Origin of the sequence: Aquimarina sp. EL_43 (genome assembly GCF_943422735.1) — a bacterium.
GTDB classification, from domain to species: domain Bacteria; phylum Bacteroidota; class Bacteroidia; order Flavobacteriales; family Flavobacteriaceae; genus Aquimarina; species Aquimarina megaterium.
Window position 1 is genome coordinate 2,191,513 of sequence record NZ_CALSBR010000001.1, and the last position, 57,671, is coordinate 2,249,183.

The 57,671-nt window shown below is 33.6% G+C and carries 28 protein-coding genes and 1 tRNA gene (2 of these 29 only partly in view); 17 read left to right on the forward strand and 12 right to left on the reverse strand.

The annotated features are described in order from the left end of the window. The 5 genes from NNL09_RS09815 to NNL09_RS09835 form a co-directional block, all read left to right on the forward strand. Window positions 1–969 carry the end of a T9SS type A sorting domain-containing protein gene (locus tag NNL09_RS09815; protein ID WP_196911596.1) on the forward strand. The gene continues 1,212 nt to the left of window position 1, outside the view, so only the last 969 of its 2,181 coding nucleotides appear in the window; its start codon lies beyond the left edge, outside the window; the stop codon is at window positions 967–969. Between the two features lie 169 nt (window positions 970–1,138). After that, window positions 1,139–2,845 carry a tetratricopeptide repeat protein gene (locus NNL09_RS09820; RefSeq protein WP_196911597.1) on the forward strand — a complete coding sequence of 569 codons (1,707 nt, stop codon included), beginning with the start codon at window positions 1,139–1,141 and terminating at the stop codon, window positions 2,843–2,845. Window positions 2,846–2,977: 132 nt separating this feature from the next. After that, window positions 2,978–6,082, forward strand: a complete 3,105-nt coding sequence (locus tag NNL09_RS09825) for a T9SS type A sorting domain-containing protein (protein ID WP_196911598.1) — start codon at window positions 2,978–2,980, stop codon at window positions 6,080–6,082. 185 nt (window positions 6,083–6,267) lie between these two features. After that, entirely contained in the window at window positions 6,268–12,492 is a 6,225-nt protein-coding gene (locus tag NNL09_RS09830) for an immunoglobulin-like domain-containing protein (RefSeq protein WP_196911599.1), read from the forward strand. Window positions 12,493–12,737: 245 nt separating this feature from the next. Next, window positions 12,738–13,577: a GIN domain-containing protein gene (locus NNL09_RS09835; RefSeq protein WP_025665753.1), complete on the forward strand. Its 840-nt coding sequence runs from the start codon at window positions 12,738–12,740 to the stop codon at window positions 13,575–13,577. 124 nt (window positions 13,578–13,701) lie between these two features. Here the strand turns inward: NNL09_RS09835 and NNL09_RS09840 are convergent, their stop codons facing one another. The 12 genes from NNL09_RS09840 to NNL09_RS09895 all read right to left on the reverse strand — a co-directional run bounded on the left by NNL09_RS09840 (window position 13,702) and on the right by NNL09_RS09895 (window position 27,151). After that, complete coding sequence (locus NNL09_RS09840; RefSeq protein ID WP_025665752.1) at window positions 13,702–14,097, reverse strand: thioesterase family protein; 396 nt, start codon at window positions 14,095–14,097, stop codon at window positions 13,702–13,704. Between the two features lie 63 nt (window positions 14,098–14,160). Then, the gene (gene mgtE, locus NNL09_RS09845) at window positions 14,161–15,516 is read right to left on the reverse strand and encodes a magnesium transporter (RefSeq protein WP_025665751.1); all 1,356 of its coding nucleotides are present in this window, start codon (window positions 15,514–15,516) and stop codon (window positions 14,161–14,163) included. An 81-nt stretch (window positions 15,517–15,597) separates the two neighbouring features. Continuing rightward, complete coding sequence (gene rsmA / locus NNL09_RS09850) at window positions 15,598–16,464, reverse strand: 16S rRNA (adenine(1518)-N(6)/adenine(1519)-N(6))-dimethyltransferase RsmA (RefSeq protein WP_196911600.1); 867 nt, start codon at window positions 16,462–16,464, stop codon at window positions 15,598–15,600. Further along, window positions 16,457–16,771 carry a DUF4286 family protein gene (locus NNL09_RS09855; protein ID WP_196911601.1) on the reverse strand — a complete coding sequence of 105 codons (315 nt, stop codon included), beginning with the start codon at window positions 16,769–16,771 and terminating at the stop codon, window positions 16,457–16,459. The genes rsmA and NNL09_RS09855 overlap by 8 nt, the downstream gene beginning before the upstream one ends. 84 nt (window positions 16,772–16,855) lie before the next feature. Next, window positions 16,856–18,643, reverse strand: a complete 1,788-nt coding sequence (locus tag NNL09_RS09860; RefSeq protein ID WP_025665748.1) for a tetratricopeptide repeat protein — start codon at window positions 18,641–18,643, stop codon at window positions 16,856–16,858. Window positions 18,644–18,701: 58 nt separating this feature from the next. After that, window positions 18,702–19,973 (reverse strand): serine--tRNA ligase, encoded by a 1,272-nt coding sequence (gene serS / locus NNL09_RS09865; protein WP_196911602.1) that lies wholly within the window; start codon window positions 19,971–19,973, stop codon window positions 18,702–18,704. Between the two features lie 214 nt (window positions 19,974–20,187). After that, window positions 20,188–22,086, reverse strand: a complete 1,899-nt coding sequence (locus tag NNL09_RS09870; RefSeq protein WP_196911603.1) for a histidine kinase — start codon at window positions 22,084–22,086, stop codon at window positions 20,188–20,190. 213 nt (window positions 22,087–22,299) lie between these two features. Further along, window positions 22,300–23,625: an HTTM domain-containing protein gene (locus tag NNL09_RS09875; protein ID WP_196911604.1), complete on the reverse strand. Its 1,326-nt coding sequence runs from the start codon at window positions 23,623–23,625 to the stop codon at window positions 22,300–22,302. After that, window positions 23,622–24,554 (reverse strand): bifunctional riboflavin kinase/FAD synthetase, encoded by a 933-nt coding sequence (locus NNL09_RS09880; RefSeq protein ID WP_025665744.1) that lies wholly within the window; start codon window positions 24,552–24,554, stop codon window positions 23,622–23,624. Before NNL09_RS09880 ends, NNL09_RS09875 begins: the two co-directional genes overlap by 4 nt. A 165-nt stretch (window positions 24,555–24,719) precedes the next feature. After that, a complete protein-coding gene (gene pth, locus NNL09_RS09885) occupies window positions 24,720–25,346 on the reverse strand; it encodes an aminoacyl-tRNA hydrolase (RefSeq protein ID WP_196911605.1) in 627 nt (208 codons plus the stop codon). Between the two features lie 203 nt (window positions 25,347–25,549). Further along, window positions 25,550–26,185: a 50S ribosomal protein L25/general stress protein Ctc gene (locus tag NNL09_RS09890; RefSeq protein WP_196911606.1), complete on the reverse strand. Its 636-nt coding sequence runs from the start codon at window positions 26,183–26,185 to the stop codon at window positions 25,550–25,552. 24 nt (window positions 26,186–26,209) lie between these two features. Next, entirely contained in the window at window positions 26,210–27,151 is a 942-nt protein-coding gene (locus NNL09_RS09895) for a ribose-phosphate pyrophosphokinase (RefSeq protein WP_025665741.1), read from the reverse strand. 146 nt (window positions 27,152–27,297) lie between these two features. Between NNL09_RS09895 and NNL09_RS09900 the strand changes: the two genes are divergently transcribed. The 12 genes from NNL09_RS09900 to NNL09_RS09955 form a co-directional block, all read left to right on the forward strand. Further along, window positions 27,298–27,379 (forward strand) — tRNA-Leu (locus tag NNL09_RS09900). Window positions 27,380–27,628: 249 nt separating this feature from the next. Continuing rightward, entirely contained in the window at window positions 27,629–28,456 is an 828-nt protein-coding gene (locus NNL09_RS09905; RefSeq protein ID WP_196911607.1) for a helix-turn-helix domain-containing protein, read from the forward strand. Between the two features lie 84 nt (window positions 28,457–28,540). Beyond that, window positions 28,541–29,974, forward strand: a complete 1,434-nt coding sequence (locus NNL09_RS09910; RefSeq protein WP_196911608.1) for a serine hydrolase domain-containing protein — start codon at window positions 28,541–28,543, stop codon at window positions 29,972–29,974. A gap of 1,415 nt (window positions 29,975–31,389) precedes the next feature. Then, the gene (locus NNL09_RS09915) at window positions 31,390–31,980 is read left to right on the forward strand and encodes a UpxY family transcription antiterminator (protein WP_196912018.1); all 591 of its coding nucleotides are present in this window, start codon (window positions 31,390–31,392) and stop codon (window positions 31,978–31,980) included. A gap of 263 nt (window positions 31,981–32,243) precedes the next feature. Beyond that, complete coding sequence (locus tag NNL09_RS09920) at window positions 32,244–42,797, forward strand: SDR family NAD(P)-dependent oxidoreductase (RefSeq protein ID WP_196912019.1); 10,554 nt, start codon at window positions 32,244–32,246, stop codon at window positions 42,795–42,797. Between the two features lie 15 nt (window positions 42,798–42,812). Beyond that, window positions 42,813–44,582 (forward strand): aminotransferase class III-fold pyridoxal phosphate-dependent enzyme, encoded by a 1,770-nt coding sequence (locus NNL09_RS09925; protein WP_196912020.1) that lies wholly within the window; start codon window positions 42,813–42,815, stop codon window positions 44,580–44,582. Next, window positions 44,579–48,376, forward strand: coding sequence for a beta-ketoacyl synthase N-terminal-like domain-containing protein (locus tag NNL09_RS09930; protein WP_196912021.1), 3,798 nt, complete (start codon window positions 44,579–44,581; stop codon window positions 48,374–48,376). Before NNL09_RS09925 ends, NNL09_RS09930 begins: the two co-directional genes overlap by 4 nt. A 93-nt stretch (window positions 48,377–48,469) precedes the next feature. Continuing rightward, window positions 48,470–51,052, forward strand: coding sequence for an RND family transporter (locus NNL09_RS09935; protein ID WP_025665734.1), 2,583 nt, complete (start codon window positions 48,470–48,472; stop codon window positions 51,050–51,052). A 207-nt stretch (window positions 51,053–51,259) separates the two neighbouring features. Beyond that, window positions 51,260–52,147: an outer membrane lipoprotein-sorting protein gene (locus NNL09_RS09940; protein ID WP_196912022.1), complete on the forward strand. Its 888-nt coding sequence runs from the start codon at window positions 51,260–51,262 to the stop codon at window positions 52,145–52,147. Between the two features lie 223 nt (window positions 52,148–52,370). Then, window positions 52,371–53,636: a GMC family oxidoreductase N-terminal domain-containing protein gene (locus tag NNL09_RS09945; RefSeq protein WP_025665732.1), complete on the forward strand. Its 1,266-nt coding sequence runs from the start codon at window positions 52,371–52,373 to the stop codon at window positions 53,634–53,636. Window positions 53,637–53,721: 85 nt separating this feature from the next. Then, window positions 53,722–54,552, forward strand: coding sequence for a hypothetical protein (locus tag NNL09_RS09950; protein WP_025665731.1), 831 nt, complete (start codon window positions 53,722–53,724; stop codon window positions 54,550–54,552). Between the two features lie 185 nt (window positions 54,553–54,737). Next, a protein-coding gene (locus tag NNL09_RS09955) for an SDR family NAD(P)-dependent oxidoreductase (RefSeq protein ID WP_256524085.1) crosses the window boundary here: on the forward strand, window positions 54,738–57,671 show its 5' end (the start). The gene runs 15,504 nt beyond the window's last position; only the first 2,934 of its 18,438 coding nucleotides appear in the window; its start codon is at window positions 54,738–54,740; the stop codon falls past the right edge of the window.

The window sequence follows — 57,671 nt, forward strand, 5'->3', positions numbered from 1 at the left end:
CGCATGAGTGTTGGAATTGGTACCGTAGCGGCAAACCAAAATGCATCATTAGAACTAGCCGATACCGATAAAGGTTTTTTGGTGAATAGAGTGACCACCGCACAACGTATCGCTATGGAAACTGCAGCAGCAAGTGGTAATCCCTTGGCTACTAATGAGGCAGGGATGATGGTGTATGATACCGATGTTTCTGCACTTTTTGTTTGGGATGGTACGCAATGGGTAAACACTACAATAGATACGAATACGGATACCGATGATCAAACCATAGATGTATTTCAGTTAAATGGTGATAATCTTGAGCTGTCGCTGTTAGATGATGCTGAAGCTACCAAAACAATTGATCTTTCAGGATACATAGATAATACAGATGCACAAATATTAAGCTTAACCAATAATAACTTAGCCATTTCAGGAGGAAACACCATCGATCTTTCGACTTTACAGGATGGAACAGGGACTGATAGTCAAAATCTTACTTCGGCAAGTTTAAACGGTACTAATCTAACGATTGCTATAGAGAATGGAGCATCCGTATCTATAGATTTAGCTCCTGTTCTTTCTTCATTAACATTAGATCTTGGTGATGCGCAAAGTGAAATTGTTGATTTGCGAACCGAAAATACGACACAGCAAGTGCTTATTGATGATTTGATTACTCGTATAGAAGCTTTAGAGAATAATACTGTTGGTAGTCTTAATAAAGGAAATCTTCCTATACTGTATCAAAATATCCCAAATCCGTTTAACGGGACTTCCTCTATTAAGTATTATCTACCCGATGGAATCAATAATGCCTCTGTTGTGTTTAGTAATTCGTTAGGACAAGTAGTATCTAAGGTAGCGATCAAACAAAATGGCGATGGTGAATTACATATTAATAGTGATGGCCTGGCAGCAGGTACGTATTTCTATACTTTATATGTTGGAAGTCGAAAAATCGATACTAAAAAAATGGTGATAGAATAAATCTTTGTGGTGAAAGAAGAATACAAAAATAAAAAGCCGCTCATTTTATGAGTGGCTTTTTATTTCAGTATGCTTTCAAAACATGCTTGTTAAGCAAGTAGATTTTTACTTTTTGACTAATAATCATAATGAATTTATTGTCGTATTTTTGAGAACAACCCGTATGCAAATGAAGTTAATATCTCTTGTTTTTCAATTGTTCTCTAAAAATAAAGTTGCATTATGCATTGTGTTAATACAGAGTATACTTTTTTGTACCAAAACCTTTTCTAAGTCATATGAAACACAAAAAGATAGCCTTCAAGTAGAAGAATTGTACTCTAAAGCTATAGAAATTATAGACGTAAACCCTGTTGAGTCTCGAAAAATATTTGAGAAAACCTTAATAACGATAAACAAAAATATATCTGGTTCAAATAGTGATAGCAGTTTCTTTTTAGTAAAGAAAGCTTTTATTCTCGAACGACTAGCCTATTTTTTAAGAAGAGAAAATAAGTATGGTGCAGCATTAGAATATCTTCAGGAAAGCCTCGAATTAAAAAGAAAAGTAGACGAAACTTATACGTTGGGATATACCTATTCTCAGATTGCCTGGCTTTGGATATATCAGTCAGAATTTGATAAAACCAAGATTAATTTAGATTCGGCATATGCAATAAGCAAAAGATATGGTAACATAAAAGAAACCATAAGAAGCTTAAGTCGATATGGGACCTTGTATCTAAATTTAAAAGAGTATAAAAAAGCAGAAGATCACCATTTTCGAGCAGTAAAGCTTGCTGATTCTATTAATGATAGTAGAGCAATGGCAACAACCAATGCGAACTATGCAGATTTTTTAAGGCGTCGAAAAAGGTATGAAGAAAGTATACCTTATCTTGAGAAATCTATGATAATGCATGAAAAAAACGATAATCAAATAGGGTTAGAATCCGGATATTATGCTTTAGGACTCACCTATAGAAATCTAAAAAAACCATATAAAGCCATAAAAGCATATAAGCGATCTATTGAAATGTCTGAAAAGCAAAAAAATAAAGCAATTATACATATGCGCTACTTGGGACTTAGTAAAAGCTATGAAGATGTTCGAGATTATAAAAATGCATTTTTATCTTATAAACAATTTAATATTTTTCAAGAAAAAGGTAAAAACGAGATAAATTATCGAAAGATGGCTGATCTCGAATCTAAATATAAATATGAGCAACAACTCGCTCTGGATAGTCTTAGGTTTGATCAGGAAAAAAGAGAAGTTGAACTCATTGCTGTTTCAGAATCGACAAAAAAACGTTTGTATTTTTTGCTATTGATTTTAGCGCTCATAGCAGCCGGTGTAATTGCATTTTTAGTACGAAGAATGTATATGGGTAAAACTCAGATCGCTTTAGAGCGACTGGAAAAAGAAAAAGCCCAAAAAGAATTGTTAGATCGACAAATTGAAGCCAAAGAAGAAGAAATTAAACGATTGGTTGCTGATAATACCATGAGATTAAATTTTAAGCAAGAATTGCTGGATCAACTAAACAATGAATTGTCAGAAAAAGAATCAGAAGATTTAAAATTATCGTTATCTTCTCTTGCCAAAGAACTAAAGTCTCAGATCAATACCGAAGATAAACTTTCTTCTTTACAACATAAAATTGATGAGGTAAACCAGGGATTTAATTCGAAGTTGATCAAATTATATCCAGAACTCACCAAAACAGAACGAGAGGTATGTGCGTTACTTCGACTAAATTTATCGATCAAAGAAATCATGACCATTCGTAATGCATCTCAAGATTCGATTAAGTCTATACGTTATCGTATCCGTAAAAAACTAGGACTTTCCTCTGGAGAAGAATTAGAACAATTTATACAGAATATTACTTAAACTCGTATACGTAACCCTACGTAAATTGTGGTAAAAACAGGAATTTGCCACTTTTTGCCACCATTAAAATTTTCTTAAAAGGAGGGAGTCTTTTATTTTTATAAACCATTATAAATCTAAAAAGCCCCTTGTATGAAAAGAAAATTACTTTCGAGTATTACTATTGTATTCTTTTTGAGTACCATTTTTATTCAGGCACAAACTTTAAATCAAACCTCGGGTACTGGCTCAGGAGTCAATATTACTACTGGTGATTATAACACCATGTACGGTGATAGTACAGGGACGGCATTAACTTCTTCTAGTTATACTACATTTGTTGGTTTTGCGGCTGGAACAAAAAATACTACTAGTGAAAACACTTTTATAGGGTATTATGCAGGTCACGATAATGTGGAAGGGTTTGACAATGTTTTTGTTGGCTTTGAGGCTGGTATGAAAACGAATAAAGATGCTTCTATTAGTAACTTTAATGGTGGCGACAATACTTTTATCGGAACGGAATCTGGAGAGAAAAATACTACAGGATACGATAATACTTTTCTAGGAGAAGAATCTGGTCAGGATAATACCACTGGTTATGAAAACACTTACCTCGGAGAAGATGCTGGATATAATTTCACCACCGGTTACGAAAACACCTTTGTGGGGCATCAAGCAGGTGTTGGAGACGGTTTTCGTAATGGTGCAACAGGATACAAAAATACCGGAGTAGGAAATGTATCTCTTATAGATTTAAGAGAAGGACATCATAATACTGCAATAGGAGATTCTTCGGCTGTTGATATTGGTGACGGAATTTATAACACCATGGTTGGAGCAGCAGCAGGAGTCGCTACAGAACATGCCGATTTTAATACATTTGTGGGGGCTATGGCCGGTTGGGATAATAACAGAACAAACAATACGACGGATGCCAATCGTAACACCTATGCTGGATATTTAGCAGGAGCTTCAAACCGTGAAGGTGAAGATAATGCCGGGTTTGGATCTTTTTCGGGCTATGGTAGAGCAGAAAGTATTACCACAGATGGTGATTTCACCAATTTTAATGGAAATACAAATCGCAGTAGAACAACTTTTTTTGGTGCCCAAGCCATTGCAGCCCAAAATGATGTGATTACCATGGGATATTATTCTTATAATGCGGGACAATATGCCATAGGAATTGGTAATGAAGGAACTATGAATAATGCAATTGGAGCCATAGGAATAGGATATCAATTTGAAACTATTCATGGCGCAAATTATTCGATAGGTATAGGATATCAAGCCAATATTACTAGAGCTAATGCCATTGGTATTGGTAAATCGGTAACTGTAGAGAATAACGATGCTATTGCTATTGGTACTAATTCTGTAGCACAAAACAATGGTGCTATTGTGATTGGAACTGGCGCGACCTCTAATGACTTAATCGACAGTACTCCTACCGGACCTACACCTGGCGCTACAGAAGCTACTAATAATATTGCTATAGGTACCAGCGCAGTGGTAAGTGGTACAAATGCAATTGCTATAGGGAACGGAGCCACTGCGGCCAATGACAATACCATGATATTGGGTGGAGCAGCAAACCCCGTAAGTGTAGGAATAGGCACCGACACTCCTAATGAATATGCACTGTTAGATCTTACAAGCAACAACAAAGGATTACTAATTAACAGATTGACCACAGCACAACGTACTGGATTAGAACCTGCTTTTCCAGAACGTCCCTCATCAAGGGGTATTCGAGAATCTGAGGAAGGATTAATGGTATATGATACCGACGAAAAAGCATTATACTTTTGGGATGGAACTGAATGGAGTAGCGCTATCAAAGATAATCTGGGAGATCATACTGCAACAACCACCCTAAATATGGGTGATAATGTAGTGCGTTTTGACTTTGGTGAGGAGAATGGGATTGAATTTAATGGTCGGGACCGATATAAAATTTCATATGGAGGAAGTGCAAATTATGATTATGGTCCGGTAACAGGGGTAAGTATAAAAACTTCTATGAGTACTTCTGCCGATAATGGTTGGACCTGGGGACCGTATAACGCAGCTCCAGTAGCTGCTATTAGTACCGAAGGAAAAATGCAGATTGCCAATAGTTTAAATATTGCAGGAGCTTATGAATTTCCTACAGTAGATGGAACCACAAATCAAGTCTTAACAACAGATGGATCGGGTGCATTAACCTGGTCTACACAACTAGATAATCAAGAACTTTCAGTGAATACTAATACACTTAGTATTTCGGGAGGGACCAATACCATAGATTTATCAGGCTATTTAGACAATACCGATGAACAGGCAATATCACTGGCTACAAACACCTTAAGTATTACTGGAAATACTGCTACAGTAGACCTTTCGGGATATCTTGATAATACCGACAATCAAGACCTAAGCTTAGCTGCGAACACACTTAGTTTGACTAATGATGTATCTACGGTTGATTTATCCGGGTATTTGGATAATACCGATGAACAGGCTATTTCTCTTTCAACAAATACGTTAAGTATTACCGGAAATGTTGCTACAGTAGATCTTTCTAGATACCTAGATAATACCGATGCACAAACCTTGAGTTTTACCAATGGAGATTTAAGTATAACAGGAGGAAATACTATAGATCTTTCAGTTTTACAAGACGGTACTGGAACCGATAACCAAACGTTGGATTTATCCTCAAACATATTGAATATTTCAAATGGAAATGCTGTAGATCTTTCAGAATATATAAATACCGATAATCAGGATTTAACATCAGCCAGTTTAACAGGGACAAATCTTACTATTAAAATTGAAAATGGTACCTCGGTCACTGTAGATTTAGAACCAGTAGTTTCTTCTTTAGAAGCAGATTTGGTAGATGCTCAGAATGAAATTGAAACATTACAAGGTCAAATAACCGATATAGTAGCCAGGTTAGAAGCTGTAGAAAGCTGTGCTTGTGACACTACAAATAGTAATAATAAAGGAAACACACCTATACTCTATCAAAATATTCCAAATCCATTTAATAGTACTTCATCGATCAAATACTATTTGCCAGATGGTATTACAAATGCTTCTATTGTGTTTAGTAATACTATAGGTCAATTGGTATCAACAGTTGCCCTCAAGAAAACTGGAGATGGCGAATTAAATATAAATAGGGATGGATTAGCAGCTGGAACGTATTTCTATACATTATACGTTGGGAGTCAAAAAATTGATACCAAAAAAATGATGATCGAGTAAGCCATTATTGTTGATTAAACGGTATACGTACCCTCACGTATATTTGCTTAAAAACCAAGGGTTGCCACTTTTTGTCACCGTTAAAATTATCTTAAAATCAGATAAATGATATATTATTGCAAAAAAATCAAGAACCATTTTTGTGTTGCTCTTGAATAGTATATACAGTTTTAAAAGCCCCATATATGAATAGAAAATTACACCTAACTTTTTTCTTGTTATTTAGTTATGTCATAGTTGCCCAGGAAACTTATGTGCCTGATGATAATTTTGAAAATTATTTAGAAACACATGATGCTGATGGAAATGTTGTTTCTGTGGGAGAAGCTACCAGTATGGGAAATGGTGTTGCTAATGACGATCATGTAACCACTTCAAGAATAGAAAATGTTACTGATTTAGATATTTCCAGATTATTGATCGCGGATGCCACGGGATTAGAAGATTTTGCTGCTTTACAAAATTTCACCTGTTTTGAAAACTCCATAACCAGTATTGATCTTTCTAAGAATACAGCATTACAAACGATTAATGTTGGCAAAAATAGCCTTACCAGTTTAGATCTTTCAGGAAATCTAATGCTAACTTCTTTGAGTTGTAGTCGAAATGAAATTACAACCTTAAATGTATCTCAAAATACGATGTTGGAAACTTTAGGTTGTAGTAATAATCAACTTAGTAGTCTAGATGTTACCAACAATACAGCATTAAAAAATCTGTATTGCTATAGTAATCCTTTAGGCAGTCTGGATGTAACACAAAATCCGTTATTAGAAGATCTGGATTGTGTAGATACGCAACTTACCGTTCTGGATGTTTCTCAAAATCCAGAATTACAAGAATTACAAGCCTATGAAAACTCACTTACAAGCTTGGACCTAAGCAAGAATGTAAAGCTGGTTGAACTGTTTATAGAAGATAACCAAATCACCAGTTTAGATGTCTCTAAGAATGTTGAATTAGTAGATTTATCATGTGCTTATAATCAATTAACCTATCTAAATATTAGAAACGGAAATAATACTAATTTGGATGATCGAGATTTTGACATTCGTAATAATCCCGGGCTTACCTGCGTTGTTGTAGATGATCCGGTATATGCAAATACCAATTTAACAGATAAGGATGCACAAACCGTATATAATACATTCTGTAGTCAAACCTATGTGCCCGATGATAATTTTGAAGCGTATTTAGAAACACATAACGAATTTGGTTTAGTAGTACCGGTTGGAGACCTAACCAGTATGGGTAATGGTATTGCCAATGATGATTATGTTGGAACCGAAAGAATTCAAAACGATGAAACTTTAGGTATCCATGGTCAAGGAATTACAGACTTTACAGGATTAGAAAACTTTGCAAGCTTAAAAACACTATACATACACGACAATACGGTTTCAAGTATAGATCTTACTGCAAATACAAATTTGATAGAAGTAAGTTGTGCAAGCATGGGACTTACTAGTCTCAATCTTTCGGGATTAACTTCATTAGAAATAGTAAGAGCCAGAGAAAACAACTTATCTACAATAGATCTAAGTTCTAATACAGCATTACATAGCTTATATTTAGATAAAAATGATTTTACTACAATCGATATCAGCGCAAACACAGCTCTTTCGGATTTTAGAATAAGAGAAAATACGGTAATCGATCTTGATATAACAAATAACATCAATTTAACAAGATTGTATTGTGGTGACAATTCTTTATCAAATCTGGATGTAACTAACAATGCTCTTTTAGAAACCTTAAGCATAGGTGGGAATCAATTCGTAACCATAGACATAAGTAGTTTATCTAATCTCGCCGATTTCTCTATTGAAGATACCCCAACACTTACTTCTTTGGATGTGTCTCAAAATTCGAACCTTGAAGATATTGAGGTCAACAACAATACTTCGTTGACCACTTTGGATCTATCTAGCCTTACCAAATTAATAGAGCTTTACACCTATGGTAGTCAAATTGCTAAATTAGATGTTAGCAATAGCCCAGACATTGAATATATAGAATGTTACGACGGACAATTAACTTCGTTAAACCTTAAAAATGGAAATAATAGTAATGATATAGAGCTATATGCTACTGGCAACCCAAATCTGGTTTGTATCCAGGTGGATGCCCCAACAGCAAGTTATTTATCAAGTTGGGAAAAGGATGCTACTGCAAGTTATAGCGATGATTGTAACTGGACGTATGTACCCGATGATAATTTTGAGAACTTTTTAGAAACTCATACTGCTGATAATAGTTTTGTTATAGTAGGTGATCCTACCAGTATGGGTAATGGTATTGCCAATGACAATTATGTTAAAACAGCCAATATTGAAAATGTCATAAATCTTTTTGTTCAATTCCAAGGCATTACCGATTTTACAGGTATTGAAGATTTTTCCGCTTTAGAAACATTCTTTTGTTTCAATAATTTGATCAATACTAGTTTAGATTTAACCAATAATACTAACCTAAAAAGAGTAGATGGTGGTGATATGGGCTTAACGAGTATTAATGTAACAGGATTAACTGCTCTGGAACGATTGGATATCCCTCGCAATGATTTTACTACAATCGATGTTTCTACGAATACTGCTTTGAAAACATTGGTCCTTTCTTCGAATGATTTATCTGGTTTGGATGTAAGCAATAATGTACTGCTAGAAGATTTACAAATTCATGAAACTACATTAAGTAGTATTGATGTAAGTAATAACACACAGCTTAAAAGATTGTTTGTTTCTTTTAATTCATTTACAAATTTAAATCTTGAAAATAATATCCTATTAGAGGATTTAAACTTGGCCAAAAACCCGTTTACCTCTTTTGATGTTAGTCATCTTACAAAATTAGAAGACTTAAACCTTGATGAAACCAATATTGCCTCAATAGATATTAGTAAAAATACCAACTTAGTAGAATTTAGTGCAAGAAACATGGATGAATTGGTCGAACTGAATGCCAAAAATGGTAACAATAGCAATTTTACAGAGTTTGAAGTAGATGGTTGTCCTAATTTAACCTGTATTGAAGTAGATGACCCAACTGCTGGTTATTTGACAGGTTGGTCAAAAGATGCCACTGCAAATTTTGCTAAGTATTGTCGATTTACTTATGTGCCAGATGATAATTTTGAGAATTACTTAGAAACACACAGAGAAAATACAGGATCGGTTCCGTTTGGGGATGATCGAAGTTTAGGAAATGGTGTCATGGATGATTACGTTCCTACAGAAAAAATTGAAAACTTAACGATTTTATTTATTGAAAATCAAGATATATCTGATTTTACTGGGCTTGAAGAATTTACAGGTTTAGAACGTTTTAGAGCTTATGGAAATCCTGTAAATGGAGCTTTAGATTTAACTCCTAATGTAAACTTAAATCAGGTATTCTGTTGGGAAATGGGATTAACCAGCATTAATCTAACGGGTTTAACCAACTTATTTCAATTGGCTGTACAAGATAATGGTATAATGAGTCTAGACCTTACTACAAATACAATAGTAGAAGATATAAATATAGAAAACAACAATCTATCCTCATTAGACCTTAGTCAAAATACCGAAGTAACGGGTTTAAATTATATCAATAATAACATTCAAACCATTGATTTAAGTCAAAATACAAAGCTAGTAACCCTAAAATGTTCAGAAAATACAATTTCAACAATAGATGTTCAAAACAATACGGCCATAGAAACTTTAGAGATCGCTAATAATCCAATGGTAAGTATCAATGTTTCGAATCAACCTGAATTAGTAAACTTAATAATTAATAACACCAATATATCAGAAATTGATTTAAGTAACAATCCAGATATTAGTCAATTGGTTTGTAATGATACTGCTATAACCGAACTAGACTTAAGCAACAATGCAAACATGTACACTTTAGAAGTACATAATAATGCAATTACCGAGTTAAACTTAGGAAACCTAACAAGATTGAATACCTTCAATGGTTCGAATAATCAATTAACCGAGTTAAACTTAAGAAACGGTAGGAATGAGGATATGGCAAGTGTTGACGTGACCGGAAACCCAGATTTAACTTGTATAGAGGTTGATGATCCTACTGCTCCTGAATTAGCAGCTTGGTTAAAAGATAATACAGCCAACTATGCAGAATACTGTAGACTAACCTATGTGCCAAACGATAATTTTGAAGCGCTTTTAGAAGGTAGAGCTTTGGGTAATGGAATCCCTAATGATGATTATGTGTATACAGGTCTAATTGATTCAGAAATAGCACTCATAATTCAAGATAAAGACATTTCTGACTTAACAGGTATCGAAGATTTTCAATCACTAGAATTATTACTTTGTCGCAGATCAAATGTCGAAACTATTGACATAAGTAACAATACCAAGTTGACTCATCTAAACTTAGTCGATAATTCATTAACAAGTATAGACTTAAGTAACAATGTATTGTTAGAAGAACTATATATTAGTGATAATGAGAACTTAGAAAGTATTGATGTTTCTTCTCTTCCTTTATTAACTACATTAAGTGCATCTAATACTGGTATGAACACTGTTGATATTTCTAACAATCCAGTATTAAGAGTATTAAACATTGACGATAATAGTTTTACCACCTTAGACTTATCTCCATATCCAAGTGTTGTACAATTAAGAATTACTAATAATCCATTAACTTCTTTAAAAGTGGCCAATGGTAATAATACCAATTTTACCTGGTTTGATGCTAGAGGAAATCCAGATTTAACCTGTATTGAAGTAGATGATATAAATCCTAATTCAAGTTTATGGTACAAAGATGCTACAGCTAATTATGCATTATATTGTGATTTAACTTATGTGCCTGATGATAACTTCGAAAATTACCTAGAAACGCATGATGCCGATGGTAATGTAGTTGCAATAGGAGATACAGCCAGTATGGGTAATGGGATAGCTAACGACGATCAGGTGGCAACTTCAAAAATTGAAAACGTAATTATTTTAACTATTGAAAGCCAAGACATAGCAGATCTTACAGGAATTGAAACTTTTACAGCTTTAGAATCTTTAAACTGTGATTATAATGATCTAACAACTTTAGATTTGAGTAGTAATACTAGCCTAAAAATTTTAGATGCTGCAGAAAACGATTTCATCACTTTAGACCTTTCTGGTTATTTAATCTTAGAAGAAGTAAATTTACGTTCTAATTCCATTACAAATTTATTGGTTGATAATAACCCCAACTTAAAAAAGTTAAAAGTTGGTAAAAATGCACTTACAACATTAGACGTAACAGCTTGTACTCAATTAGAAGAACTTGCTGTTCACCAGAATTTATTAGAATCTTTAGATGTTAGAAATGGAAATAATAACTTAATTACTGATTTCTTTGTTCTTTACAATCCTAACTTAACCTGTATTCAGGTTGATGATCCTACCGCTACTTATTTAAGTAGTTGGGAAAAAGATGATATTGCTAGTTTTAGTGAAGATTGTGTTACACCTGTAATTACTTTACTAGGAGACAATCCTCAAGTAATAGAATTAGGATCAGGATATACCGAGTTAGGAGCTACGGTTGATGATGGAGTAACCAATGTAGTGATTGACACTTCCGATTTTCGGGATGCAGTTGGTAGTTATACAATCAGATATAATGCTACCGATGCTTCGGGGAATGTAGCTATAGAGGTAACTAGAACTGTGAATGTAATCAATAGCTGTCCGATCGTAAGTTTACCAGCAAATAATTTTACAATCACTACCACAAGTGAAACGTGTACCGATAAAGATAATGGAACAATTGCTATTAGTGCTGTTACCGTATTAGATTATAACACTACAATTAATGGAGTAGAGTATAGTTTTACTTCTGCATTGACAGTAGATAACCTACCACCAGGTACTTATCCTGTATGTATTGCCATAGAAGGTTTTGCAAGTTGTGAACAATGTTTTGAAATGGTTATTGAAGAAGCAGAGAGTTTAACAGGGAAAACCGAGCTACTTGCAGAAGCAGGAACTGCAAAAGTAAATGTTGAGGTAACTACAGGTACGGCGCCCTATATTGCAAAGATCAATAACAAAATAGTAGGAGAGTATACAACGAAGAATTTCATTCTAGATGTACAACATGGGGATGAGTTAGAAGTGTCTTCAAGTGTAGATTGTGAAGGCAAACTATCTACCAAAGTTAGTTTGTTTGATCAGGTAAGTATTGCACCCAATCCAACGAAGGGAGATGTTACGCTTACTCTTCCCGATACTCAGTTGCAAACGATAAATGTGTCGATGTATAATGCATTAGGGACTCAGGTTTCTTCTGGGGAGTATATTATTACTTCGGGACAAGTAATATTACCTATGAAGCAATTACCACAAGGTATTTATTTTGTGTCAATTGATCATAGAACTACGTTTAAAATTGTGAAACAATAAAGAGAAAACCTTCATTTTTATCATTTCGACTTAACTGACCCTAAACCTGGTCCAAAGGTTCAATGTGATCGTAAAGAATAAAGAAATAGGAAATGAAAAGTATGATGATATATAGCTTTAGTAAGATACTGCTTAAAGAATATTTGGTAGTAAAATAAAGCTTCAGATTTTTTTTAAAGGATTCAAATGTGACTTTTTAAAAAAACGGTGTCCTATATTATAAAGACACTTAAACACAAATTGAAATGAGCCTTAAAATAAAAAAATCAATATGTATAGTTGCTTTATTATCCTTTAGTATATCCGTTTTTGCACAAAAAAAACCAAAAATTAAAGGCAACAGAGTTGTAAAAGAACTTACCAAAGGTATTCCTGAAACATTTAATACTATCGAAATTGATGATGAATTAAAAATAATTTTAAATCAAAATGATCAAAATGAATATTACCTAAAAACTGATGAAAACCTAATTGATATCGTTCAGTTTAAAGTAACAGATAGTGTATTAAAAATATATACAACCAATAGAATTGTGAGAAGTAGAAAACTAGAAATTAGTTTAAATGTAAAAGAGATAGAACATATTATACTTAAAAATAATGCTAAAATAAAAAGTGATAAAAAATTATTTTCTGAAAAACTATTTATCACTGGTTATGATTCTAGTTATTTGGATTTGGATATAAAAGCAGATGATGTTAGAATTACTTTATATGATAAAGTGAAAGGGAAAATCAAAATCAAATCAAAAAATGCAGCAATTACTATGAATGGCAAAACAGACCTTAAAGCGTATGTTATTACAGATAAAGTAAAAGTTGCCATGACCAAAGCTGCCGAATTAAATATGGATGGAGATACAGATTATGCTTCTTTTGATGTTAAAGATTCATCAAAACTTAAGGCAAAAAAAATGAAAACTTCTTCTACAGACCTAAATACTTATAATTCTGCAGATGTATACGTATACGCTAAAAGAAATTTAGAGCTTTATGCCCAAGGAAAAAGTATAGTGTATGTATATGGTAATCCCGAATTAGATGTTAAAACCCTTACTGATCGGACTAAAATCATAAAAAAGTAATTAACACTACATTAAATTATTTTTTATTACCAACTATAACTTGACTTGACGAAGGAGGATGTTTGATTTATCAGACATCTTCCTTTTGTTTATAGTCGATAAAGTACCAACCAAAATACTATATTTAAAGAAACAAAGAAGTGATTTCATCCGGAATCCTTGCGGGCCTTAGTGTCTCTTTGTGTAAAAAACACCAACTTGTCTTTGCAGAAACTAATACTTTTTGAGTGGTTGTATTTATAATTTTAGTATGACGCTCACTCCTAACACCTCTATAATTATCGATCCAGGTTTGTAGCGTGACTTCATCATTTTCAAAAGCAGGACTATGATATTCTATATAATGATTAAGAACTACCCAAACATAAGTATTCCTAATGCCTTCATTGGTTCTGGATTCCCAATGCTTTTTGGCAACATCTTGTACCCATTGTAGATACACTACATTATTTACATGATCCATTTCATCTATTGCAGATTTTGGAACAGTAAAATGGAATTCAAAAATTTCGGATTTCATGAATAGGAGAGTTGAACAGATTAAAAGTACGACTATTTTAAAATTTGAGAGAAGATTTGTGATCTAAAACCCTAAAATAAGTTTTGCAATATAAAAGAATAAGAAAATCCCAAAAATATCATTACTGGTTGTAATAAAAGGACCTGTGGCAATTGCAGGATCAATACCTCTTTTATCCAAAATAATAGGAACAAAAGTACCAATAAGTGCTGCTACGATAATAACACTCATAAGTGCTGCTGCTATTGTTAAGCTAAATGAGATTTCATACTTCATAATAAAACCAAAAAGAATAATAAGTAGCGCCAATGCAGCACCATTAATTAAGCTAAGACTTACTTCTTTCAGTAATCGATTTAGTAAGCTTCCTTTTACTACATTATTTGCCAAGCCTTGTACTATAATTGCAGAAGATTGTACACCTACGTTTCCTGCCATAGCGGCAATTAGTGGTGTGTAGAAAAACAGATCTCTAATTCTTGGATTGGTCATTACATCTTCAAAATCCTGCATAATGAATACACTTCCTAATCCTCCAAAAAGGCCTAAAATCAACCAGGGTAATCGCGCTCTGGTAAGCTCCCATACATTATCATCTGCTTCTACATCTTGCGAGATACCAGCTGCCAACTGATAATCTTTTTCTGCTTCGTCTTTTATAAAATCCACGATATCATCAATGGTCACACGTCCCATCAATATACCTTCATTATCTACAACAGGAATAGCTTCAAGATCATATTTTTGCATAATACGAGCAACTTCTTCCCCTTCGGTGCTTACATCTACATAATCTACTTTAGGGATATATACTTCACTAATATGAGTTTTTGCAGATGCAGTAAGTAAATCTTTGAGTGATAGCCTTCCTTTTAGTTTACCTTCTTTATCTACAACATAAATAGAATGTACCCGAGTAACATTTTCTGCCTGTCGTCGCATTTCTCGAACACAACCAGCTACGGTCCAGGTTTCTTTTACCTTTACAAGTTCTTTGGCCATTAGTCCACCTGCAGTATCTTCATCATAGGTGAGAAGTTCTTTAATATCTTCTGCACGTTTTTCATCTTCTATCTCTGCAATTACTTTTTCTGCTCGATCATCAGGAAGCTCGGCAACGACATCTGCAGCATCATCGGTATCCATTTCTTCCAACTCTTCTGCAATTTCTTTGGCAGAAAGATTCTCCAGAATACGCTCACGAAAATCCTCCTCTAACTCCATAAGAGCTTCAGAGGTTTTTTGACTATCTAGTAATTTAATAAGATAAGTAGCTTCAGATAAGCCAAGTTCACCAATAATTTCTGCAACATCAGCAAAATGTATTTCACTAAGCATTTCGCGCAGACGAGTATCACCTTCTTCACGGATAAGGCGTCGTACCTGTTCGATTAACTCATTAGAAACTTCAAATTGCATATACTCAGTATTTAGTGATCCCCTCACAAACGCTCACAAAGATAACCAAAGAATTTAATTGAACTTTAAGAGCGTGTTAAATCACTTAACTTGTTGTTTTTCAATCAATAATGTTAATTCTGTAAATTGATCAACAGATAATTGTTCTGGGCGTTTAGTCAGGACTTCTAATGCTTTAATCTCATCATTCAATTCAAAAGTTTTGAGGCTGTTTCTTAAGGTTTTACGACGTTGTCCAAAAGCAGTCTTTACAACTCTGAAAAATAATTTTTCATCACAAGGTAGAGCATATTCATTTTTTCTAATCAATCGCAATACCCCACTATCTACCTTAGGAGGAGGATTAAAAACATCGGGAGGAACAGTAAATAAATATTCTGCATCATAAAATGCTTGAGTAAGTACCGAAAGAATACCGTATGCTTTACTACCAGCTTTTTCGCAAATACGTTGGGCAACTTCTTTTTGAAACATCCCCGTAAATTCAGGAATTCGATCTTTGTTTTCTAATGTTTTAAAAACAATTTGTGTAGAAATATTGTATGGAAAATTACCCGTTATTGCAAATTGCTCTTTATCGAATATAACATCAAGATTAAATTTCAGAAAATCGGCCTCTATTACTCGAAACGTAGTGTTTCCTCTTAATGCTTCTGTATGCTCGAGATGAAAATTAGTGTTAAGATATTCGATCGACTCCCTGTCTAGATCCATAGCGATAACATCAATATCCTTTTGAAGAATATATTTGGTAAGAACTCCCATCCCAGGGCCAATTTCAATAACATTTTTATAGCCTTGCAAAGTAAGAGTGTCGCCAATCTTTTTGGCGATGTTCTCATCCTTTAGAAAATGTTGCCCTAGGTGTTTTTTTGCCTTTACTGCAGTTTTTTCGAAAGAAGATGTAGGGCTTGAATTGTATTTTTTATTTTTTTTTGGTTTACCCATTCCGTTCACTTACAATTTCTAACTCTGTTCTAAACGCTACAAATTTACCAGTAAAGCGATTAGATTTTGACCTAAGGCGATCTGCATCCTCATCATAGTATTTTTGTAAAGTTTCTCTATTGCTTGTAGTATATTGTACAGAATAGGTGATACCTCCCATTTCTTCTTCTACCATTACCTTGGTCATTAATGCTTTACTAAATTTTCCTGTAGAAAGCATATCTGGTATATGCTCTTCTTTCATCCAGTCCAACCATTCATCATGGATGGTTTTTTCTATATTTATGGTAACGTTATATATGTACATGTTTATTAGTAATGTTTTTGGAAGTCGTATTTAGTATAATGATCAAGGCGCAAAGTTACAAAGAAGTAAAGAGCTACAGGTGATTTAATTTATAGCATCTCCTCTTAGAGTTCTGTATTTTTTTCGCGCTTCTACAAAATAGATACTATCAGCGTGATTAAAAATTATTTTTTCGTATAATTCTTTAGCTTTTTCAGGTTCTCCGAGCTCATTCACATAGAGTTCGGCTAGCCAATAATAAGCATCATCAACAAGAATATCATCGTTATAAAACTCGATAATTTTTAGATAGTTGATTTTAGCTTTTTCGAATTGCTTTTCTTTTTCAAATAGTTTTGCCTGGCGTAAAAAAGCTTCATCCTCAATTTTTTCACCTTTATGTTGAGTTAAGATAATTTCATACATCGCAATTGCATCCTGATTTTTATTCTGAAAAGCTAATAGATCGGCTTTTGCAAAAATCTTTAAAGCGGTTTGAGTAGAGTCTTCAAGAGAATTATCACTGATAATTAGACTTAGCTCCATGGCATCATTAGCAATCAATTGAGAGGTAGAAGATTTTAGTACATCGAGCTGCGTTTGTGCCCAGGCAAAATCCCCTTTGTAGTAACTGGTTTTTGCAACTTTAAATCTGGCATCTTGTGCTAGGAAATTATTTTTTAAAGCATTTTGCACCTGAGTATAGTAAATTAATGCCTGATTAAATTTTTGATCCAATACTAGGATATCTGCAATTTTCATTTTTATTCTAGAGGATTGAAACCTTGATAGAGGTTCTCTATCCAGTATATCTTTTAAAAACCGAATAGCTTCCTGTTTTTTATCCTGATTAAAAGCTAGAAAATGTGAATAATCAATTTGTAATCCTATAGTTTCTCTGCCTTTTCCATATTCCTCAAATACGGTATTATACTGTTCTATAATAGTTTTATGCTCTTTTTTGGAAGCATTATCTACTTTTGCTTTCAGGATAATTTTATGAGCAGTAAGCTTCATATCTTTTGAAGCAGGCGTTTCTAGAATATAATTTAGAATTTCTACCGCAGATTTAATGTCTTTTTCCGAAATAGCAATTCTAGCCAGGTCTATAATACCTTCTGGGCTTTCCTGTTTACGTTTGTATATTGCTTTTTCCTGTATAAATGCTTTTTTAAATTCCTTTTGTTGTACAAAAAGCCAACTTAGCATTTCATTGTATAAGATGTCGGGATTCTGCTGAAGTTTTTTAATCAATAATTTTCTAAATATAACATTTGCCTCACCTGTTGGGGTATCTGTTATGTAGTCACTAAAATTTCGTTGTACAATATTTATATAATTAGGTTGTAATCGCAATAATGCCAAATAACTATCAAACATTTTTTCGAGTTTTCCCTGTTCTCCATAAATTTTGGCTAATTGTACATTAAAGTTTGCCCGGGGATTATTCTTCATCCCTTTTTCATAAATTAAAGCTGCTTCATCTAACAGGCTATATTTTTCAAAAGTTTGAGCAAGAGAATAGGCATGATTCGCATTATTGTTATCATAAGTTTCTATTGCCTTATTGTAGTAAGTGCGAGCTAGCTCTGTTTTACCTTGCAGATCATAATGATGTCCTAATTCGACTAGAATTTGGGCATTATTTGGAGCTTTTTCAATTCTCTTTTTTAGAATACCCTCGGCTTTATCAAAATGTTCTAATTGTTGATGAGATTCTACTAACCCTAATAAATAGTTAATTCGATTTGGGTTTTTGGTATATAATTTTTGATAGATAGAAAGTGCTTTTTCGTATTGTCCCTGCTGAATATAGTTTTTTGCTAACTGCTCCGACTGCGCAATCGTCGAAAAAGTAAAGAACAGGGCAATATAGAAAAAGATAAAGCGCATTTTGCAAGTTTTTTTGTAAAGATAACAAAATGCGCTTTAGTAATATGTTATGGATCCCTTAATCTATATATTCAAATCCGCAGTAAGGAACCAGTACTTCGGGGATTTTGATACCATTTGGAGTTTGGTAATTTTCTAATATACCTGCAAGTACCCTGGGTAATGCCAATGAACTTCCGTTAAGCGTATGTGCCAACTGATTTTTTCCATTTGTATCTTTATATCTCAATTTTAAGCGATTAGCTTGGTAAGATTCAAAATTAGATACAGAACTAATCTCTAACCAGCGATCCTGTGCCGTCGAGAAAACTTCAAAATCAAATGTTAGTGCAGAAGTAAATCCAATATCTCCACCACAAAGACGTAGTATACGATACGGTAATTGTAAATCGTTAAGAATCCCTTTTATATGATCTACCATTCCATCAAGTGCCTTATATGAGTTTTCAGGGGTCTCGATACGTACAATTTCTACTTTATCAAATTGATGCAATCGATTTAATCCACGTACATGTGCACCATAAGAACCTGCCTCACGTCTAAAACATGGAGTATATCCCGTACAGCAAATAGGAAGATCACTTTCCTGTAATAGCTCATCTCTAAACATATTGGTCACAGGAACTTCTGCAGTAGGAATAAGGTATAAATCATCGCCAGTTACATGATACATTTGTCCTTCTTTATCCGGTAGTTGCCCTGTACCATATCCCGATGCTTCATTAACAAGATGAGGTACCTGAAACTCTTTATACCCGGCATTGGTATTTTTATCCAAAAAATAACTAATCAAAGCACGTTGTAATCGAGCACCTTTTCCTTTATACACAGGAAAACCAGCCCCCGTTATTTTTACACCCAATTCAAAATCAATAATGTCATATTTTTTGGCAAGCTCCCAATGAGGTAATGCACCTTCTTCTAAAACAGGAATATCACCTTCCCGAAAAACTTCTTCATTATCTTCATCACTTTGACCATTAGGAACAGAATCATGAGGAACATTTGGGATTGTATATAACAATTGTATTAATTTCTCCTGGATATCGGTAAGTTCTGTTGATAATTGCTTAGAGCTTTCTTTAAGTTGTGCAGTTTTCTCTTTTAGCAGGTTTGCTTTTTGTTGTTCACCGTTTTTAAACAGTAGTCCTATTTCTTTAGAGAATTTATTAGAGTCTGCTAGAGTATTGTCTAATTTGGCCTGTGTGGCACGTCGACTTTCATCCAAGCCAATAATTTCTTCTAAAACAGCAGCCGCGTCAAAATTCCTTTTTGTCAAAGCTTTTATATACGCTTCTTTGTTTGCTATGATGTTTTGTACTACTAACATGATATCTTTTTTGGGCGATTTCCGGGCTATTCGTTATATCTTTTTCTAATCATCCTCATAACCTATCCAAGGACTTCAATGATCAAGAAAAAGGATGCCACTACTATCCCTATCGCAATGAAGGAGCAAATTTAAAGAAAAGTGAGGGTTTAGGTTATAGTTCTATAAATGAATTTTAAGAAATTTATTTAAACCTATTTGCGAGTATAAAAATTTATGCAACCGGTACTTCTATATTGATAACTGTACCTCTTTGAATTACAGAGTCTATGAACATATTTCCGGATAAGGTACTTAACCGAGTCTTTATATTTTTAAATCCAATTCCATCAACTGCTTTTCCACTTTCGAAACCTACTCCGTCATCTTCAAAAAGCAGTTGTATCGAATCATCATGGTGATTAAGATAGATGTCGATATTTTTGGCTTTAGCATGTTTAAGACAATTAGTTAATAGTTCTTGTATGATTTTAAATAATTCTTCTGTAAGTGTCGGACTAATTTGGTTGATTTGATTTTTTGGATATGGGTGAAATGATATTTGTTGCCCGCTACCATTAATCACATTGTTTATATATTCTTTTATTAAGGAAGTAATTGGATTTTTTTGAAACTTTTTGGGGATAAGGTTGTGAGAAAAATCTCTTACCTGATTGTAAGTTTCATCAACTTGTTTAATAATACTAGCTTCTTGATCATCGGTTTTATCCGAGTTAGAAAGTTGCAGTTTTATACTTGCCAGATTGCCGCCAACACTATCATGTAACTCTCGCGCCAGACGTTGCCTTTCTTTATCTTGCCCTTCCATTGTAGCTTTGATCAGATTTAATTCCTGATCCTTCATCAATCCATATACTTTTTGAGTATTTACCTCTTCTTGCGATTTGTTGAGTGCTATTTGAGTCTTTAGTTTCTGAAAATACATAAACAGCAGGCCAACTACTGGTAGGAGTACAGCGAGAAAACCGATTAAAAATGCTTTTTTGATAGTTCGTTGTCTTTCAAGCTCACTTTCTTTTAATAGTCGTTCTTCTTTAAGCGATAAGATCTCTTTTTCCTTTTGCAGCGTTTGATATTTAACCTCTAGTTCTTTTACAATTTTTTTATTTTGTTTTGTAGTGATTCGGTTAGAAACATCTACGTATTGGGTCATTAATGCGTATGCATTTTTATAATTTCCGCGAGTAGCATAAAGACTTTTTAGCATCTCGATTAATCTTTTTTGTAACTCTAGCCTGTTCCATTGTACAGCATTTACATACGCAGAGTTTAATATCATCTCTGCAGAATCATAATCTTCTAATTTATAATATACCCGACCTATTTGATATACAGCTTCTATATATAAGTCATAGAAATGGTTTTCTTGAGCTTGCTCTTTTGCAGGCATAAAGTATTCCATTGCTTTGATAGTTCGATCACTAAAAAGCTCGATTCGTCCAAGTTTTAATCGAACTTCTATCGATATTTTATTTGGAGTATCGGGAAGATCATCTAGCACAGAAAAATAATATGACTTTGCCTTTTCACTATTGTTTTTATAAAAATAAATATCTCCTAAAAACTTTCCGGCCAGTATTATGATTTCTTTATTCTTGGATTCAGCAATACAAGATTCAAAAATGGGGAGTGCTAGTTCGTATTTTTTTTGCTCCAGATATACAATACCCAATCCAAGTTGATGTTTGTAATGCATGGTTTGCATTTCAGGAATAGGAGAATTAGTAATACCTTCGATAAAGTGCCTCATCGCGCCATCATAGAGCCCGTTTTTAAGTTTTCCGTGTCCGATAATATGGTTTGCAATAGAAAGATATAGTGGTTTGTTGGTGATATTTTCTTTTAGTGCTGTTGTTTTTAAAAGATCACCATAATACGTTATAGAATCGGTATTACCCGCCTGCAAGTGTATTTGAGCTATTTTTTCGATAAGCTTTAGGCGCGTGGTAACATCAGGGCTGTTTTTAAGCTGGCGATATAACTGTGCATCTACGGTATTTGGTATAATACCAAAAAAAGTATAACCAGTATCTTTCTTGTTTTTTTGACTATGTGCAGAAAAGAAAAACAATAGAAGGATGCTACAAATTCCCTTTATTAGATATGAATGCATTATAATGATTTTTGTAAGTCCGAAATGAGCTACACAAATTAGAGTGTATAATTTCGGGTTAAAACCGTATTTCCTTGATTTTAAACTATGCAAAACTACATAAGGTTTTGCAATGAAGTGCTATTGGGGCTAAAAAATAACTTAATTTTGGCTTGTTTTATTTAAAAAAAGAACATTTTAGCTCTTTTTTATGTCGTAAATGATAAGACTATTTTATTCTTTTTCTTCATATTTGAGAATCCACGGATTTGTGGTAAAATAATTCCACGAAGCACTGGCCAAATCAACTTTTGGATCGATAAGTGTTTGGTATTTTTTACCATTAATAGATACTTTACTACGTACATAGATCGCAATATCTTTTTCTTTTGCAGCATATTCGGCCTTGAGTTTTTGTGCAAATTGCCACATAGCATCTGGTTTTGATGATACTAATCGCAATTGTTTTTTAGAGAGATAATCGTTTTTATTAATTAATTTTTGTAGCGCTTTAGGATCATTTTTGTCTACAACATAAAAATTAGTAGTGCCGTATCGACCCCTTAACATCATACGCCAACTCATTCTATGACCTTCTTCTGTCCATAATACATCTCCTGGGATAATCCAATGACGAATAGGGAGCAGGATTTGTATAACAAACCAGACGGTTAGTACAGGAAGCAAAAATTTACGGTATGAAGGGATAATTACTTCTCCGGCATTATAAAATTCCTTTTTCCTCATAAATAAATGATGTATCCTTTCTTTAGAAAAGAAAAAGACGGTAAATGCCAATGATAAATACGGAAATATTCCTATTTGAAAAACAATAGAATTAAAAAGATGAAAAAATACACTAAAACAAAAAGCAGCAAGTCGAGTTCTCTTCCATAGTAGTAAAGGGACAATTAATAAATCGAATAAAATACCATAATAGGCAATAAAAACATGTGTCCAATGTTTCTGAAGAATATTTCCTACAATAGGATAATTTGCTTTGCCAGCCATCAAGTTTTTGGCAACGGTAAAGTCTAGCCAATCAGGATATAGTTTAGCAACCGATGCATAGGTGTATACAATCCAGAGTTGAATAATAATCACCAATATACACCATCTGGGCATGGCAATTTTTTTAAGTAACGGGTTCTGTTTTACATCGACCGAGAAATAATTCCCTGCAGGTAAAGTGCACATTATTATACAAAGTAGTAGCAGGAGATAGTAGTGATTGTTATAGGATGCTTTTTGCATAAAATAGACTCCTGCCCATAATATGGTATACCCAATCATGCTCCATCTATATTTAAAACCAATCATTACTAAAAGGCCAAAAATCCCCATTATGGCAAAATAATAATACATGCCATTACCAGGTAAGGGTTGTAAAAAATCTAAACCAATAAAATTAAAGGTAAATCTGGGTTCTACTAAGGTACGGGTAACCCAGCCTGTAAAAATAGCACCAATAGCCTCTGAAGCAATCAAGAACCCAAAAAAAACTCGAAATATAATAAGAGAACTATTATCTACTTGAGTGAATAGCCAACGATTGATCATACTAAAGAATTTATAAAATCACGAGAGAAGTCTTCATCTTGCTGCATAGCATCTTGTAATTGCTCTAGAGAATTAAATTTTTTCTCATCTCGAATACGTTTTATCATTTGGATTTGAATCTTTTTGTCATATAAATTAAAAGAAGTGTCAAAGAAATGAGTTTCTATGGTTTGTTTGGTGCCATTTACTGTAGGGTTTGTACCAATATTCATCATCCCAAAATAGGTTTTGCTATCAATAAATGATTTTACAATATAAACTCCGTTTTTTGGGATTAATTTATAATCTTCTTCGATATGTAAATTAGCAGTCGGATAGTTAAGTTTACGCCCTAATCTTTTTCCTTTTACTACCTTGCCGGTTAGCATAAAGCAATATCCCAGATATGCATTTGCTTTGGTAATATTTCCATCGAATAATGCTTTTCTTATTTTGGTAGAACTTACGGCAACATCATCAAGATCTTGCTTAGAAATTTCTTCTACAGTAAAATCATTTTGTACACCATAAGAAGCAAGATCTGTAATGTTAGAATTACGATTGCGTCCAAACCGATGATCATATCCTATAATAACATGTTTTACTTTAAGGCAGTCGATAAGCATCTGTTGTACATACTCTCCTGCGCTTAGACGAGAGAATTCTTTGGTAAATGGATGAATAACCAGATTGTCTAGTCCGGTCTTTTCTAAAATCTGTATACGCTCATCAATAGTATTGATAAGCTTGATATCAGAATCCTGTTGTAACACCATTCTGGGGTGAGGAAAAAATGTAAGAATAACCGACTCCAGATTATTTTTTCTGGCACTTTCTATCAGGCGTTCTATTATTTTTTTGTGGCCAATATGTACGCCATCAAAAGTACCTATAGTAACTACAGATTGAATCTGGCTATCATATGTTTTTGCATTTGTATAACGTTTCATCTGTTCATTTTTGATTTGATTTCAATTGTCAGATAGAATTCGTTAATGAATAATATAGTCTGTCTATTGCTAGGTAGATAAGCATTGGTATGATTGTTATAGCTCATTTTGAGAAGTAAGATTTTAAGCAATTGTAAAAATAAAAAATAGTTCTGAGACATTTCTTTATTTTCCGTTAAAGGTATTCATTGTATTTGATGTTCCTGCTGTGGTAAAAGATTTGATCAAAGCGATTCCTTTTTCTAATCGTTCTGGTATAGCAGATTCTTCTTCAGGACTCCACTCTCCCAACACATAATCTACTTGCCTACCTTTGCCAAATTCATTACCAACTCCAAATCTAAATCTACAATATTTAGAAGTTTGTAATTGTGCTTCGATATCTTTAAGTCCATTATGACCACCGGCACTACCTTTGGATTTGAGTCGGATAGTACCAAAAGAGAGATTGATGTCATCGGTTACAACCAAAAGGTTTTCTAAAGGTATTTTTTCTTTCTCTAGCCAATACCGAACTGCTTTTCCGCTAAGGTTCATATAGGTATTAGGTTTAAGAAGTATAATGGTTCTCCCTTTGTGTTTGTATGTGGTAAGATCACCTAGTTTTTTGGTTTCAAAAACAAGATTTTCTTCTTTGGCCAAAGCATCCAGAATTTTAAAACCGATATTATGACGAGTATTGTGGTATTTTGGACCAATATTACCGAGACCGGAAACAAGAAATTTTTTCATGAGATCTTCTTGAGTTTCATGGGGTTGTTTAGAAAATAATTTTTTAATTATCGAAAACATGTTGTTTTTGTTTGCGTAAGGGATAGGAGCGGCATCCTTTTTTTGTTATCCAGAGGCTAGTCGAAGGATTGCAAAAAAAGATACAGCATATAGCCCGGCCTCCACGCCGAAGTGGGGGTACGCCCCAAAAATTTCTATAAAAATAAAAAAAAGCATTCTGAATTCAATTCAGAATGCTTTTATATTATATAAAACTATAAAGATTATGCTTCTGCTGCAGGAGCTTCTGCGCCTTCGGTTACACCTTCAGCTGCACCTTCGGTTTCTTCTTCTTCTTCTTCGTCTTCAACCGCTGTACGAGATGTTCTAACCATACAAACAACGGTATTGTCGGGATGTAGGATAGTAAAGTCATCACTTGCTATATCGGTAACAGTTAATTTATTTCCGATTTTTAGATTAGTGATGTCTCCTTCTATAACATCTGGAAGATTAGATGCAAGACCTTTTACTTTAATACGTCTTAGGTTAAAACGTAGCACACCTCCATTACGAACACCACGAGAATTTCCTGTTGTTCTGAAAGGAATCTCCATTGTAATTGGTCTATCGTCAAAAATTTCAATAAAATCGATGTGTAAGATTTTATCGGTTACAGGATGAAATTGGATATCCTGTAGGATAGCATTTATTTTTGTACCATTATCCAACGCTATTACCACGGTATGAACGTCTGGAGTATACACTAAGTTTTTGAAAGCAATTTCTGGCGCTGCAAAGTGTACAATAGTGTCTCCACCATAAATAACACAAGGTACCTGTCCAGCATTACGTAAGGCTTTTGTTGCTTTCTTGCCTACGCTTTCTCTTTGAGATGCATTGATTGTTAATGATTTCATTTTAAAAAATTTATTAATTATTATTTACATTATAAAGTTAGAACTGATCGACTGATTGTTATGAACTCGGTTCATTACATCTGCAAATAGATTTGCACAGCTTACAACTCTGATTTTACTGCTTTTTTGTTTTAGAGGAATAGAATCGGTTACAATTAATTCTTCTAGTTTCGAGTTTTCTAATCGCTCATAAGCATTACCCGAAAGGATAGGGTGAGTACAGATCGCTCTAACACTTTTTGCACCTCTCTCTATCATTAGATCTGCCGCTTTGGTTAATGTTCCGGCAGTGTCTACCATGTCATCTACTAATACTACATTTTTTCCGGTAACATTTCCAATGAGTTCCATATGTGAAATTACATTGGCTTTTGCTCTTTGCTTATAACATATTACTACATCACTCATTAATGCTTTAGAATACGCATAAGCTCTTTTTGATCCTCCCATATCTGGAGAAGCAATCGTAAGATTATCCAGATTTAATGACTGCAAGTAAGGTAAGAAGATAGTAGATGCAAAAAGGTGATCTACTGGCTTTTCAAAGAATCCCTGAATTTGATCTGCATGTAGATCCATTGTGATGATTCTTGTAGCTCCTGCTGTTTCCAACATTTTTGCAATTAACTTTGCGGCGATCGGAACTCTTGGTTTGTCTTTTCTATCCTGGCGAGCCCATCCATAATATGGCATTACTGCTGTAATATGTCTTGCAGAGGCTCTTTTGGCAGCATCAAGCATTAATAACATTTCCATAAGATGATCAGAATTTGGATGTGTTGATCCAATAATAAAAACTCTGGATCCTCTTACAGATTCTTCAAAAGAAGGTTGAAACTCACCATCACTATAGGTCGATGTAATAACATTACCTAGTTTAGCACCATAGGCAGTTGCTATTTTTTCTGCAAGTTCGGTACTTTGACTACATGTAAAAAACTTTGCTTCTGTAACTGAGGCTGGCATAGGGTAAAATGTTGTATTGTAATGAGTTAAAACTTTTTTCTAAAAACAAGGTGCAAATTTAAAAATTTATTTTCACTCTGACCTTTATTTTGTTACTTATTTAATGGCTAGAAAAAAATATTTTGCTAATTTTGCCATCCGAATATGCTCGAGTGGCGGAACTGGTAGACGCGCTGGATTCAAAATCCAGTTCTTTCGGGAGTGTGGGTTCGATTCCCACCTCGAGTACAAAAACCCAAATAAACTTTTGTTTATTTGGGTTTTGTTGTTTTTAGAGGCAACTTTTTGAAATAAAATAGTGTACTACTAAAATTACGGAAGAATCACTTAAACAGAAATATACAAACAACAACATAATCTAATCAAAAAATACTTAGACAGACGAATACCTTAAATGAATTGAAAATTAATATCATTATTCAATTCAATTTATTATTTTCGACAATCCCTCAACGGTATTAATAAACTAAAATATAGGTGAACCTCAAATTTATAGAACCTGAAAATCAAGTTTTAAAAGAAATCTTATTAGGCTATTATATTACTGAGTTTGAAGAACCACTTAATTACTTAATATTTCCTAATAATAATATTATCATTTCAAGCTCTTTTAATGCAAATATTAATTATTCGGGTAGTTCTATTAGTATTAATCCATCAAAAAAAAATGATATCGTTTCTGATATTATTTGTACTTATGATAAACCATTCAAAATAATTTCAAAAGGGAGGTATAAAGAAATTACGTTTGTCTTTAATCCTCTCGGGTTTAATAGTCTTATTAAAAAACCTCTTTTTGATCTAAAAATTGGCAATAATGAATTCTCTCCATTTATTTTATTTGATGACTATACCGAACTGATTCTTGAAATATCCAATATGGATAACTTAAAAACAATAAAAGAAGAAATTGAAAAATATTGGCTTTCAAAACATATAGGTTTTAAGAATGAAACGCTAAAGAGTATAGTTAATGAAATTATACAAAATCCAAATATTGAGATAAATACCTTATCGAATAAGTATAATATTTCCAGGCAATATCTTAATCGATTATTTAAACTACATTTTTGTAAATCTCCAAGTAAATTTAAAAAAACTCAGCGGTTTCGCAATGCATTAAAAAAACATGCAGAATCTAAATTTCCTAAAAAATCATTAACCAATTTAACATACGAAAGCCTATACTACGACCAGTCTCATCTGATTAAAGATTTTGATTACTTTTCAAAAATGTCTCCATCTACTTTTTTTAAGAAAAATAATGAATTTGAAAAAGGGCTAATTAATTGGGTCTACAGTTAGTTTACATTTTTACAATTTTTACCCGTTGATCTCACTTTTCTTTGCAGTAATATAAAGATGAATGGACTATTAATTATAAATAACATGAATAAAATAGCATTATTGTTACTTTCTATTTTGACTTTATTTTCCTGTCAAAAAAACACTTCTGAAAAGGTTTTGAAAAATGAAAAACAAGAAATTGAAACCTATCTTAAAGAACAAATAAAAACTCATGAAATCCCTGGTTTGGCATTGGCCGTAATAAAAAATGGAAAAGTCATATTTGAAGGTTATTTTGGAAAAGCAGACTTAGAAAATAATCTTTATGTAGATAAGCAGACGATATTTCCTCTGTATTCTATAACTAAACTTATAGTGTCAACAGCTGTGTATCAACTTATAGAGCAAGGAAAGCTCTCTCTAGAAGATACTATATCTCAATATATTGATAATTTACCTAATGAATGGAAGGATATTAAAATAATACACCTATTAACACATTCTTCTGGATTACCTGATTTTACTTTTGAAGATAGAAAACTTACCGATAAAGAATTAAAAGCAAAACTATTTAAAGAAGAAATTCATTTTGAAAAAGGAAACCAATATGAATATAATCAAACCAATTATTGGTTTATTGCACAGGTTATTGAAAAAATTACAAAACAAAAATTAGCAGAATTTGTTTTAAAAAATCAATTCCCAGAAAACAAAGGTGAAGTACTGATCTCATCCAATTTTAAAGACTCTATTCCTAATAGAGCAAACAGATATTACTTTGTCAAAGAGTTGAAACAATATCGTAATTCAAATGCCAACTTTCAAAAAAGATCTCATGCTGCAAATGGTTTGAATTCAACATTGAGAGAGTTTATCCAGTGGAATAAACGTCTTGATGATAATTTGCTATTAAAAAACGAAACAAAATTTAACATGTGGAAACCTTTTGATTATGCAAACGGAACAGATAAATTTCTTTATGGATGGAAAATATATACTTCAAACAGTACTATTTCTTATGGACTTACAGGGGGTTTACAGACTGGTTATAGAAAATTTGTAGCAAATGATTTAACAGTTATCATATTAACAAACGGAAGCAAGTATTTCCCTGTTCATAATAGTATTATTAATAGGATTGCAGGTATAGTTGACGCTACATTATTTGATAAAAAACTAGTAGTTGAACAAATCTTAATATCATCCTTTCTAGATAAGGATTTGGATAAAGCAGTAAAAAAATATTATAAACTAAAAGAAGAAAACCCAAATATATCATTTGAAGAAAACCTTAATACTTTAGGTTATATTTTTCTAAACAACAATATGGTGAAAAAAGCTATTAAGATTTTCGAGATCAATGTAAATGACAATCCCGAATCGGCCAATTGTTATGATAGTTTAGCAGAAGCATATTTAGTAAATAATCAATTTGAACTTTCAAAAAATATATATAAAAAATCATTAAAATTAGATCCTGAAAACAATAATGCTAAAGCAATGATTGAGGCGATTGAAAAGCGAATTAAAGGATGACTTGGAGTTGACACCTTTATTCTGATTTAACACAGTTTATGTTATTGATTCTTTTACACTTTGACTACTTATTCTTATGGACAACTCTCACGCAAATCAAACAAAAACTATTTACAGCTTTCTAAGAATTTGAAGACTATATTTTATTGTCGATAAAATGCCTTTAGAAATCTGTAATTATTATAATTATAGGACGATCTTGTATTTGCAAAAAAATGTCATTTTGGTTATCCAGATAAGATATTGCGCTTCCTCACAAAATAGTATTAGGAATATAAATTCTTGTTAAAATAAGTTTTTTTTCTACTTTTTGTTAAGTATTCATTAAAAATAAACAAGATGTAATTATTTGATCCATAATGTGTTGTAATTATTTAAATCTGCTTGAAAAATGCAATGTGTTCAAATTGTTATTTATACTAGCATTCACAATAAAATTAACATAAAATTAAGAAGATATGTGAGAAAGTCATTATAATTTTACTGGTGAAATAATCTTTGTTAAAGAAACAAAGTGAAATTTCATTACCATTTCTTGTTCTGTTATTAGAAATAAGAGATGTTTAAAAGGAGAGCACAGGTCAAGCAAATTTTGCTAATTGACCAACCCCCGGTGTGATTTTCGAATCTTATCGAATTTTAATAATACCAATACCCCACTAATTACTTTTTAAAACAAATAAAATACAGTTGATTGGAAAATGCTAATTGACCAGCTTGAAGTATGCCCAATCGTAAAAACATATATTCACAACCACGACAGGTCTAATTAAGGTCTCAGCTTTTTTAGTCGATCTTAATAAGATTAAAGATTATTATCAACTCTTAACAAACCAACTTAAATAATGACTATACCTAAACCACACTAGATTTTTTAAACAAATAAGAATCAGTTGATTGGAAAATGCTAATTGACCAGCTTAAAGTATGTCCAATTGTAAAACTTACATCTACAACCACACGTCTCATTAAGGTTATTTCTTAATAAGATTAAAGATTATTATCAACTCTTAAAACAAACCAACTTAAATAATGACTACACCTAAACCACACTAGATTTTTTAAACAAATAAGGATCAGTTGATTGGAAAATGCTAATTGACCAGCTTAAAGTATGTCCAATTGTAAAACTTACATCTACAACCACACGTCTCATTAAGGTTATTTCTTAATAAGATTAAAGATTATTATCAACTCTTAAAACAAACCAACTTAAATAATGACTACACCTAAACCACACTAGATTTTTTAAGCTAATAAGGATCAGTTGATTGGAAAATGCTAATTGACCAGCTTAAAGTATGCCCAATTGTAAAATATACTCACAACCACACACCTAATAAGGCTATAGCTTTTTTAGTGGATCTTAATAAGATTAAAGATCATTATCAACTCTTAATAAACCGACTTAAATAATGAATACAGCTAAACCTAATGAGACCATATATCCTAGATTGGTATTGGAAAGAAGAAGAAAAAGAAATGAAAAAAACTGGTATATTTTTTATACCTCACCACGTGCCGAAAAAATAGTGTACAACGATCTTTTGGCAAGAGAATATGATGCATTTCTTCCATTAACCAGAACATTGAAAGTATGGAAAAATAGACAGAAGAAACTTATAGAATCTCCACTTTTTCCAGGTTATATTTTCGTAAACACTAAAATGAGTGAGATTTATGATATTTCGAGACTTCCCAAAATAGCTACATATATTAAATGTGGACAAAATCCTTCAGTCATTTCACCAAATGATATAAATACTATCAAAAAAATGCTATTACTTGAAGAAGATGTTTCTGTCGAAACTACTTTTTATGAAGGAGAACAAGTAAAAATTATTCACGGGCCATTAACGGGCCACGAAGGCATTTTGGTGGAGCAAAAAGGTAAAACAAGATTTGGGATTCGTCTCAAAGAAATAAACCATACTGTATTTATTAATGTTTGTACCAATATTTTGCAAAAAATAAATAGTCCCTGTCCGGTGGTTAAAGAAAGGTAACCAAACCCTCTTCCTGTATTTTCAAAATATCCCTTTGGTGTTAATCTGGATTATTATCACTATCCACACCTCATGTCTTTAAAATTGAGGTTATAAAACACGAAAAAAGCAATTTTGTGCTTAGGAAAGGGAACGAACAGATCTTAATAAATTTTTATAAAAAGTATCAGAGATATTTGTCGATTTTGTGTAGTTACTACACTACAAAAACTCAGAAAAATATTAATCATTCAGATACCTTTTCATAGTTACCATACAAGAAAATGATAGATAAAGAAATACTATTAGAATCAACAGAGTGTTATCTAAAATCTCTTATATCTGAATTTACTCAAATATCAATAGGAGATAATTGTGTATCTACTCCATTTCAGGAGTTAGGAATCGATTCGTTTCGTATCCTTCAGATTATCAAGAAATTAGAAGAAGAGTTTGGAACTTTGCCAAAGACCTTACTTTTTGAAAATTTCAATATTGGTGATTTAAGCTATTATTTTGTTGATAAATATGAAGGAGTACTAAGAGAGAAATTTAAGAAAGAAAAGGAAGATAGTGATCGAGTCGTATACACTAATGAAGAATCATTAAATTCTATCGAAGAAACCACAAAAATAATTGATAATCAATTTGATCTATCTGCGAGAGAAACTCCTATTCTTATATTAGAAAAAGAAGCTAATAAACATCCAGAATTACTAAAGCTGGTAGAAAAACTATTTAACCAATATAAGAATGAAGGCTCTGCATCAAGAGGCACAAGAAATATAGCTCCTAATCTTTTTATTGGGGCAGAAAAAAAGGGATATTTTAATTATAGTCGTTATAAGGATATCATACTAGTGTATAGTTATACAGGAGCCAAAGATTATCTATCTGTTATTACAGAAGAAATATATCAATACTGTATCAACAATAATTTTGAACTCAATCTTTTCACGGTCGATCAAGTAGAATCGATAGGAGGAGTTTTATTTACAGCCACTCCTTTTGGCGTTTTGTCAAGGGTAAATATAAAAGATTTCACGCTTCAAGGAAGCAAGATGCGTCGTTTACGATATCAGGTATCAAAGTTTGAAAAAGCAGGAAAATGTAGAACCGAGGAATATCAAAATGGTTCTGATAAAAAGGTAGACAAAAATATTACCAGAATTATAGACGAATGGTGTGCACCAAGAACAATGGTTAACCCACTCATTCATATAGTCAAAGAAGAAATTCTATCTGGTAACTTAAGTGCAGAACACAGGCTTTTTCTAACATATCTCGACGATGTCCTGCAGAATGTAATCCTTATCTCAAAATTATCATCAGAAGAGAATGGATATTTAATGGATTTAGAATTCTACCCAAAGGGGATGCCTCTGGGAGGATTAGAATTTGCAATTGTAGAGATTATCAAAATTTTAAAAACCGAAGAACATTCTACTTTAAGTTTAGGAGGTACATATGGTTGTAAACTAAACTCTTCATCAAATGCAGATCCAGAATTAGATAAAACACTGGATTACCTACGTGGGCAAAATATTTTTAACGATGAAGGAAATTTGCAATTCAAAAATAAATTCAGACCAGAACATAATACTGTATTTCTCTCCAGACCCGTAGGAAGCAATCCTGATAATGTAACCGATATTATTATGATGATTGCAGATCCGATGAAAATGCAAACTTCAGACCAAGAAAATCATACATTCACCAAATTATATAAGCAAACTGCTACATTAGAATCAAAAACAGGAAAACAGGATACATTAAATGCAAATGGAGAGTATAATCAAGTAAAAGAAAATCCACAAGAAGAGAAACATGCAGTGGTGATTGAAGGAGAAGAAAGGTCTGTTATGCTATCAAATTATGGTTATAACCCTTTAAATATTCCAGATGATCAGGTTACATTTGATCTAAAAACCGATTCGTGGGCTCAACTAGAGTTACCAGCTATTCAAAATCAGTTAGGCTTTTTATACACACAGATGCAACAACCAGTTGATCTGGCCGAGAGTTTAAGAAGTATATTTCCTTTTTCTTATTTTACGTTAACCACTGCAGGCCGTACTGCAGAACATGCTTTTTGTAAATCATGGCCTAAAAAAGGGAAAGTGCTTCAGAACCTGCTTTTTCCTACCATGATTTTTAATCAGATTGAAAATGGATTTACACCAATAGAGTTACCACATCCAGAGGTATACAAGTTAGATTCTGAAGACCAATATAAAGGAAACCTAAATTGGGAAGCTCTTAAAAAACAAGTAAAAGAAGACACAGAGTCGATAGCTTTTGTTTTTATCGAAATGAATGATAATGCTGCCGGTGGAGCGCCAGTATCCTTACAACATCTCAAACAAGTCAAAGCCTTCCTTTCAGAATATGCTATTCCTCTTGTTTTTGATACTACAAGAATTGTAGAAAATGCGTTATTTATCTTAGAACATGAAAACGAATTTACTGGGAAGAATGTCTGGGATGTAGTACGGGAAATGATCTCTTATGCAGATGCAATAATTGCAAGTTTGGCTAAGAATTTTTGCGTAGATAAAGGAGGGTTGATAGGTACCAATGATGTTGAACTTTACAATAAAATTCAAAGCTTTATTCAGGAAGAAAGCATTGGGCTTGATGTAATTGATAAAAAAGTTATTGCGTTATCATTTCATAACAGAAATAAGATTGAGACTCGGGTTCGTAATAGATTACAATCTGTACAGACAATCTGGAAGGTTTTAAAACAACAAGGAATTCCTGTTGTACAACCCGCATTGGGGCACTGTATATTGATTGATGTTAAACAAATTCCTGAATTTAAATTATTTGAGCACCCAGTGGCGTCATTTGTATCCTGGTTATATTTAAATACAGGGATTCGGGCAGGAGCTCATAATGTAGGAATGCAAAAAGATACAGAAATTAATAATCTGGTACGCTTGGCTATACCTGTAGGTTTAAAACAGGAAAAAATAGAGGAAATTGCTAATAGGTTGATTAAAGCCTTTAAGAAGAAAATTAATATTCCTGAGATCTTACCAAAGGGCAATCAGTCAGAAACATTTGGTAATATACATACCAATTTCAAACTCAAAAAGTATCATAACACTTCTGGAGAAGTAGTTTCAAAAACACTCAATTCTGAAACCTCTTCAATACATAACGACACTAATACCTCTGTTGCAGAAAGTAAAGGAAAATCTACCCAGATTCATTCAGATATTAAGACAAAAGAAACAGCAGAAAATCAGAATATACTTAGTGATAAGCCATATCAAACCGCTGATATTGCTATCGTTGGGATAGCCGGCCGTTATCCTAAGGCCAAAAACATGAATGAATTCTGGAATAACCTAACTCAAGCAAAAGATTGTGTCGAGGATATACCAGATATTCGTCTTGGGCAACGCCTTCATAATAAGTTTTCAGAAAAATATCGAGGAGGTTTCATCGATGATATTGATAAATTTGATTCACTGTTTTTTAACATATCTCCTAGAGAAGCTGAATATCTGGATCCACAGGAAAGACTTTTTCTTGAAGTGGCTTGGGAAGCTATCGAAGACGCTGGTTATTATCCAGAAACATTAGTAGATGACGATGCTTCCCGAAATATAGGGGTTTATGTAGGAGCTGTATGGACACTTTATCAGGTAATCGGTACAGAAGAAAAGCTGCAAGGAAATTTTGTTAGCCCTAGTTCACATTTATGGGGTATTGCTAATCGGGTATCATACGCTTTTAACCTTTCTGGCCCAAGTTTACCTATAGACACGGCTTGTTCCTCAAGTTTAAGTGCATTATATCTAGCTTGTGAAGCAATCTATAAAGGAGAATGTTCTGGTGCCATTGTAGGAGGAGTTAATCTTGACGTGCATCAAAGCAAAATAGACATTAATAAAAGTGGCGGAGCACTTTCGGCAGATGGCGTATGTCGTACCTTTGGTAAAGGCGCTAACGGCTATGTAGCCGGCGAAGGTGTAGGTGCAGTTTATATTAAACCTCTTGATAAAGCAATAAAGGACGGAGATCATGTGTATGGAGTGATTAAAGGTATTGCCGTCAATCACGGAGGAAAAACAAGTGGATTTATGGTACCTAGCCCTAAATCACAGGCCCAAGTAGTTACTACTGCATTAGAAAACGCTAAAATCGACGCACGAAGCATTGGTTATATCGAAGCGCACGGAACAGGAACCGAACTGGGTGATCCTATCGAGATTTCTGGTTTAACTACAGCCTTTCAGGAATATAATGTTGATAAACAAGAATGTTCTATAGGTTCGGTAAAAACCAATATCGGACACCTTGAAGCCGCAGCTGGTATTGTAGGATTGCACAAGGTACTCTTGCAAATGAAATATAGAAAACTAGTTCCTTCTCTGCATTCTTCTGAGTTAAACCCTTTTATCGATTTTGAAAATTCTCCATTTTATGTCGAGCAAAAGGTTAAAGAATGGAAACCTAAGACAGTAGAAGGTGTTCAGTACCCGCTTCGAGCTGGTATTAGTTCTTTTGGAGCTGGTGGAGCGAATGCACATGTTATCATTGAAGAATATGTAACTCCAATTGAAGAAGAAGAAACATCATCTTCAAAGTTTAAGGAGTATATCTTTCCGCTTTCTGCTAGAAATGAAGATCAACTTCAGAAAACAGCAGCTCGTTTGCGCGCATTCCTTCAGGATGATTTGTCTGGAGAAAAACTACTTACTTGTAAAGATATTGCACATACTTTACAAATAGGAAGAAAATCTTTTGATCATCGCCTAGTTATAATTGCAAAAACAAAAAAGGAACTGGTTCAAAAACTTACTTTATTTATTGATGGTAAGCAAGATAATACGATGCTTGTCGGAGAGGTAAAAAGCAGCCAAAATATTACACGGTTATTAAATCGTAAAGAAAAAGAAGAATTTATTAAGTTCCTGTCTCAGAGTGGAGACCTAAGTAAGCTAGCACAACTCTGGAGTGTTGGATTTCTTGCAGATTGGCAAGGAATACAAGACCTAGAAGCAGGAGCAAAGATTTCTTTACCAACTTATCCTTTTGCAGATAAAAGACATTGGATTTCTGATACTTCAAGATCATCCAACCTTAGCTTGCATTCAACCACTGCTCTTCATCCGTTAATCGATTCTAATGAGTCAACATTTGAAAGACAGGTTTTCAAAAAAACCTTTCACGATAAGGATTTCTTTATATATGATCACTTGGTATCCGAAATCCCTACTTTACCAGGTGTTGCTTATCTGGATTTTGCACGTAAAGCAGGAGAACTGGCAACCGGAAGAAAGGTTCAAATAATTAAAAATATTCTCTGGTTAAGTCCGCTCACTGTAGTTGATTCGGTACCCAGAGAAGTATGTATAGAATTGAAACCTAACGGAGGATTAGTACATTTTGAAGTATTTAGTGAAGAAGAGAATAATACAAAGCAAATATATTCACAAGGAAAACTTATATATGCAACTCATGAGGAGTTAACTGCAGAACCCGAATATATTGATTTAGAAGAAATTCGTACAAGATGTGCAAAAGTTACCCATGGTAAGGAAGCGTATCCACTTTTTAAGTCATTAGGACTAGATTTAGGACCTAGTTTTCAAGTGCTTCAGGATATTTTCAAAAACGATGATGAAATATTAGGAGAGCTTCTTATTCCTGAAATCCGAAACAATGATTTTAATGATTACTTGCTCCATCCTTCGCTTGTAGATGGTTCTTTTCAGGCAGGTATGGCGGCACAACTAGGAGCGCAAACAGGTGAAATGTTTGTGCCGTATTCAATCGGTGAAGTCGAAGTTTTACAACCGCTGAAACCAAAATGTTTTAGTTATGTCAAAAAAGTAGATGATCCAGGATCAAAGGTTTCCAAAGTGAATGTTTTTATTGTGGATGAGGATGGAATGATACTTGTGAAAATCAGAGAATCTATAGGAGTTCCACTGGTTAGTGTTCACGAAAAACCAGATCAAATTAAAGAAGAAGAGGAATATTCAAAATTATATTACTCTCATGAATGGCAGAAATCTCCTTTAGAACAAGAAAAAGTATTAGCTAATGAATCAGGGGCTATTTTACTTTTTAGCCCAGATGAAAAACTCCAAAAAGTTTATAAAGATCGTTATAAAAAGAATGAAGATATTATACTGATCGAACCAGGAGATGAGTATAAGAAATTTGGAAACCATAGATATAAGGTCAATCCGAAAAATCCAGCAGATTTTAAGAAGCTTTTTGAAGCTTTGAATAAAGAGGTCATCAAAAAAATATGCTTTGCCTGGCCGATAGGTGATGAGTTAAAGGACGGTGACGAATATAACGAAGGTTTTATTGAGAAATCTTTTGACTATGGAATTTATTCATTCCTTATTCTCTGTCAATCTTTGATAGAACAAAAACTAGACAATATTCAATTATTATATCTGTATTTAGGGCAAATAGATGCTACTCAACCGCATCATGAAGCGATAAATGGCTTTGCTAAAACCCTTCAGATGGAGCATCCAAAATTGTATTGTAGGATTCTAGAAATCCAGCAATCAAAGAATTCCTATGATAAAATTCTGGATATAGCTTTAACCGAATTACATTCTGATAATTCTAACGAAATGACAATTCGTTATCAGGAAGAAGAACGTTATATCAGAAAAGTAAAAGAGTTTTCTCTACTTCAGGATAAAGATGCTGATACGACTGATAGTTTTGGGCTAAAAGAAAACGGAGTATATATTATTACGGGTGGTGCAGGAGGATTGGGACTTATATTTGCAGAATATTTAGCTGCTCAATGTAAAGCACGGTTAGTACTTACCGGGAGATCGAAACTCTCAGATGAACGTAAAATCAAATTAGATAAATTAAGCGAAGCTGGTGCAGAAGTAATATATATACCAGCAGATGTTTCGATATCTAAAGATGTAGAGAACCTGATTAAGGAGACCAAATCGAAGTTCGGAGAAATTAACGGGATTATTCATAGTGCAGGTGTTTTGAGAGATTCGTACATAAGGAATAAAACACGTGAAGAAATGGAAGCGGTTTTTGCTCCCAAAGTTTACGGAACGTTGTATTTGGATAGCGTAACCAAAGATGAAGATCTGGACTTTTTTGTAACGTTTTCATCTCTTGCGGCTGTCGGAGGAAATGCAGGACAGTGTGATTATTCGTTTGCAAATCACTTTATGGATTCCTTTGCAGAGAAACGTAAATTCTTACAGGGAAAAGGAGAAAGATCAGGAGTGACATTAAGCCTCAATTGGTCTTTATGGGCAGATGGTGGAATGAGGTTGGATGAACAAACTGAAATTTTCTTTAAAAAGAATCTCGGGATAAAACCTTTAAGTATCGAAACTGGCCTGGAAGCATTTGAAAAAGGTCTTCATACCCAAAAAGCACAATTTGTTGTATTAGAAGGAGTACAGGAAAAAATAGAAAGAGCCTGGGGTATTAACGAGCAGGAAACTCCGAAAGCTGAGGTAATCGACTCCGAAACTTCAACAGATTCTGAAGTACTGGTGGATCAACAAGCAGATAAAGAATTATTTACAATGGTTCGAAATGCATTATCCGAAATTGTTATGGAGATGTTGAAACTGGACCCTGAAGATATTTCGTATGATAAGATATTATTGGATTTAGGGTTTGATTCTATAGGTTTGACAACGTATTCAAACAGAATCAACGAACTTTATGAATTGGATATAACTCCGGTACTCTTTTTTGAATATCCATCAATTAAAGAAATAGCAACATTCCTCTCCAGAGAACATAAGAATGAAGTACAGAAAACTCATAAAGTTTCAGGAGGTGCTTCTTCCTCTGATGCCAGGAAAGAAGTTAGTCAACCAACAAAAGGAAAAGAGCAACAATCAAATACGGAAAAAGGCATATATGGTATCAATAAAGGGTGGAATGCAAGTGCATTGGATCCACAATCTCCTCAATCTTTGAGAATAGAACTATCCACAGAAAGCCGTTTTATAGATCAACCTATTGCTATAGTAGGTATGAGTGGCGTTATGCCAGGGTCAGAAAATCTGGAAGAATTCTGGGAAAACCTGGAGAATGAAAAGAATTTAATTACTGTGATTCCTGAAGATCGATGGAATTGGGAGGATTACGATGGAGATCCTTTTACAGAGAAAAATAAAACCAATTCTAAATGGGGAGGTTTTATGAGTGATGTAGATAAATTCGATCCTTCATTTTTCGGTATTTCTCCTAGAGAAGCCGAAATGATGGACCCGCAACAGCGAATATTTTTAGAAACTGTCTGGAAAGCTATTGAGGATTCGGGGCATAAAGTTTCTGATCTATCGGGTACCAAAACAGGACTATTTGTTGGAGTAGCAACAAGGGATTATGCCGATTCACTAGTAGATAATCAAATTCCGCTTGATGGATATACTGCCTCAGGAAATTCACATTCTGTATTGGTTAACCGGGTTTCTTTCCTGTTAAATCTTCGCGGACCAAGTGCTCCACTGGATACAGCGTGTTCCAGTTCTTTGATTGCAGTTCATAGAGCAATAGAATCAATACATACTGGAAGTTGTGATATGGCTATAGTTGGAGGAGTACAGCTAATGCTTACACCTGCAGCTTATATATCATTTGGAATGGCAGGTATGTTAAGTGGCGATGGTAAATGCAAAACCTTTGACAAGAGTGCAAATGGATATGTAAGAGGAGAAGGCTCAGGAGCTATATTTCTTAAGCCTCTGGATAAGGCAGAAGCCGATAGAGATCATATTTATGCTGTTATTAAAGCAACTACCGAAAATCACGGAGGAAAGGTTACCATGCTTACAGCACCTAATCCTGTAGCTCAAACTGATTTGCTTGTTGAAGCTTATGAAAAGGCTCATATTGACCCCTCGACGGTGGGATATATCGAATGCCACGGTACAGGTACCAGTTTGGGAGATCCTATTGAAATTCAGGCGTTGAATAAAACATTTTCAGAATTATATAAAAAACATGATAAAGTTCCTGCAAAAACTCCTCACTGTGGTTTGTCTTCTGTAAAAACTAATATTGGTCACCTGGAGACAGCAGCCGGAATAGCAGGAGTACTGAAAGTACTACTATCTCTTAAGCATAAAAAAATACCAGCAACGCTTCATTTTGAAGAACTCAATCCGTATATCAATCTTAAAGATAGCCCACTCTACATTGTAGATAAAACACAAAATTGGGAGGTTATAAAGGATGATCAGGATAACACTCTACCAAGAAGAGCAGGAGTAAGCTCATTTGGTTTTGGAGGAGCAAATTCACATATCGTTTTAGAAGAATATATTGAGAAAGAAGACCATTCACAAGTTCAATCAGATGAACCACATATCATTGTACTTTCAGCAAAAACTGAAGATCGACTTAAAGCATACGCTCAATTACTATATAACCATATAGAAAAACACGATATTAATATTACTGATCTTGCTTTTACACTTCAGGTAGGAAGAGATGAGATGAATGAACGATTGGCACTGGTAGTACTTTCTATTGAAGAACTGAAAGAGAAACTTTCAGACTACCTAAATCAAAAAGAAAACCTTGAAGATATTTTCTATGATAGAATTAAACAAAATAGTGCAGCTGTAATAGACTCCACAGAAAGTAATGACTTCTCAGAGAACCAGATAAATAAGTACATTAATGATAAGAATTATTCTAAGCTAGCCGAAGCTTGGGTAATGGGTATTGATATAGGTTGGGTACAATTTTATGAACAAATAAAGCCAAGACGTATTAGTTTACCAACATACCCTTTTGCTCGTGAGAGATACTGGTTTAATTTGGCAGATAGTGAAAAATTGAAATCTGAAGGGGAATTTGAAAAACTTCATCCGTTGTTACATTATAACTCCTCTACACTAAACCAGCAATGTTATACTTCTATTTTTAGTGGTAAAGAATTTTTTGTAAAAGATTGTAAGATACAACAGCAAAACGTAATGCCTTTTACTGCTTGTTTAGAAATGGCATATGTAGCAGTAAAAAATGCAATGCCAGATCTTAATGAATCTATATCTCTAGAATTACGAAATACTTCTTGGGCACACCTGCTTACTCTTAAAGAAAACAAAGAAGTCAATATATCCCTTTTTGAAAATGATTATAAAGGAGTTGACTATGAAATTTATAGTACAGAAGGAGAAAAAGAAATAATTCATTGCCAGGGAGAAGTTGTCATGGGAGCAAATCAAACTTCAACAAAGATTGATATCGTACAACTTAAAACTCATTTTGCAGCAGAACTATTGGATGCAGAAAAACTTTATCACATTTTAAAGCAAATGGATATGAGTTATGGCTCTTCTTTTAAAGGAATAAAAAACTTTTATAAAGGAGAAGATCAGATCCTTGCTCTATTAAGTTTACCAGAAACTATAGTAGACGATTATGAAAACTACACTCTTCATCCGAGTCTGCTAGAGAGTTCGTTACAATTGGGAATCGGTTTATTAACCGATCTGAATCCTAAATTAAATCAACCCATATTACCTGTTGAAATAGGATCTATGAAGTTGTTTTCTCCTTACCAAAAAGAATTATATGCCTGGGTACGATACTCTAAGGGAAGTAAACCAGAAGATGATATAGTGAATATAGATATTGACCTCACCAATGTATCAGGAGAGATATGTATTAAAATGAAGTCTTTGTCATTCGATAACTCTTTACATAAGCAGTCTATTAAAAATTCACATAAGGATTTTGAAATGTTAATAAACGCCATACAGAATTATGATTCAAACCAAACAGAATATACTGATACAGAAGATCACACTGTAAGTTTTGATAAATTATTAAAGGATGTATACTAAAGTAAAGATAAGGTCATGATAGCAATCGACGATATATTGGAAAAAATTGTTTCAAAGGAAATAGAGAAGAAAGAAGCTTTAAGATTTTTTGAAGAATTACCCGAAAAAGAGAAAAGTTATTTGGTTTCTAAACTAAAAACGCATTTGTCAAATAATGCTAACTCGGTTGAGAATAACTTTTCTGAAAAAAAAGATAATACACTTAAAGCAGTGACCGAGCTTCAGTTAAATGAAGAACATAAGAGATTCATTGATCAAATGGCTCAGAAACTGGAAAAAATTGCATCAAAATCCAAAGAAAATGCATCCGAGTGTCAGACATATTTTGTAGATCAAAGAAGAACCGGAGGATTGAAAAAAGCGTTAAAACGCTTACAATTTCATCTAACATATAGCAAGGGTGATGGAGCATACCTTTATGATATTGATGGCAATAAATATATTGATATCGCTAGTGATAATGGAGTTAACTTATTTGGTCATCAACCAGACTTTATAAAAGAAGCTATCTCAAAACGGTTGGATAACGGATATCCTTTGGTAGGGTATACAGAAGAGCTCTCTCAGGCAACCAAACTTTTTAGTGAACTTACAGGCCACGAAAGGGTACTCTTTACACAATCTGGTACAGAGGCAGTTATGTGGGCAGTAAGGATTGCTCGTGCAGCTACTCAAAAGAAAAAAATAGTAATTTTTGAAGGAGCCTATCATGGATTATCTGATACGGTACTTGCAGCCAAAGATCAGTTTGGCAATAGTATAGCAATGGGACTGGGAATGGTTCAGGAATTTGCCGATGAGCTTATTGTTCTGGATTATGGAAACATGGACGATCTGGATATTATAGAAGATAGAGCACACGAAATTGCTGGGATTCTGGTAGAACCCGTACAATCCAGAAACCCAAGTAATCAGCCTGTCGAATTCCTAAAGGAGGTACGCAAGTTAACTCTTGAAAAAAATATCCTATTAATAATGGACGAAATGATCACAGGATTTAGGGCTTCTAGTAGCGGAGTACAGGGGCTTTGGAAGATTAAAGGAGACCTTGCTACCTATGGAAAAGTTCCGGCAGGAGGAATGCCTTCTGGAATGATCGCAGGATTTACCAAATACATGAATTATGTAGACGGGGGATCATTTGACTATGATGATGATTCGATGCCCAGTGTTAAAAAAGCACTTATGGCTGGCACGCATACAAGAAACCCAATTAAACTAGCTGCAACACTAGCAATACTCATCGAATTTAAAAAAAGGTGTTCAACTTCAGGAAACAAAACTGGTGAGTCGAATTCTGACTTCTTACAGGAATTGAATGAAAAGACCAGACTCATGTGCGAAGAATTGAATTCTTTTTTTAAGATTAAAAATGTGCCATTAATAATCGAGTATTTCAGCTCATTATTCAGATTTAAATTTCTTGATGATCCCAATGGAGTAGTAAAAGAGTTAGTTTTTGTTTTGATGAGAATAAATGGTGTTGAAACCAGCCCTTCAGGCAACTGTTTTTTAACATTAGCGCACTCTGATAAGGATATTAAATCTATTATAAGAATTGTAAAAAAAAGTATTGATACGCTATTGAAACAAAACTTCTTTTATATATCTGATAATATTGAAGAAGATGAAATAGTAGAAGATATTCTACCAGTAGCAGCTGCCATTCAGGACAGAAGAAACGATCTCGAACAAGGGGGCAAAAAAAATGATCAAATGGAAAAATTAAGAAAATTAATTATATCCGATTTGAATAATTTTCAAGAAAAAGGAGTAACAATATGACAGTAGCAATAACTCAAAATGTTTTACAAGAGATCATAACGATCTTTGAAACCACATTACGACTCCCTGCAGGGAAATTAGATCCTAATGCTAATTTCGAGGATTTTGGTATTGACTCCATTATCTCTATGGAATTGATCAATAAAATATCCCGTAAGTTTAACATTACACTATCCCCTTCAAAATTCGTAAATGTAAACACAACTCAAGAACTTGCTGATTTACTGGAAGAGGAAATAATCAGTGTCAAAACGGATGATATAGACAATGTGCCTGAGACAAATAATTCACCAGAAATACAGATAAAATCAGCAGTCAAAAGTCCGGCAACCGAAAAAAACATCAACTCAAATTCTACAAGAGATCGAACATCTCGAGGTAGAAGATCTGTTAAAGAATCTTATCATAAATTACTACATTTTATAGATCAAAAATATAAGATAGATCTGTCACACCTTTCTTTTACATCGATTGATGAAATAGTAGATGTTTTGTTATCTCATCATAGTGATGATTTGATGCAGTATTACAACAATTTTGATCAAAGTAATGAGAATGATTTCAATGGAAAGGAAAAACAGATGCCCATTGCAAATGTGCCAGCTAAACCATCATCCCAAAACTGCGATATAGCTATTGTCGGTCTTAGTTGCAATTTTCCGGATGCACCTAATATTCAGACATTTTGGGAAAACCTGGTTGATGGTAAAAATAGCATCAATGAAATTTCGAAATCAAGATGGAATTGGGAAGATTATTATGAAGAATCAGTCTCCCCGGGCAAGACAATCTCTAAATGGGGGGCAATGATCAATGACATTGATTGTTTTGATCCGAAATTTTTTGACCTTGATCCAGAAGAAGCGATACTGATGGATCCTCAGGAGAGATTGCTGATACAAGAGGTCTATAAAGCATTTCAAGATGCAGGTGTAGCACCTAAAAAATTAGCCGGGTCCGATACGGCTATATATGTTGCTTATGAATATTCAGAATATGAAAATTATCTAAGAAAGAACATAGATAAAATACCAGTAGGTAAATATGGGCCTGTTTTCAGCTCTTCAAGCCCTACATATTATCTGGCAAACAGACTTTCGTTTTTGTTTGATTTTTATGGACCTAGTGAATCTATAAATGTTAACTGTGCAGGATCTGCAGTAGCAATTAATAGAGCCTATTACTCATTACTAAATAATGAATGCAGTACCGCAGTTGTAGGAGGTGTATCTTTAAATTTATTTGAAGATGATTATATCTCATTATCACAATATGGTATGTTATCACCTACAGGAACATGTGGAGTTTTTGATGATGAAGCTAATGGTTTTACTCGAGGAGAAGGAGTAGCAGCCGTTGTTCTAAAAAGATTGGATGACGCCAAAAAAGATAATAACAGAATTTATGGTGTTATCAAAACCAGTCATCAGAATAATAGAGGTAATGCCAGATTTTTGTCAGAAGTAAAACATGAAGCGATTACCAATGTTATTACTAATTGCTATCAAAAGGCTTCAATAACCCCAGAATCAATAAACTACATCGAAGTTGATGGGTACGCGACAAAATGGGGAGATTCTTTTGAATATGAGGGAATTAAAAATGTATTTAGAGAACATAAGTCAAAAGAAAAAGAATGCGCTTTAGGTAGTGTAAAAGGAAATATAGGAAATCTGGAGGCCGTTAGTGGATTGGCTAGTTTTATTAAACTGGCACTTTCACTATATCACAAAAAGTTTCCGATGACCATATCAGGAAAAAAGATAAATACCTTTATAGATATTGATAATACCTCTCATCCTTTATACATAGCTAATAAAGAGTTACCTTTTGATATATTACGCGAGCATAATGATACTCCAATTAGGGCGGGGCTTAATTCTTTTGCAGATAGTGGAGTTAATTTGCATATTGTTTTAGAGGAATATCCCATTAAAGCACCAATATCCAAAATAGAAACTACAACGTCATCTCAGTTATTTGTTCTTTCTGCAAAAGATGGTGAACGTTTGGATCAATACATTGATAACTATATTGATTATTTATCTAATACTAAGACTGATTCATCTTTAGAAGATTTGATCTATACTCTACAGGTAGGTCGTGATGCCATGGATGAAAGATTGTCTATAGTTGTTTCCTCCCACACAGATTTGCTTGAAAAGTTGATCATGATCAAAAATTCGGGTAAGGAAACATCATTGGAAAAGGAAGGAATCTTTTACGGAAATATCAATCGTAATAAAGAAAACGGAATTATCAAAATCTTAACAAAAGATATGATAAGTACTATGGTTGAGCAAAGTCTAAAGGCTGCAAAGTGGGAGCAGCTTGCACAACTTTGGACCAGCGGTCTTCATATAGATTGGATCATGGTTTGGAAAAACAAAAAAGTACACCCAGTATCTTTACCAGATTATCCTTTTGCCAAAGAAAGATATTGGGTTGACATAGATGATATAGAAAAATTAGATTCTAAAGAAAAACCGCCAGTATCAAAGAGTATAAAAAATAATGAGATTCAGGTAATTAACGAAAATCCTGTACAGGCAGAGTGGTTCTTTTTCAGGTCTGATAACGGTGGGGAAATTAACCTTATGAAACCCACTGAAAAAATAAAGCTTTTCCTGAAACATGAAATAGCCTTGCAAATAAAAAAACCAATTGAAAAAATATCTGAAGATAGTAACTTCCTAGACTTAGGAATGAACTCTATTGGGCTGATAACCATGATCGCTCAGGTCAACGATTTATTAGAAATTAATATTTCACCAGCTATTCTATTTAATAATTCAGAAATTAAAACTCTTACTCAGTATGTAGTAGAGAACCATTTGGAAAAAGTTGAAAAGATACAAGTTACAAATGATAAGGAGCATAAAAGTAAAAGTATAAGTGAAAAAGAATCAAAATCAAACGAATCAACACCTGGACTTATGCGTAAAACATTAGTGCCGATGCAAGTAAAAGGTAAGAAACGACCTGTTTTTGCAGTTCCGGGTGCAGATGGAAATATAATAACCTTGCAACACCTTATTTCAGCATTAGGAATAAAGCAACCATTCTATGGTTTAGAACCGGTAGGGATTACAAAAGAAAATACTACTCTTGATAGTGTAGAAGCTATAGCTAAAGCCAATATAGAAGCAATTAAAGAAGTACAGTCTACCGGGCCATACCGTCTACTGGGGTTTTCTAATGGCGGTACAATTGCCTACGAAATGGCTAGGATTTTATTGGATCAAAAAGAAACGATAGAAGCTTTAATACTTGTGGATTGTATGTCTCCTACAATAGTAGGTGGTCATATGATTGATGATTTAGTAGAAGGGATTAAATCTATTTTCATTAACGCATCTGGTCAGAATGTGATCTTGGATGCAGAGCAATTAAAGCAGGTTCCTGAAAACGAAATTGTTGATTATATATATGACAACGTTAAGAATCTAGGATTTAATTTTCCGAAAGAACAATTGGCGACAAGTATCTACACCACAATTGCGAATGATAAATATTGTCGTGCTTATACGCCTATAAAATTACCAGAAGAAATAGAAATATTGCTTTTTAAAGCCACAGATGGTTATATGGATGCATATAAAAATGCTCCCGAAGATTATGGTTGGAATGCATTATTACATAAGCCGATCCTTATTGATCCTATTGAAGCTAATCACTTTTCAATTATTGATAAGAATAATAGCAAAAAGATTGCTAAAAAAATAAATGCTTTTTTCAATAAGACTACATCAAAAAAATCTACCGTAAAGCAAAAAGTACTTCAAAAACACTAATAGATTAAAAACAGATAGTGTACGATTAACCAACTATACCAGTAGAAATTAAGCTCTATTGGATTACTGTTTAAACATGTAATAAACCTTATTATGAGCAAGAACCCAAAATCCAAAACAAATTTTTTCGAAAATGTTACGCAAATGGTTCGGAAAAAAAGACTGATTATCTGGTTAGCTTTTGTAGCTATTACAATATTTACATTTTTGGGCATACCAAAGACCAAATTTGACATGACTATTGAAGGATGGTTTCCAGAAAATGATGAGGTTTTAGTAGCCATGGATAAGTTTAAAGCAGAATTTGGAAGCAATGAAGGCGTATATATAGCTTATAAGCCTTTAGATGGAGATGTGTTTTCTACTAAATCTTTAGAGGTAGTAAAGAAAATTCGTGAGGATATTCTCCATACGAAATATAATAAAGATTCAACAGCACTAAAACATATTGTTAAAGTTAATACACTCGTTAATGCTTCTCTTTTAACGGCAGAAGGTGATGTATTGGTTTCCCGAAAATTGGTGGGGGATAATGTTCCGACCAAACAGGAAGATATCGAAGAGATTCGTAAGCTAGCGCAATCTCAAAAGTCTTTTCCATTACTTTTCTTTTCAAAAGATATGAAGTATGGAGGAATACTAATCGAAACCGATTTTGGGACTGAGTTACTAGAAGAGGAACTACCTATTGTTACAGATGAAGAACTTGTTGAAGATGCTCTGGAAATGGATGAAATGGTCATTGCCGATATGAGTGAAATCAAAAAAAACGAAGAAAGAATCCGTTTCAAACGTGCAGACTTAAGTGAACTGGTTCCTTTAATGGAGGAAATCAATACTATTTTAGATAAACCGGAGTATAAAAGTCACCTAGAATATTATGCAGTAGGAAACGCTCCTCTGGCCTATGAGCAGCAAGCTATAGCCATTAAAGAAGCAGGCCCGATTTATTTAGGACTTTTGTTGATAATATCTATCCTGTTATGGTTTTTTATTCGTTCATTTAGTGCGGTGGCCTGGTCGCTTTTAATAGTTATAATAAGTGCTGCCTGGACTGTTGGTTTGGCAGGTTGGTTAGAAGTAGAAGTAACAGTTTTTCTAATGCTAACAATTATGCTGATCCTAACCGTTGGGGTCTGTGATGCTGCACATATATTTTCGGGTTATGTATATTTCAGAAATCAGGGAAATGATCGAAAAATAGCAATACAAAAAGTTTTTGCATCAACTAACAAAGCAATTGTATTGACGGCATTTACTAATATAATAGGTATGCTGGCCTGTTTTCTGATTCCGATTCCCCGTATTCAGGTTTTCGGTATTATGTCTGCAGCGGGCGTAGCATTTGCCTGTATTCTTACCATCTTCTTTTTGCCTTTATTATTAGATGTATGGGCACCTGGAAGGGAGAATACGCAACGAAAAAAGAAATTTAGGTTATCGACAGGTAAGTATCTCCCTAATTTTTCCATGTTTTTACAAAAAAAATTAAATAGCGTACCGTCGATAGTGCAAAAGAATCCCATTGGTATTATTGTGTTATTTCTACTAGTGTTAGGAATAAATATTTATGGTGTAACTGTACTTAAAATAGATACTAATATCGCTAATCAATTTGTCGAAGGTAGCCCTTATAGGGAATCTGCAGATATTATCGATGAGAAAATGATGGGAAGCCTAAATATGGAAATTTATTTGGACTTATCTAAAGCAAACGCATTTGAAAATCCTTTTGTCCTGAATACAATCGATAAACTGCAACGCAAGTTAGAAACCAAATATAATGATGTAGTTGTTAGGACATCATCTTTGGTAGAAGTTGTAAAAAAGGCTAATAAAACATTGAATGAAGAAAAAGAGGAGATGTATACCATTCCTGACAATCAAAACGCTTTATCCCAAACCCTTTTTCTTTTTAACCTGGCAAACCCAGAAGATCGTAGAAAACAAGTTTCTGATAATTATAGTAAATCTCATATTTCTGTGCAATTATACAATGTTGGTTCTCTTAAATATCTAAAAGTATACGAAGGCATGCAAAAGGATATTGATGAAGCAGTAACCATGCTCAAACAACAATATCCCGATACAAAAGTATCCATAACAGGTGCACTTCCTATGAATATGAGATTTGTACAGGTTATTGCCAGTAATGGATTGCAGGACATTATTATGGTTTTGATTGCGGTAACCATAGTCTTGATTTTCGTTTTTGGATCTATACAGGGAGGTTTGATAGCGATTATCCCAAACCTTATTCCATCCATGTTAACTTTAGGATTGTTGGGGTTAACAGGACGTTCTGTAGATATAGATATCCTGTTATTACTTCCGGTGGTAGTTGGTATTTCTGTAGACGATACCGTACATTTTATCAGTCATTATCGTGATAAGCTAATGATAGATGGAGATATTAAAAAGGCTTTGTATCATACGATAAAAGAAGTTGGTCAAGCAGTTACTTTTACAAGTTTAATTTTAGGATTAGGCTTTGGGATACTATCCTTTTCGGCGATGGAAGGAACTGCAAATGTTGGAAAATTTGGTTCAATCGCGATTTTTTCAGCTTTAATGTGTGATCTTTTCCTATTACCTGCTTTGATCTTGGTTTTCAAACCAAAATTTCAAAAGAAAGGAAAGCCAAAATTTCAAAGAAAAATGGTCGTGCAAAAATAATTCTAAGCAAAGTCATAAAAGGTAAAATATCCTCTTCCAATACTTTCGGCAATTACATCGATTTTCCTTTTTCTTATGGTTTTTTGCTTAAAGAGGCAAGTGATCAACGACGTCTCACTCGTATAGTTGTGGTTTAATTATCAGGATCAAAGGTTGTTTGACCATATAAATTAGTATTAAAATTTTTTCAACCTAAATAAATAAATAATGAAAAAAAAACAGATTGTTTTATTGGTTGTTATGGCCGTTTTGATATCGTCATTTTCAAAAAAGATATTGCCAACTCGGTCAGCAAAAGATATCATGACAAAGGTGCAAAAGGTAGCTAAAGAATCCTTTAATACATCAGTTCAGAGAATAAAATTGGCTACCTGTAAATACACTGTATCTAATAAAAGGATTGTGTGCACTGAAGAAGCAAGAAATAAATTGCTGGAAAGTGTTGCAAAAAATTATGGAGAAAACCATCGGGATAGCCGATCAGTTTCTATTATAATTGAACCTAAAAAAGAACAAGGAGTAGGTATGTTAACTTATGAATATGGTGAGCTTGGTAAGGATAATGATAGCTGGATCTACTTGCCAGAATTGAGTAAAGTTAAACGTCTGGCATCAAGTAGTGATAGTAATGATAGTAGCGGAAGTTTTTTCGGATCAGAATTCTCACTTGAAGATATGGAAGACCTGAAAATTGATGAATATAACTACAAGATTTTAAAGGAAGAAAACTATAAAGGGCGCGAAGTATGGGTTATTGAGTATACTCCCACAACAGAAAGGGCAAAAAAATCAAAGTATAGTAAAACAATATCATGGATAGATAAAGAAAGATATATTAGTTTAAAAAAGAACTTATACGTTCGGGGAGATCATTACAAACAATTGACGATGTCAAAGATTGAAAAAATAGATGGCGTATGGATCGCAAGGCGATTAACGATGAATAATCTTAGCACTCGTACAATAAGTATAATGAATATGATTTCGGTAGCCTTTGATCAAGAAATTTTGGACGATTTTTTAACTACAAGGACTTTGGAGGATTTTACGTTTAGAGAACGTAACTTAATCAAACTTCGTAATAATTTGAAATAGGATATAATTATTCGATACACAAAAAAGCTTCACAAAAGAAACGATCGTAAACTTTAGAATGTAGGATGAGATCGCCAAACCATTTGGTGTAAAAGTTTGATAATCATAAGTGAAATGGGTATCAATAATAGATAATTATCATTGTGCAGAATCATGATTTATCAACATTTTATAGTTATCAATTCACTACAAACTCACAGAAACTTTATAAGGAATAGTACATATGAAATATTCAAACAATGAGGAGCATTTTGATGCTATTGTCGTAGGTTCAGGAACTTGCGGTGCTACAATTGCAAAAGAGTTAAGCAAACAAAATAAAAAAGTCTTAATCTTGGAACGAGGAGGCAATGCACCTCTTAAAGAATCCATTATGGGATATGCCAAAATTTCTAACGAAGTACGTGTTGCAGATAAACTGAAAGATTTAAGAGCTTTTACTACCGGAGGCACAACCGCTATGTATCTTGCTGTGGCAGACCTGCCACCCATAGAAACTTTCAAGAATTTAGGAATTGATCTTACAGAAGATCTTGAACAAGTGCGTAAAGAATTACCAGTCGCCGAAATTTCGGATGGATTTATTGGTAGTCAGGCAAAAAGATTGGGCGAGAGTGCCATAGAATTAGGTTACAACTGGAAAAAGAAATTGATGTTGATAGATCAGTCAAAATTCAATCATAAAAATTATTATGAAGTAAAATGGAAAGCCAGAACCTATGTAGAAGATGCGCTTAGAAATGGAGCAGTTTTGGTTAACCAGGCCACTGTTTCTAAGGCAATTCTTGATCATAAAAAGGCCATTGGTGTTGAGTATCAAATTGGCCGAAAAAAGAAGGTGTTTAAAGCATATGGAGAAAAAATAATTCTCGCTGCAGGTTCACTGGCTTCTCCTATTATTCTTAAAAATAGTGGAGTCAAAAATGTAGTAAATCAAGGTTTTTATATCAACCCAAGTATTGGTCTTATAGGTAAGGTTCCGGACCTTTCATCTGCAGAAAACTTTTGCGGTTGTATGGGAGCAAAGCTAGATAATGATATCGAATTGATGGATGCTAATTTTCATCGCTTCCTATTCAATGTAGGGATGCTCGTCTCTGGTAAACCTTTACGCATAGCCTCATATCCAAAACATATTGGGATAACAGTTAAGGTCAAAGAACCCGTTGGAGGTAGACTTACTGAAAGTGGAAAGTATCATAAGGAGCTGACAAGTAATGATCACCAGAAATTAGAGAAAGGAATGGAAGCGGCTAATGAAATATTAAAAAATGCAGGAGCCAGAAAAATCTTTAAAACCGACCTTATATCAGGAGGAGCTCTGGGAACCATAAAAATAAAAGAGCATATCGATGAGAAACTTCAGACAGAGTATAGCAATTTGTACGTCTGTGATGGCTCTGTGCTACCCGAAAACGAAAGAATAACGCCAACTCTTACACTTGTTTGCCTGGCCAAATATCTAGCCAGAAACTTGATAGCTTCTTAAAAAAATAAATAACCAACCAAACAATCTCAAAACTAGCAAAAGCTAACGAACGGTTTTGAATTATAACACAAAAACAATAAATAATATGGAACATTCTGAGAAAAATAAGACCAATGGTTTTTTATTGATCTTAACACTTTTAAGTATTGCGGTAGGAGCTGCTGCTCCTTTTGTATGGAATAGATTTATAGATGGACAATTAGGAGTTATAACCTTAGTTCTGGTTGAAGTACTATTACTAATATTTACTTTGACCTTAGTACATTCCTTATGGAAAAATTCAGGCTCTGGCCAATGGAAAATGAAATCAGATAAGAAAGGAATGGTGGTATATACCTTAAAAGTTCCGGGAGAAACTTGGTTAAAAATTAAAATAGTAGGAAGACTTAGAGCCAGATTAGCTAGCATTTTAACACTTATGCGAAACCCTGATGCTGCAAAAGATGTTGGTATGTTTGATTCATACTATATAAACGGATCAGACCCAAAGTTGGACGGAGCAGATCCAAGACTAGTGTATTATACCTTTAAACAGAAGCTTTTTCCTCCTTTCAAGCATAGAGAATTTGTGGTTAAATCAGAATTTTCACAAGACCCTGTTAGTAAAGAAATGAAGTTTAATTTTGTAGCTGCTCCAGATAAATTACCTATTAATAAACGGTATCATCGAGTTACAAAAATGCATAATAGATGGCGGTACACTCCTTTAAAGAATGGAGAAGTAGAATATGAATTTGTATACGATGCAGTTGATCCAGGAGGATACTTTCCTTATGCACTGGCAAACTGGTTAATCCCTAGTATGCTGCCTTATGCGTTTGCAAAAATGCCCAAAATATTAGATAAAGAAAAATACCGTAATGCTGAAGTAGATTATGTTCGGGAAGTTGATCAACCTGAAGAAATGATGATATAAAAATCGGGCATAACCTCTTTACTTAGTTTCTTGCTATAGTAGATCATACATTAGAGAAAATTTCTAAAAGAGGTACATTATATCTACACCCATCCATTTAGATTTCAAATTATATTCAATTAACCAAGGCTGTAAAAAATTTGGCATAGGAGTTTATTTCCCAATTTTTAATGATTATAAATGCAATGAATAAAGTGTCTGAAAATCGAACATATAGTTTAAACATACCACAAATGTTATGGGATGGACTGTCTGAAAACTGGTTAATGAAAGAACTAGGTGATATACATTGGAAAATGATATCAGAAGGACTGGAAACAGAATCAGACAAGTTGATTGATAGTAATGGAAATAGGCTATATGCTAGCTTTGTTCGAATAAAATGGGAATCTAATAATTGCCTGAGTGAATTCAGTGAAAACGAAGAAATAGAGATTAAAAGCCATCTATCGAAGTATGGTAAAAAGATGTTTTTTAGTAATGGTCAGGTAAGCGGGCATAATAAAGATATAAAAACAGAATTGATGTCCGTTTTTTCTTCTCGAAATTCGGGAAATAACGAGAAACTCGTAAAAGGAACACCTTTAAACGTAGAGCATAAAAATATTCCGGTTCACAATAAACTTCCTGAAGTCGCAAAAAACTTTTTTAAAGCAAAATCCTGTTTTTTTCAATCCGAAAAAAATGAAGAAGATAACGATATACAAGAAATAATTCTTAATGATAGCTCTTTTAATATCTCTACCGATATAGAACCTTTGTTTCAAAAAAAATATCAAATTGATTCTTATGATGATATCAATGGTGTTGGGCTTTTATATTTTGCTTCGTATCCCAAAATAAGTGATAAATGCGAATTGAGTTTTTTTCAGAAAAAATACATTGGAGAGATTGATAATTATAATTGGGCCAAAAATAGCTCTACCATTGCTAGAGATATACACTATTATGGAAATGCTAATGCCAATGAAGAATTAGTATATAATCTAGAACATTTTTCTTTCCTGGATGAGAACACAATCAAGCTAAGCTCTTCTTTAGTAAGGGAAAAGGATGGGATGTTGATAGCAAAGATATTTACAATTAAAAAATTATCAGAACCATTAAACATTGCAAGTATTTGGATTAGAGGAGAAAAGGAAGATGAGAAAGAGTCTTTTTCAATACCACATACACCAAACCTGGAAACTGCTAAATTTTCAGATAATCCTTCAATATTTAATCAAAATTTTAAAAAGAATAGCGATCTAAGTGAAGAACAATTATGCGAAACTATGGTCAGCTTTTTTTCTGAAATTTTAGAAAACAAAGAGATTACTATCCATACAGACTTAAGAAGGTTTGGTGTTGAATCTATTGTATATACCGAACTTTCAGAACACCTCAATATAGAGTATGGCTTGCAAAGTAATCCAAGTACATTTTATGGATTATTTACAGTGAAAGAAATTGCATCTTTTCTGCTTTCAGACCATAGTGTTATATCTGATTTAAAAGAAGATAACGAAGTTGTAAGCACTAAGAAAAATCATATAAATTCTCATGACATTGCCATTGTAGGGCTTTCACTAAAGGTACCTGGAGCGAATAATAAAGAAGAATTTTGGGAAAATTTGGTGAATGGAAATTCTTGCATCACTACTACACCAAAAGAGAGATGGGATTGGCCAGAAAATATCGATATAGATGGTATTCATAAAGGGATCAACTATGGAGGATATATAAAAGATGTGGATAAATTTGATGCATCTTTTTTCGAAATATCCCCAAGAGAAGCAAAATTAATAGACCCGCAACAAAGAATTCTTCTGGAATTAACCTGGGAACTAATTGAAAACTCTGGATACAAACCTTCACTATTAAAAAATAGTAAAACAGGTGTATTTATAGGTGCTAGTGGGAGTGATTATGAAACTTTATTACATAAAAACCCTGAAATTAAAGAGTTTTCGGCTACGGGAACGGCGATGGCAATGCTTTCAAACAGGATTTCATATTTTTATGACCTTGATGGCCCAAGCTTAACCATTGATACGGCTTGTTCCTCATCTTTGGTTGCCATAAATAATGCAGTTGCAGCCATCCAACAGAACCAATGCGAACAAGCCATAGTTGGAGGCATACATCTTATGTGTGAACCAACAAAGAGTATTGCTTACAAAGAATCCAATATGCTAAGTGTTGATGGCAAATGCTACACTTTTGATGACAGGGCTAATGGATATGTACGTGGTGAAGGAGCAGTGCTACTTCTTTTAAAACCAATGCCAAAAGCAATAGCCGATAGTGATAATGTGCTAGCTATAATTAAAAGTACAGCAGTAAATCATGGAGGCTACTCCGGAGGGGTAACTGTACCTAATCCAAACAAACAAAAACAGCTCATTGAAGAAGCATATACAAAGGCTAATATTGATATACAAAATGTATCATATATAGAAACACATGGCACAGGAACCAGTTTAGGAGACCCTATAGAAATTTTAGGTTTGACCAAAGCTTTTCAATCATTACAAGGTCAAAAAAATAAAAAATACACGCCTTGGTGTGGAATAGGATCAGTAAAAACCAATATTGGTCATTTGGAAGCAGCATCTGGAATTGCCGGACTACTCAAAGTAATTATGGCTATGAAGCATAATTATTTACCTCCTACTCAAAATTTCAAAAACATAAACAGCAAAATTGAAATAGAAAATAAACCTTTTCATATTCTGGAAAATGGAACGGAATGGTTAACAGGCAAGGATCAAAAGAGAATTATTGCGGGAGTAAGTAGTTTTGGAATTGGTGGAGCAAATGCCCATGTAGTTATTGAATCCTATGAAAACGATGAGATAGAGAATTCTAAAGCAATCGAGGGACCACATTTATTTATATTATCAGCAAGACGAGAAGAAATACTGAAGAGTTATGCAAAAAGCATGCTGAATTATGTGAGCCAAAACACATCTATGACTCCTTATCAATTGTCATATACCTTGCAAAGTACCAAAGAGGAGATGGAACATAGGTTAGCTTTTGCATATGATACTATCGAGAATCTCAAAACATATTTGACAAACTTTCTGGAAGGAACTTTTCAATCTAACATTTATGTAGGTAGTATAAAAAAATCA

Bases quoted from the DNA above. Each gene is read 5' to 3' on its own strand.
- NNL09_RS09925 (WP_196912020.1), top strand. From the start codon at position 42,813: ATGATAGCAATCGACGATATATTGGAAAAAATTGTTTCAAAGGAAATA.
- NNL09_RS09860 (WP_025665748.1), bottom strand. From the start codon at position 18,643: ATGCGCTTTATCTTTTTCTATATTGCCCTGTTCTTTACTTTTTCGACG.
- NNL09_RS09820 (WP_196911597.1), top strand. From the start codon at position 1,139: ATGAAGTTAATATCTCTTGTTTTTCAATTGTTCTCTAAAAATAAAGTT.
- NNL09_RS09950 (WP_025665731.1), top strand. From the start codon at position 53,722: ATGGAACATTCTGAGAAAAATAAGACCAATGGTTTTTTATTGATCTTA.
- mgtE (WP_025665751.1), bottom strand. From the start codon at position 15,516: ATGCAATTTGAAGTTTCTAATGAGTTAATCGAACAGGTACGACGCCTT.
- NNL09_RS09855 (WP_196911601.1), bottom strand. From the start codon at position 16,771: ATGTACATATATAACGTTACCATAAATATAGAAAAAACCATCCATGAT.
- NNL09_RS09825 (WP_196911598.1), top strand. From the start codon at position 2,978: ATGAAAAGAAAATTACTTTCGAGTATTACTATTGTATTCTTTTTGAGT.
- NNL09_RS09835 (WP_025665753.1), top strand. From the start codon at position 12,738: ATGAGCCTTAAAATAAAAAAATCAATATGTATAGTTGCTTTATTATCC.
- NNL09_RS09830 (WP_196911599.1), top strand. From the start codon at position 6,268: ATGAATAGAAAATTACACCTAACTTTTTTCTTGTTATTTAGTTATGTC.
- NNL09_RS09920 (WP_196912019.1), top strand. From the start codon at position 32,244: ATGATAGATAAAGAAATACTATTAGAATCAACAGAGTGTTATCTAAAA.
- NNL09_RS09930 (WP_196912021.1), top strand. From the start codon at position 44,579: ATGACAGTAGCAATAACTCAAAATGTTTTACAAGAGATCATAACGATC.
- pth (WP_196911605.1), bottom strand. From the start codon at position 25,346: ATGTTTTCGATAATTAAAAAATTATTTTCTAAACAACCCCATGAAACT.
- NNL09_RS09895 (WP_025665741.1), bottom strand. From the start codon at position 27,151: ATGCCAGCCTCAGTTACAGAAGCAAAGTTTTTTACATGTAGTCAAAGT.
- rsmA (WP_196911600.1), bottom strand. From the start codon at position 16,464: ATGGGTAAACCAAAAAAAAATAAAAAATACAATTCAAGCCCTACATCT.
- NNL09_RS09875 (WP_196911604.1), bottom strand. From the start codon at position 23,625: ATGATCAATCGTTGGCTATTCACTCAAGTAGATAATAGTTCTCTTATT.
- NNL09_RS09935 (WP_025665734.1), top strand. From the start codon at position 48,470: ATGAGCAAGAACCCAAAATCCAAAACAAATTTTTTCGAAAATGTTACG.
- NNL09_RS09915 (WP_196912018.1), top strand. From the start codon at position 31,390: ATGAATACAGCTAAACCTAATGAGACCATATATCCTAGATTGGTATTG.
- NNL09_RS09890 (WP_196911606.1), bottom strand. From the start codon at position 26,185: ATGAAATCATTAACAATCAATGCATCTCAAAGAGAAAGCGTAGGCAAG.
- NNL09_RS09940 (WP_196912022.1), top strand. From the start codon at position 51,260: ATGAAAAAAAAACAGATTGTTTTATTGGTTGTTATGGCCGTTTTGATA.
- NNL09_RS09910 (WP_196911608.1), top strand. From the start codon at position 28,541: ATGAATAAAATAGCATTATTGTTACTTTCTATTTTGACTTTATTTTCC.
- NNL09_RS09880 (WP_025665744.1), bottom strand. From the start codon at position 24,554: ATGAAACGTTATACAAATGCAAAAACATATGATAGCCAGATTCAATCT.
- NNL09_RS09945 (WP_025665732.1), top strand. From the start codon at position 52,371: ATGAAATATTCAAACAATGAGGAGCATTTTGATGCTATTGTCGTAGGT.
- NNL09_RS09870 (WP_196911603.1), bottom strand. From the start codon at position 22,086: ATGCATTCATATCTAATAAAGGGAATTTGTAGCATCCTTCTATTGTTT.
- NNL09_RS09840 (WP_025665752.1), bottom strand. From the start codon at position 14,097: ATGAAATCCGAAATTTTTGAATTCCATTTTACTGTTCCAAAATCTGCA.
- serS (WP_196911602.1), bottom strand. From the start codon at position 19,973: ATGTTAGTAGTACAAAACATCATAGCAAACAAAGAAGCGTATATAAAA.